Here is a 44,119-nt window from a genome sequence, read left to right as displayed (position 1 = left end):
ACATTTCAGGACGAGACACAGGTAGTCACAAAAAAGCCCAGTTAAAAACTGGGCTTCTGTAAAATATGGGGCGTAATAATCGTCAAACTAAAATCAACGACTCTGACCCCATTGATCCTCTATCATTAGGTTTCCAACTTCAGACCAACTTTCAGGATATTTACCATTTGGATCGGTGTATCTATATGGGTTGTTATTTACGTATGTGTATCTACCAAAAGAATGAACGGGACTAGAAGCCGTCCAACCAACTGGATCATTCGAATAAAAACGACCTATGATTGGATCATAGTATCGTGCCTGCATATAAAGTAATCGTAATTGCGATCCACTGCAATTTATTTAAAAATCCAATATAAACAGTTAGTTACCAGTATAGCTAATTTCATGTAGTCAAAAAAACACTTAGTAAATTAAAGACGGATGTCTCTAATATTTACTCTGTGTTTCATCATAAATAAGTAATAAAAAAAGCCCAGTAATCTACTGGGCTAATTGAAGTTCAAAATAAATAACTACAATACTTTAGGCTCAAAAACCTCTTTACAATAATAATTGTAAATGCGTTCTTCCGGTTTAGAATAAATAACTAAAGTTAATCTCTTATCTACTATTAGATATGTTGCTTTATCAATACTATACAAAGGATGATCATCTTTTATTTCAAAAAGTTGGCAATTACTTTTTAAACTACTGACGTCTAACCCTGCATTATTCAAAAAAATACGTGCATCATAAATAAATACATTACCTTGAATGGCTCCAAGCTCTTTGTCTTGAAGGTAATATTCATCCTCATTTACATTCATAATTGCAAAGTTCTTCGATAAAGTATAATTATATCCGGCAACACTAATTGAATTACCATTTATGACTTTATTTAAGTGAAAATAAAAACTGTTAGTTTTAAATATTGCAAAAAATATTAATGGGATAACTATTAATAATAAAACTCCGCCAAATATATTCTTAAATGTTATTTTACTCAAAACTTTTCCTCCCTAAAGTTTTCATTAATCTCATCTTTAACTCCATTAGCTGCCGTAATCTTAGCGTCTACTTTTTTAGTCGGAATAGAACCACTTGTTGTATTACCGGGTATTGCTTTCGCTACTACCTCTGCGGTTGTTCCCACGGATTCTGCTAACTCCTGATAAGACGCATCAGTTCCACTAGACGAACTAAAAGCAGCTTTATAATCACCTGAGTCAGCGAGGGCCTTATCATTTAGAGCTTTATCTTGTTGTTCCATTGCTTGTTCCTGAAGATTCGTATACGCAGTATTAGCTGCAATATAACCTGTTGCGAGAACTAAATCTGCTGCTATAAATGAGGCTGTATATTCCGCAAGTGGAACAAATAATATAAATAAAAATTCACCACTAGGATCAGTATACTTGTACGGATTATTATTAACGTATAAATAACGGTTAAAGGACATCACAGGGTTTTTAGCAGTATATCCAACCGGATCATTCGAATAAAAACGCCCGATAACTGGATCATAGTATCGTGCCTGCATATAAAGTAACCAACAAAAAACCGCCTAGATAGCGGTTTTTTGTTGGGTGTTATTAGTTATTAATTTGTATTAATCGTCTAACAATATTCTAGCAATCGTACGAACACCAAGGCCTGTTGCACCTGGCGCGTATTTGTCTGTTCCACTTGCAACAAAGGCACCAGCTAAATCAAAGTGTAACCAATTTTGACCTTCATTAGCGACAAATCTTGATAAGAAACCTGCTGCATTAGATGCGCCCCCCATGCCACCACCTTTTTGTGGACGACTGTTGGCAGTATCAGCATAAGCGGATGGACATGATTGCTGATGAAATTTCTCTAAAGGCAATGCCCATGCGCCTTCAAACTCTAATTCAGCGGCATGTAATCCTTGTGAAACGAATGGTTTGTCTAAGCCAAATACTGCATTGTATTCACTGCCTACAGCCATCATGGCTGCCCCTGTTAATGTCGCGGCATCGATTACACGTTCGGCTTTAAGCTCTCCGGCATGTAACAAACCGTCGGCTAATACAATACGCCCTTCGGCATCAGTATTCACTATCTCAACAGTTGTACCATTTTTGTAGGTTAAGATGTCACCCAGTTTATAAGCATTGCCACCAATTAAGTTTTCTGCACAACACAGAATTAACTTAACGCGTTTATTAAGACCACGAGAAATGGCTAACGCCAGCGCTGCAGTCACTGTTGCAGCACCACCCATATCACACTTCATGGTTAACATGCCTTCTGAGGCTTTAATTGAATAACCACCACTGTCAAACGTAATCCCTTTACCCACCAAAGCTGTTGAAATTGGCGCTTGTGGATCTTTGCTTGGGTTATAATCTAACGTTAACATCACAGGAGGGTGAATACTGGCACGACCTACAGAGTGAAGTCCTACCCATCCAGCTTCTAACAAATCATCACCCATGACAATTTCATGTGTTACGCAATCTGGTGCTAATTCAGTGATCAGGTTGATTGCACTATTAGCTAACGCCAAGGGGTACATATCTTGTGGAGATAAGTTCGTTACTTTTTTAGACCAGTCATAAGTCAGTTTTCTGTTATCTAATTCTTTAGTATCGCCTTCTGCCCATACAACAGTTTGACCACCTTTTGCGGTCACAAAACCTAGGTAAAAACTCCATTGTTGTTCAATATCCCACGTTTCTGCGAGTGCAACCGCATTTACGCCCATAGACTGAATTTTACGAGCTGATGCTTGAATAGTGCTTAATTGCGACTTGTAATCAGTGTGAGTGATATGAATGACATGACCATCAGCATTCATACTAATTGCCGTATTTGTCCCCCATTGGGCAGGTGCAGCTTGTTTAGAAACGGTTACGTTTAGGATATCTGACATGGGTTACTCTCATAGTTAAAATAATTGGAGATAGGATAATGGGTTCATAATAGAAAATTAATTCTAATTAGTCAGTTTATTCCTTGTTTTATCATTAATATAGTTATTGAATACATCTCATTAATTAAATCGTTTTACAATTTTAATCAAATTTTTTAATCGTTCTTATGAAGGAAAATACCTATGGCTGGCGCTAGCTTTTTTGCCTTATTTGATGACATCGCTCTGATCTTAGATGACGTTGCGGCAATGACAAAAGTTGCTGCAAAAAAAACTGCAGGCGTACTTGGTGATGATTTAGCCGTTAACGCTGAAAAAGTTTCGGGGGTTTCCGCAAGCAGAGAGTTACCAGTAGTATGGGCGGTAGCAAAAGGCTCTTTTATCAATAAGTTTATTCTTGTTCCCGCGGCATTATTAATTAGCTTTTTTGCTAACTGGTTAATTGTCCCTTTGCTAATTTTAGGTGGTTTATATTTATCTTTCGAAGGCGCTGAAAAAATCCTAGAAATGGCCGCCAATCGAAAATCAAAAAATAAACAACAAGAAAAGTTATTGTCTGCATTATCCCAGCCAGACTTAGATATGGTGCAATATGAAAAAGACAAAATTAAAGGTGCGATAAAAACAGACTTTGTGTTATCAGCCGAAATTATCATTATCGCCCTTGGCACCATAGCCAATGTTCCGCTTAACGAACAAATTATGGTGCTGTCTGTCATCGCCATTGCTATGACTATTGGGGTTTATGGCTTAGTTGCTGTCATTGTTAAGCTGGATGATGTTGGTTTATTCTGGCAATCGCTTAAACCCACCAATGTTTTCAACAAAATTTTAAACAAACTGGGCGCTGGTTTACTGGTATTCGCGCCAAGATTAATGCAAAGCCTGAGCTGGATTGGTTTGGTGGCTATGTTCTTAGTTGGCGGCGGCATGTTAACCCACAATATAGAATGGTTACACCACGCCTCCACTTTCTTATTAAGCATAATCCCTGCGACAAGTGGTTTATTGCTTGGCATAACAAGCGTCATATTAGATGGTCTTTATGGCATCATAGGCGGCTTAATTGTGGCAGGATTACTTCATTTGAAACCCAATAAATCTAAGGATTAATAAACTAAGTTATGCAACATAACTCTGCATTATCCCAAGGAAAATTAATTAAACGCTATAAACGTTTCTTGGCCGACGTCACCACGACCTCAGGTGAAGAGATCACCATTCATTGCCCCAATACCGGGGCGATGACAGGTTGTGCTGAGCCTGGTTTCAACGTTTATTTTAGTACCAGTGATAACCCTAAACGAAAATACCCTAACACTTTTGAGTTAGCACAAAATCAATTAGGTCACTTTATTGGCATTAACACGATTAAAGCCAATAACGTTGTCGTTGAAGCTATCAATAATGGTTTATTGCCAACGGTCACCAATTACGCAAAGCTGGCAACAGAAGTAAAGTACGGTAATGAAAATAGTCGAATTGACATATTGCTCACGGATAATGATCTTAGGGGCGATGCAAAACCTAACTGTTTTATAGAAGTAAAATCTACAACTTTGTTGTTAGATGAACAAACAGGGTTAGGGGCATTTCCAGATGCGGTGACGACTCGGGGACAAAAACACATCCGAGAATTAGCAGAAATGATCCAACAAGGCCATCGAGCCGTATTGGTGTTTTTGGTGCAACATACTGGCATTAAGTCAATGACAGTGGCTGATCATATTGATCCTAAATACGCTGATGAACTAAAACGAGCTCATACTGACGGGTTAGAAATTATCGTATTACATACACATATCGATTTAGATGGAATTGTTGCCACCAAAACGAGTGAATTTCAGTGGTCTTAATTAATATTTATTTTGGCCATTTTAGATAAATAAATTGCGGTAGGCGCTAATTTTTGCTATAGATAGCGCCGTTTTTTAAAGCAGTAACGCCACTGGTTGCTGGATAAAAATACTATAACGCGCTAACCAGTTGAATTATCAGGAGAAAACAACGCATGGCAGATAAAAAATCATTAGGATTGCTAGCCCTCGCAGGCGTTGAGCCGTATGTTGAGTCAAAAAATGAAGAGTACATGTCAGATGAACAGTACGATCATTTTAGAAAGATTTTAGAAGCTTGGCGTAATCAATTACGTGAAGAAGTTGATCGTACTATGTCTCATATGCAAGACGAAGCGGCAAACTTCCCAGATCCGGTTGATCGTGCCTCGCAAGAAGAAGAATTTGCATTAGAATTACGTACCCGTGACCGTGAACGTAAATTAATTAAGAAAATTGAAAAAACACTAACTCTAATAAAGAGTGGTGATTTTGGTTTTTGTAAGACATGTGGCATCGAGATTGGTATTCGTCGTTTGGAAGCTCGTCCAACCGCTGATCAATGTATCGATTGCAAAACATTGTCTGAAATTAAAGAGAAACAATTAGGTGGTTAAGGCATAAGCCTTAACCCTTTTTCTTTTGTGAAATCATCATTTCAACTGCAACACCAATTTCAACAATCTAATACTCAATATCGTGGGCGTTTTGCGCCATCCCCATCAGGACCATTACATTTTGGTTCTCTCGTGGCGGCTCTTGGCAGTTATTTACAAGCTAAATCGCAAAATGGCCTTTGGTTTGTTCGCATAGAAGATATAGACAAACCAAGAGAAGTCCCAGGCTCTGTTGATACCATCTTAGATGGCTTGCAACGTTTTGGCTTATTTTGGGATCAAGATCCAAATACAACAAGCGAACAACAATATCGCCAATGTTTGGTTCAATCTTCTCGGCAAGAACGCTACCAGCACATATTTGATCAGTTAAAACAACACAACCATCTATACACTTGCCACTGCACACGCAAAGGCATTAAAAAATTAGGTGGCATTTATCTTGGTCAATGCCGCGATAAAAACCATGAATTTGACCAACATGCTGTTCGATTAAAACAACACTTTGAACATGGTCAATTTGAAGATTTGTTGCAAGGTCATATCGAGGTAGATAAACATCTTGTAAATGAAGATTACATTATAAAACGTACTGGTGGATTATTTGCGTATCAACTGGTGGTTGTGATTGATGATATTGATCAAGGCATTACGGAAGTTGTACGTGGTGCAGATATTATGGAGTTAACCCCAAGGCAAATAAACTTGTTTAATTTATTTGGAGTTACGCCTCCTAGCTATTTACATCTTCCTTTGATAGTCAGTGAAGATGGTAAAAAACTAAGTAAACAAAACCATGCTCCCGCACTAAACTGCGACGATCCCATTCCTGAATTAATAAAAGCATTAACTTGTTTAGGCTTGCCCACTGAGAATGCAACTTGGTTAAGTTCAAGCTCAGTGACTGAAATCATTGAATGGGCGATAAAAAATTGGGATATAAAACATATCCCAACTCAATTAGATATCTTAATTTAATCGACAATTTATTTCATCAATCTAGGGTGGTACAGACATCACCACACTGCAATAATAATACAAACCACTAAGGTATAAATTGCGCGGTAACCACCTTCAATAAGTGCCAACTTCGTACTTTGGTTATTATACAATCCATCCGAATAACGAGTTGCCAACATAACTCCTACACCTAACAACAAACCTAACTGGACACCTTCCATTAATGTATCCACACCTAAACCTGAAGCAATAACCGCAATCACCCAAGCGGTAATTGTAGATGTTATAAAAGTCAGCCCCATCGCTTTAACAGGGTTACCTAGCGAATCTAAAGTATGGCCATGCTCATCCATCCAGCTTTGTCCAAAGACTTTAGGGTTATACCAAACACCACCAATGACAAATGCCACTACGCTGCTCACTAATATTGCCCACCCGTTTACATTCATTAAATCCAACATTTTTATCTCTCTTTTTTATTGTTATACATTGCGAATTTGCCGAGATTAACTACTTGTAATCGCTTGAATTTATCTCGCTTTTACTGAGTAAATATAGTGTAGCTTTAATAATTAAAAATTAAAGGTGTTTGATTCGCAGTTAACTTATTTATATTTATTGGTATTTGCTGTAAAATGCGCCGCATTCGCAGCTTTCGCTGCATGTTTCGAACTTCAAACAACAAAATTGGATAAATCTCTTAGTGGTTTTTAAAAAAGTAATTTCTTGGTTTAGTAAAAGTGACACTCCATCACCAGCAATTAATCCAAATACGTCAACGGCACCGACCAAACAATATGTCGCTAGAGTTCCTAAAGTGATAGAAGGCGCCACGACAATTCCACGTAGCGAACACCCGGTTTCTAGAAAAGACATCAGCCCAAGCGCTCTCAAAGTTTTGTATCGATTAAAAGACAACGGTTATGACGCTTACTTAGTCGGTGGGTGTATCCGCGATATTTTATTAGGCTTAGAACCTAAAGATTTTGATGTAGTGACCAATGCAACTCCAGAACAAGTTAAGCGTTGTTTTAATAACTGCCGTTTGATTGGCCGACGTTTCCGTTTAGCCCATATTATGTTTGGTCGTGAAATTATCGAAGTGGCGACTTTCCGTGGTCATCATGAAGTAGAAGTTGAATCAGAAGAAAATGTTAGCAAAGAAGACTTAGCTAAAAAAATCTCTCGTCAAAGTGACGAAGGTCAATTATTACGTGACAATGTTTTTGGTTCAATGAATGAAGATGCTGAGCGTCGTGACTTTACCATCAACGCGTTATATTACGACATCAAAGACTTCTCCATTTATGACTTTGCCAACGGCATGGCCGACATAGATAAAGGCTTAATTGACCTAATAGGCGATCCAGAAACTCGTTATCGTGAAGACCCAGTGAGAATGTTACGCGCTGTACGTTTTTCTAATAAATTGAGAATGCAGATAGCGGAACGTACCGAAGCCCCTATATTTGAACTGGCTCATTTATTAAAGAATATCCCACCTGCGCGTTTGTTTGATGAATCTTTAAAACTAATGTTAGCTGGTAAAGCACAAGTCAATTATCAATCATTAAGAGAATATGGTTTATTCCGTTATTTCTTCCCTGCTGTGGATCAAGAATTAACAGGTAACCCTGACGATAAAGAAGAACGTTTATTGTCAATTATGTTTGGTAACACAGATACACGTATCAACTCGGGCAAATCGGTATCGCCTGCCTATATTTTAGCAGCTATGTTTTGGTATCCATTGGAAGCGCTTGCCACGTCATTAGAATTGGAAGGTGGTTTACATCCTTATGATGCTTTCCAAGTCGCGACCAACGACATTTTACAACGTGCTGTACAAACTATTGCCATTCCGAAACGCTTTACCACAGCTGTTCGTGAGATATGGACTTTCCAACACAGATTAACAAAAACCACAGGTAAACGTCCTTCGGTGTTAGTCGAAAACCCTAGATTTAGAGCCGCTTATGACTTCTTGTTATTACGAGCTGAAGTTGAAGGTGGGGAGTTAACCCAGTTAGCGCAGTGGTGGACTGATTATCAACAGTCGGCCGAAGGCAAAAAACACGCCTACACGAACCCAAACCATGGCAAACCTGAGTTTAAATCAAAGTCTTCAAGTTCGCCTTACCCTAAGAAAAAGCGCAGACCTCGTCAATACGATAAACCGAAAGGCAAAAACTAAGGACGTTTGACATGACTGAATTAGTTTATGTTGGTTTAGGTGCGAATTTAAAATCGCCATTAGAGACCATAAAATTAGCCATTAATGAATTAACGGTATTACCTCACTCTGAGCTAGTTGGGGTATCTAAAATATACAGCAGCAAACCAATGGGGCCTGCTGATCAACCAGATTATATTAATGCGGTTGCGTTAATTCGAACTGAATTAACGCCTCATCAATTGTTTAGTCACACTTGTGCCATAGAAGACAAACACGGTAGAACCCGCGTAGGCGAACACTGGGGCCCACGCACTTTAGACTTAGATATATTGTTATATGGCCAACATCAAATTAATGATGAACAGCTCGTTGTACCTCATTACGGTTTACAGCAACGCGAGTTTGTAATTTATCCATTATTAGATATCACGCCCGATTTAGTTCTGCCTTGTGGCACTATTGTTGAGTCATTGACTAAAAACATTCCATTAAACGGCATGACTCCGTTATTATCGACTCACTAACAGTCGTAATTGAAAACTTATTCGTTTCAAACAACTGATAACATTAAACGTTAGACTTATTACAAAGGTTTTATCATGGCAAAGATCACAACTTCAACGTTATTGAAGATGAAACAAAACGGCGAAAAGATAGCGGCACTGACAGCTTACGACGCAAGTTTTGCTCAATTATTTGACGCACAAGGTGTTCATGTTTTATTGATTGGTGATTCAATGGGTATGGTATTACACGGTGCCGATAGCACCTTAAGTGTGACCAATGAACAAATTGCTTACCACACCCGTTGTGTAAGAGCTGGCGCCGATAACGCATTAGTCATTGCCGACATGCCGTTTATGACCTACTACAGCGCAGAAAAAACCTTAGAAAATGCTCATGAATTAATGGCCGCCGGTGCCAATATGATCAAAATGGAAGGCGGTGATTGGTTATACGACACCATTAAAAAGCTGACTCAAAATGGCATTCCAGTCTGTGGACATTTAGGTTTAACGCCACAATCGGTAAACGTATTCGGTGGTTTTAAAGTACAAGGTCGTGACAACGACAAAGCACAACAGATGATTGAACACGCTAAAGGGTTAGAAGCTGCGGGTGCGCAACTTTTGGTTTTAGAGTGTGTGCCAACTGATTTAGCTAAAGCCATTACCGATGCTATTTCAATCCCAACGATTGGTATAGGGGCTGGTAACGTCACTGACGGTCAAATCTTAGTTATGCACGATATGTTTGGCATCAGCTCAGGTTACATTCCTAAGTTCTCAAAAAACTATATTGCCCTAACAGGTAATATGCGTGAGGCTGTTGACCTATACGTTTCTGAAGTACAGTCAGGTGAGTTCCCTGACGAGTCTCGTTCTTTTAATTAAGGGTTATTACATTGTTAATCTTTAATCAACTTTCTGATCTGCGCTTATGGCGTAAAGAATTAGCGAAACAAGGCAAGTCATTAGCGTTTGTGCCAACCATGGGTAACTTACACGAAGGACATATTAAGCTTGTTGAAGAAGCACATAAATACGCCGATGTCGTGATCACATCGATTTTTGTTAATCCAATGCAATTTGGCCAAAATGAAGATCTTGATGCTTATCCACGCACATTTGAAGCCGATTGTGACAAGTTAAAAGCAGCTGACAATCATGCTGTGTTTTATCCAAAAGCAACCGACGTTTACCCAAACGGTTTAGATGCACAAACGTATGTTGAAGTACCGGATACTGAACATACGTTATGTGCCGAAGCGACGCAAAGACCCGGGCATTTTCGTGGTGTATCTACTGTTGTCGCAAAGCTGTTTAACTTAGTCCAACCTGATGTTGCGGTTTTTGGTGAAAAGGATTTTCAACAATTACGTTTAATTAAAACCATGGTTTCTGACTTAAATATGCCAATCGATATCATCGGTGTTGCAACAGTCAGAGAAGAAACGGGTTTAGCTAAAAGCTCACGTAATGGTTATTTAACTACTGAGCAAAAATTGATTGCACCAGCATTAAACCAAGCACTTAACTTGATCAAAAATGCATTATTGGATGGCTCATCTGATATTGCAGGGTTACAAAATTTAGCCACTGAATTTATTAATGAAGCCGGACTAAAAACGGATTATGTGCTGATTAGAGATGCCAAGACGATGGAACCTGTGACTGAAAACAACAATGATATTGTTATTTTAGGTGCTGCTTATCTGGGTAAAGCTCGATTAATTGATAACCTTTGTTTTCAACGATAGCTACCTGTTAACACTAAACTGAGCCAGATTAATTCTGGCTCCAGCTTTTATACATTAACCTTGTTGCACTACTTTTTTCAAAATAGCTGGCAGACTTCGCCAACTTTCCTTAGCTATTTCTCTTTGCTCCTGCAAAATATCTTTCAAAATATCATGAGTCGTTAATGGATTTGCTAAAACCGTTCTAAATACAGTTATGGTTTGCCCACCATACATTTTGGGGGTTAAACGCGTTCGCGATACAAACGACTTACCTGACTCACGTTGTTTCTTTTGGATAAAACGTGTTAAGTCATTTAACAAATCGTTAATAATAATCTTCTCATCGGTGGAACATGTTGCCATAAAATCTTTAACCACTTTAGGCACATAACGGTAGGTTAACAAACATAACTCTGGTGCTGTGATCAATTCAAAGTCATCATCTTCACGAATAAGTTCGGCAAAGTAGTTAGCTGTGTTAATGCTGCGATCAATCAGCATTTGATACCCTTTACGGCCCATGACTTTTAAACAAGCATATACCAACATCGACATACCAGGACGGCTGCCCTCAAGGGTATGTGAGCCTAAATCTTTAGACCCTTTACGTAATATATATTCAGCGTGGTGTTCAATAACATCAGTAGAATGCGGGTCTTTAAATAACACCATACCGGCGCCCATAGGCACATACATTTGTTTATGAGCGTCAATGGTAATTGAGTCCGCTCTTTCTATTCCAGCAAGCTTAGGGCGTTGATTTTCAGATAATAATGTTGCCCCGCCCCATGCGGCATCGACATGGAAATGGATCTTGTGTAACTCAGCTAAATCAGCCATAGCTGTAAGTGGATCGACACTGCCAGTTTCGGTGGTACCCGCAATGCCAACAATGGCCATGATACCGGCATTTTGCTGTTTTAGTTCTGTAATGGTTTGTGCAAGTAAGTCTATGCGAATTTTGTTATCGTCATCCGTAGGTACCGTGACGATATCTTGTCGCCCTATTCCTAAAATATCGGCGGATTTACTTAACGAATAATGTCCACGTTCAGAAACGAGCACCACAACACGGTCATAACCATAATGTAACATGGCGCGGTATAAACCTTCTTTGGCTACCCCTTTGAAATTTCCATTTGGGCCTAACATGGTATTACGTGCAATCCATAAAGCACTGATATTGGCAACCGTACCACCAGAACAAAATGCACCTAATGAGTTATTTGCACTGTGCATATAATGTTCGTAATAGCCGTCGTTATTTTCTCTGGTGCTGCCGTATGCAATACGATGCAACATTCCTATAACTTGGCGTTCTAAAGGCGTAAATGCTTTGGAAGTTTCTATTTTTACCAAGTTCTGGTTTAATCCCACCATCAATTTAGACAGAGGTAATAAGAAATATGGTAATGCAGAAGTCATGTGGCCAATAAAACTTGGCGAAGACGTATGGACTGACTGAGCAACTAATTTATGCAGTAATTCATCGGCAATGTCAGATACAAATTGCGGTTCTTCGGGCATGGCCGAGTCTAGAAAGTCTTTTTCGATCTCAGACAAGGGTTTTTCAACCGCTACGATATGATCACGTAAAAAACCATCTAGGTTTTGAGATACTTCTTGTTCAATCCGCGACAGAGTTGAGTCTGGCTCTTCAGGAATGGTGAATATCCGATATAAATTTTCTTCTGTTGCCGCAGCAATACGTTTATCAGGCATAGCTAAATTTAAGCCAATTTAAGTTGCCTGTACTTTACTGTAACTGACTTAAAATGTCTTCATTTTATAGTCACCAAACGCTTTTAAACTTTGTCATTTAGCAAATAATTCACGCTAAGTGTGATGGTTCGTCGCCAATTAACAGCTTAGATTTAATTATATTGATGGCAATACTCAGCATTTCATTATTCAACTGACGCCAATCAAAATAAGGTGTGACTAAACAGTGGTGTTGCTCAGACCATTTTAGTTTTTCAAAATTATGATGAGACACCAAAGAAGAAGTGTCTAACTGTGTTTGTGCATAATTAAATCCACAAGTGATTGAAACGCTCGTGTGTTTAGTTAAATCTAATTGACTGCGAGTATCTTTAAGCTCAGAAAAACAGATATATTCAAATCCATCTTCTGTTAATAACTTAGTATCTCGGTACTCTTGCCATGTCTTACATTGGGTATCAAATAATGCAAAAGAGATTTTAGCTAATATAGAAAACACCTTACGCCAATGATTTCCCGTTTTTTGAATAATATCAGCCGCTTCTGCTAGCTGAAACGGCCTATTAATATCGTGTTCAAAACCATCCAATGGCGGACGATTAGCAATATGCAATACAATCCTTGGCGCACTCGACCCAACACCAATTAACTTACTTTTATTCATCTACTTTATACAACTTAGTTCACCTTACGTTTTACCTTTAACCTATATTACACACATAAAAAAACCGAGCTAGGCTCGGTTTTATCTAAATCTAATCGATTAAATATCGTTAGGCTTAGGACGTGAGTTACGTTTACGTTCGTTTTCAGTAAGGAACTTCTTACGGATACGAATGCTTTCTGGCGTCACTTCTACTAATTCGTCATCATCAATGAATTCTAACGCTTGTTCCAATGTCATTACGATATGAGGAGTAAGTGTTTGAGCTTCATCTGTACCAGATGAACGTACGTTAGTTAATTGCTTACCTTTAAGTACGTTAACGGTTAAGTCGTTATCACGGCTATGGATACCAACAACTTGACCTTCATAGATGTCCGTTGCGTGTCCAATCATCATACGACCACGTGATTGTAAGTTAAAGATTGCATTTGTTAACGCTTTACCCGTTGCATTGGCAATCAATACACCATTCAAACGTTGACCAATTTCGCCACCTTTAAATGGACCATATTCGTAGAATGTATGATAAATCAAACCAGAACCAGACGTTAACGTCATAAATTCAGTTTGGAAGCCAATTAAACCACGGCTAGGCATGATGAAGTCCATACGAATACGGCCTTTTCCATCTGGTGCCATGTCAGTAAGTTCAGCCTTACGTACACCCATTTTTTCCATGATAGAACCCTGATGTTGTTCTTCAACATCAATCGTTACTGTTTCATAAGGTTCTTGTTTCTCACCGTCTACTTCACGCATGATAACTTCTGGGCGAGATACGGCTAACTCATAACCTTCACGACGCATGTTTTCAATTAGGATACCTAAGTGTAATTCACCACGACCTGAAACTTTAAATTTATCTGGATCATCAAGTTGCTCAACACGTAATGCAACATTATGAACCAATTCTTTTTCCAAACGCTCTTTGATGTTACGAGACGTTACATACTTACCTTCTTGACCAGCAAAAGGAGATGTATTTACTTGGAATGTCATTGTTACTGTTGGTTCATCAACAGACAATAAAGGCAAACCTTGTACTTCTGTAGGACAACAAACTGTGTCAGAGATTTTTAATTCACCAAGACCCGTAAGCGCAATGATATCACCAGCATGTGCGCCTTCAGCTTCGTAACGGTCAAGACCTAAGTAACCAAATACTTTACCTACTTTAGCGTTATGAACTGGACCAGCAGCAGTTTGGATTGTTACTTGTTGGTTTGGTTTAACCGTACCACGTGTAACACGACCAATACCGATAACACCTAAGTATGAGCTGTAATCTAATTGAGAGATCTGCATTTGGAATGGACCATCAATGTCCGCAGCCGGAGGTGGTACTTGGTCAATAATAGTTTCAAACAATGGAGTCATGTCTGTTCCAGTTACGCCTTCTTCATGAGAAGCCCAACCGTTTAATGCAGAAGCATATACTACTTGGAAGTCTAACTGTTCATCTGTTGCACCAAGATTATCAAACAAGTCAAATACTTGATCCATAACCCAGTCAGGACGAGAACCTGGTTTATCAATTTTGTTGATAACTAGAATTGGTTTAAGACCTTGAGCAAATGCTTTTTGTGTTACAAAGCGAGTTTGCGGCATTGGGCCTTCTTGAGCATCAACAATCAATAGTACAGAGTCAACCATTGACATTACACGTTCAACTTCGCCACCAAAGTCGGCATGTCCTGGAGTGTCTACGATATTTACACGGTAGTCTTTCCAATCAATCGCTGTGTTTTTAGCTAAGATTGTAATCCCACGCTCTTTCTCAATATCATTTGAGTCCATTACACGTTCTTCGGCATCACCACGAGTCTCTAGTGTTCCAGACTGTGCTAATAATTTGTCAACCAAAGTTGTTTTACCGTGGTCAACGTGAGCAATAATAGCAATATTGCGTAAGTGAGCAGCATCAGCTGGTTTGTTCATTTAATTTCTCTCAAATTCATATTTCGGGGACCATGCGATCGAAACAAGCCAGTTAAACCACATATATTGCTTTAACTTTAAACTTCAACCGCATTAAAATTTGCGCGCATTATACACGAATAAAAAAATAGTGGGTAACAAAAGAACAAAGTTAATGCCTCTTCTTTTGCAAATTTACTAACTAATAACCAAATCAAAGCTGAATAATTTACATTTACGGTTGTTTTTCATTTTAACTTCAATAGACTAACCATCGTTCAAAATTTAGCTACTTGGTGTTAACATGGAAAAAAATGCCTTTTACAAAGAGGTATTCTCGACAGTTTTAGGATACAGCCTAGATTTATTTGCTTACATAGATATTAATTATCGTTATCAATATGTAAGTAACAGTTATGCTCATTTTTATGGATTTTCTTCTGATGAGCTAATTGGTCGAACTCCAGATCAAGTTTTTGACTCAACAACTTACCAAGCCGTTATCAATCCGTACTTAAATAAGTGTGTAAAAGAAAAGAAACCCGTTAACTTTGAAACGTGGATCACGGCAACCAAATTACAAGAACCCCATTTTTTATATATGTCTTACCTTCCTCATATTTCTCGTGAAACGGGTGAAGTGGTAGGGGTAATTGTCATTGCCAAAGACGTCACTGAATTCAAACGCGCTGAAGGTATATTATCAACCTCGGCGAATACCGACCCATTAACCGACATCCCGAACCGACTATTTTTAGAACGAAAGTTAGATTCATTAACAAAAGGTACGGGCCGTTCAACGGATAAGTTTGCACTTCTGTTTTGTGATTTAGATGGATTTAAGCAAGTTAATGATACACATGGTCATGCCGTTGGCGATAAAGTGCTTTATCAAGTGGCAAAACGGTTAAGAAAACATATTCGAAGTGAAGATATCATTGCGCGTTACGGTGGTGATGAATTTATTATTTTGGTCTCACCTTTGGTAGATATCAGCGTTGTTTCTATTATCAAAGAAAAAATTGACCGATCTATCTCTCAGCCTTTTGATGTTTCAGGCATTAAGATTAATATAGGCGTCAGTATTGGCACTTCTATTTACCCAGACGAAGCGACGGATGTATTAGAATTAATTAACCAAGCTGACCGTAGAATGTATCAAAATAAGAATAATAAATCAGTCGGGTAAATTCATTAATCATTTCTATATGCCATTAATTTTTAACTGATATAATCAAATTCACTTAAACATTGAATTCGGTGGAATATAGTTCTAAGTTTATTACTGATCCGAAACTAATTTAATAATCCATCAACTATAAGTAACCAAAACCTCCTATGAACGTAAAATTTATAAATCCATTTTTATCGTCGTTAATGAATGTGCTTGAAACCATGGCTATGACTAAATTAGTTCCGGGTAAACCATCACTCAAAAGAGAACAACAAGCCCGTGGTGATGTTTCAGGTTTAATCGGTATGGCAAGCCCACAAACGAAAGGCTCATTATCCATCACTTTTGAAGAGTCTTTGGCATTGTCCATTATGGAAAAAATGTTGGGGGAAAGACCGGACTCAATCGATGCTGACGTTACCGATATGGTTGGTGAAATAACCAATATGGTTACTGGTGGTGCAAAAAACATTCTTGAAAAAAATGGCTATGACTTCGACATGGCAACCCCTATGGTTGTTTCAGGTAAAGGTCATACGATTAATCATAAATGTGAAGCTGCGGCGTTGATCATTCCATTTGACTCTGAATTTGGTAAAGCATTTATTGAAGTTTCTTTTGACGTTTTAGATGTTTAATTCTAACTAACCTCTGTACATCATTTTATTAAAACCGCGTAAGGCGGTTTTTTTATACTTACTCTTCTGTTCCCCAACCGCGCAATTTTTTCGTTGTTTATTATGGTTTTTACACTCAGTTTTAAATTGTATTAATCCAGTAAGCATACTGATTATTAATCATTTTTCTGTTTCATTCGATTACCCCTCACCAATTCAGTGCGTTTTTCGTACTCTTTTTATTGACAAGTTGAACCATTAAAGGGAATATGCCCACACAAAGGGCTAATGCCCAATAATAAATATTCGCATCTAAAAAGGTGCAACAGGGGAGCAGATGAATAACATCGAATTGGTGATATTTGATTGTGATGGCGTTGTCATTGACAGTGAGATACTAAGTGCAAGTGTATTGATAGATATGCTGGCTCATTTAGGTATCGATATTGATCCTAATTATGTTCAACGACATTATTTGGGTTGTAGCTTTGAAACCGTTAAACAGAATATCAAAGACAATTTCTCTAAGCAGTTACCGCAAGACTTTGAGTCACGCTATCGCCAAACATTAGTCAATGAATTTGAGACTAAATTACAAACGACGGATGGAATACAAGATGTATTACGTCAACTCTCTGTACCTTTTTGCATCGCCACCAGCAGTAGCCCTTCTCGTACCGAAAAAGCGTTAAAGAGTGTGCAATTGCACAGTTCTTTTTCACCAAACATTTTTACCCGAGATGAAGTGCTAAATGGCAAACCTGCACCTGATTTATTTTTACATGCAGCACACAAAATGGGCGTTACACCTGAAAACTGCTTGGTAATAGAAGATAGTAAAGCTGGCGTTCAGGCGGCTATTAGCGCGGGAATGCAAGTACTGCATTACAGTGGCGGGCAACATTTACAAAATAATATTAACCACGTACACACTCACTACCCTGATGTAGCTGTGCTTGCTCATTGGCAACTATTTTTCTCGGCATTTCCTTCGTTAAAAAATCAGGCGACCCTAAATGAATATTAAATCTAACGCAGAACTAAAGCGACTTGAAGAAGCAGCCCGTGCCGCTTGGTTATATTATGTGGCTAAAAACACACAAGATGAAATAGCTCAAAAACTTCAGGTTTCTCGTCAGTCCGCACAACGTTTAGTCGCCCTTGCTGTTAGTGAAGGCTTGATAAAAGTACGTCTAGATCACCCTATTACCCGTTGCATGGAATTAGCTGAACAATTAAAAACAACCTTTAACTTAGTTGAGTGTGAGATTGCGCCAAGTGATCCTGCCGATCCAAATGCCAGTCATGGATTAGCACAAAGTGGTGCAAAAATTTTAGAACGTTACTTAAAGTCAGAACAGCCAAAAACGTTAGCGTTTGGTACCGGTCGCGCGCTTAAATCCTGTATTGATGAATTACCTAGTATGCAATGCGAGCAGCATAAATTAGTTTCACTGGTTGGGAACATGATGAATGACGGTTCGGCGTCCAAGTTCGACATTGTAGTAAGCATGGCTAACCGAGTTAATGCTAAACACTTTCCAATGCCTCTCCCAGTCATTGCACAAACAGTATCAGATAAACAATTGCTTCAAGGGTTAGCTCCGGTAAAAAGTATTTTTGAACATGTGGCTAACGCAGATGCAACATTTGTTGGCATTGGACATATTAATGAAAAGTCGCCTTTATTTGTGGATGGTTTTATTGAACAAGATGAACATCAATTACTCCATACACAAGGGGCTAAAGGTGAAATTGTTAGCTGGTTGTTTGATCAAAACGGCATCTTGCTTGATACACCTTTAACCCAACGAATAGTCAGTGCGCCTTTAGTTATTAACCCTAACAAACCCGTTTATGGTATTGCCGCAGGCGATCACAAAATAGACGCCATTTTTGCTGCATTAAAAGGTCAACTGATTAATGCCCTAATAACCAACGAACACACTGCAGAACAAATATTACTACGATACAAAAACACACTATAAAAGTACTTGCTAATTAGGCAGGTCGATACTAAAAAAACAACAGGAAAATATGATGGCAACAAGTCAACAAAACCAATCATTTGGTGACGTAAATGAAGAGCAATTGCCAGTTGCAGATAATAAGCTACATGGCTGGAAACACTTTGCTGGTTTATATGCTGGGGAGCATGTTGCCGCAACAGAGTTTGTTATTGGAGCAACATTTGTGGCGTTAGGCGCTGCCACCAGCGATATTTTATTAGGCTTATTAATTGGTAACTTACTCGCTATGTGTTCATGGTGGTTACTGACTACGCCAATAGCAGTAGAAACTCGTTTAAGCCTATATAACTATTTAAATAAAATAGCGGGCAACTCCATGACCAAGCTTTATAACTGGGCCAATGTCGTTATTTTTAGTGTCATATCCGCCGCGATGATCACAGTATCATCCACTGCAGTACGGTTTTTATTTGATATTCCTGCACAACTTAATTGGTACCCCAATAGTTTTTGGTTTGTATTAATCGTATTAGCGGTTGGTTCTATTGTGGTGCTTGTTGCTATGTATGGTTTTTCAACCGTAGCTGACTTTTCTAAAATTTGTGCGCCTTGGTTATTCGCTATTTTTATTGCCGGTTCATTTGCTTTATTTCCAGAGCTTTCCAATCATGTATTGGGAGTTACCACTGTCAGTAGTTGGCAAGATTTCATGACCATAGGCGACGCCTCTATTTGGACAGGTACCAATGCTGAGGGGGAAGAAGGCATTGGCTTATTTGAAGTAATCGGTTTTGCGTGGGCTGCCAACTCTATTACTCACTTTGGTTTAATCGACATGGCTATTTTTAGATTTGCTAAACGTAAAAGTTACGGATTGTTTTCTGGCGTAGGCATGTTTTTTGGCCACTACTTAGCATGGATATCTGCAGGTATTATGGGAGCAGGTGCTGCTGTACTGCTTAAAACAACAATCTCTTCACTCGACCCTGGTGATGTTGCTTATCACGCTCTTGGCTGGACAGGGTTCGTTATTATTATCATTGCAGGTTGGACGACGGCAAATGCCAATCTATACCGTGCTGGTTTAGCCGCACAATCTATTTTTGTTAACCACTCTAGAGAACGCACCACCGCAATTGTTGGTATGGTCACCGTTGTTATTGCTTGTTTTCCTTTTGTATTTTCACAAATGTTACCTCTATTAACTTATGCAGGCTTACTTGTGGTTCCGGTTGGTGGGATTGTATTTGCTGAGCATGTGTTATTTCCTAAAATTGGACTCACTCGTTATTGGGTTAAGTACAAAAATATAACTCGTAGTGTTCCTGCAATTGCATCTTGGGCTCTGGCTCTGGTATTTGGCTTTGGCTTAAATTTCTTGGATGTGATGTCCTTCTATTATTTATTCATTCCAACTTGGTTTTTCACTATTGTGGTTTATACCTTGTTAGCTAAAAAATACGGAGCTGATGAAGATTACAGTCAACAGATCATTGCTGAGCAGCAGCATTTATTAGCAATAAAAGAATATCAGGCTAAACAAGCAGAAAACCAACCTGAGCATATCATCGACAGCACAACACTCAGCAAATTACTAAACGCTATTTCGTTTACCTCATTATTAATTATTATTGGGTTTGCCAGCCAAGTTATGTTTTTCAGCGACTCAATGACGGTCTACCAGATCAATAAATCACAATTCGAAATAGCCTGCTTCATTTGCACATTAAGCTATTTTTCCAGTGCTTATTTGTCGTTAAGACGACATAAAGCAATGAACATCCAAGCATAAAATTAATTTGTTTTAGTAAGGCTACATCATGACACAAACACAACAAAAACCAGCTCAAACCACTGAGTTAAATCAACATAATCTTGCCTACTTGCCTGCGGATGTTGACGTACCTACTTACGATCGAAGTAAAATCAAGTCTGGAATCGTTCACATTGGTGTCGGTGGATTTCATCGCGCACATCAAGCGGCGTATATTAATGAATTATTAAAAACGCCAGGAAATGAACAATGGGGAATTTGTGGTGTCGGCTTGCTTGAAGCAAATAGAGGACTTCGGGATATACTGCAAAAACAAGATAATTTGTATACTTTAACCGTACGCCATCCAAATGGGAAAATTGAAAATACGGTAATTGGTTCTATGATGGAGTTTTTATTTGCCCCAGAAAATAAACAAGCTGTGATTGATAAAATGGCACACATTGATACTAAAATTGTGTCATTGACTATCACCGAAGGTGGTTATAATTTTCACCCTGCCACTGGAGAATTTGATTACGATAACCCAGATATCATTCATGACTTAAACAATCCAACTCAGCCGATAACTGCCTTTGGTTATATCACAGCAGCACTTAAACTGCGTAAAGAACAAGGTCTTCCTGCTTTTACCGTACAATCCTGTGACAACATTCAACACAATGGTCATGTAACACGTAACATGTTACTGGCATTTGCACAAAAACAAGATTTAGCATTAAGCCAATGGATAGAACAACACGTAGCCTTTCCAAATGCCATGGTTGATCGTATCACTCCTATTTCTCAACAAAGTGATATTGATTATGTAACACAAGCTTACCAAATGTCAGATGGCTGGCCTATTACATGTGAGTCATTTACTCAGTGGGTCATTGAGGACAATTTCAGTAACGGCCGCCCTAACTGGGATCAATTCGGCGCGCAATTTGTCTCTGACGTAACACCGTATGAAAAAATGAAGATACGTTTACTTAATGCTGGGCATTCCGTTCTTGGTTTATTGGGTTCGATACATGGTTATCAAACAATAGATCAAACCGTATCTGACCCTTTATTTGCAAAATATTTACGTGCGTTCATGGATTTAGAAGTAACGCCATTATTAGAATCACTTCCAGGTATTGATCTTGAAGAATATAAAGACGTTTTACTTGAGCGTTTTTCTAATCCCAATATTAAAGATAATTTAGCAAGGATCTGCTCTGAAACCTCAGCCAAATTACCTAAGTTTTTAATATCGAGTATTAATGAGAACTTAGCGCAAAATAGAGATGTGTCTTTATCTGCTTTAGTTATTGCCGCTTGGTGTCTATATAGCGATAAAGGTTTAAATGAACAAAATCAGGCACTTGAAATCCATGATGTGATGGCTCAAGAACTTAATAAACAAGCACAACAAACCGCTGTTGATCCATTAGCATTCATTAATTTACACAGCGTATTTGGCTATTTAGCTCATGATCGTGAATTTGTTACTGAGTATAAAAAAGCAATCGCTGCGCTTTATGCCCCTAATAGCCAAATAAAACAAATTATGGCAGCCACATTATCTAAAAAGAGCAAAAAAATATGAGTATTCTAATCAGCCAGAAAACATCTGATCAGATCCGCGTAAGCTGTTTTGGTGAAGTGTTATGGGATTGTTTTGATAACGGTAAACGCTTAGGTGGTGCACCACTTAATATGTGTTTTCGTATCAACTCTTTAGGTATTAAAGCAACCATGCTTAGCTCGGTTGGAAATGATCCATTGGGACAAGGCTTACTAGAAGAAATTAGGAGTAGAGATCTAAGTTGCGATTATATCAGCATTAACGATAACAAAAAGACCAGTACGGTAGAAGTAACGCTTGATAAAAGTGGCAGCGCTACATACGAGATAGTATCTGATACAGCCTGGGATAATATAACACTGACCAATCAGCTAAGTGACAAAGTACAAGGTGATGATGTGTTTGTTTTTGGCAGCTTAATTGGCCGGAGTCCAGTTTCTTTATCAACTTTACATTCATTACTTAAGGTCGCTAAATTTAAAGTATTTGATGTTAACTTACGTGCGCCGCATTATTCATTAGAAAGCTTAATTGAATTAATGAAACTGGCTGACTTTATAAAACTCAACGACGAAGAGTTATATGAAATCGCAAAAGCCATGGGTTGTAAATACCATTCATTAGAACAGAACCTTGCTTTTATTTCCCAACAAACCAATACCGACTATTTATGCGTAACCAAAGGTAGCCATGGCGCACTGTTAGCAATTAAAGGGGTTAATTATTATAACTCTGGCTACTTGATCAGTGTTGTGGATACCGTGGGGGCTGGGGATTCATTCCTAGGGTCGTTGATTTATCAATTATGTAGTAACGATGATGCACAATACGCTATAGATTTTGCCTGTGCGGTTGGTGCGATGGTGGCTCAAAATCAAGGGGCAACCCCTACTCTAACCCACCAAGATATTAATCAGTTTATGAACCCCGTTGAATAAAAAAGTCACCTTTTATAAGTTATCACAGAGCAAAATGTTCTGTGATATTGTCACACACTTGTTGTAATAATCGTTGGCGGGCTTCAACGCTTGCCCACGCAATATGTGGTGTGATAATTAAATTATCCAAAGGAGTGTTTAACATTAAATGATCTGCAGTGGGCGGTTCTACCGTTAATACATCCACCGCTGCACCTAATATCTTATTTTGCTGCAAGGCTTCAATTAAATCAGCCTCATTAATAATGCCCCCCCTAGCTGTATTGATTATTACCGCATTAGATTTCATTAAATTCAATTCAGCGGCACTGATTAAGTTGGTTGTTTTTGCTGTTAACGGACAATGAATACTAATGACGTCAGAGGTTTTGAGCACTTCATCAAAACTGACTCTGCCTTCTCTCACTGTGTTGGCATCTTTATGATCAGAAATAATAACGTTCATATCAAATGCAGCAGCAATTTTCTCTACTGATTTAGCTAAAGTGCCATAACCTATTAAACCTAAAGTTTTATTTGTTAATTCAGATATCGGGAAGTCCAATAAACAAAATGACTTACTCTTGCTCCAATAGCCCTGTTGCACACGTTGACTGTACTTACTTGTGTTATTCACTAGCTCTAACATTAAACTAATAACTAATTGTGCCACTGAGTTTCCTGCATAATTTTTTGCATTCTTAACAACAACACCATGGGCATCCGCGGCGATTAAATCAATATTATCCATGCCAGTGGCCGCGACACATATCAACTTTAAATCTGGTAATTGTGATAAAACGGATGCATCCAATTTAACTTTATTGGTAATGATAACCTGTGCATTATTACTGCGCTCGAGCACTTCATTAGGAGATGTGTAAGGATATGAAATCCAATCTAGGGGTAAGGCGTTTAACAGCTCAAGATCAATATCCTGCCCCATGGTTGCTGCATCTAAAAAAACACCCGTTAATTGAGACGCTTTCATTTTAAAATCTATTTATCATAAAGGTTAGTATTCGATTTGAGGTAAATTGTATTTTTTCTTAATTAATGTACGTTCACTAGCCACATTATCCAATGACTTTTGATAGGCTTGAATCACTTTATCCGGTGTTTTTTTGTTAAACGCTAAATAATTGCCAATTTGATTTACTCGCCAAACTTGCTCATATTTACTTGCATCTGCGTTTAATCGATCGGTTAAATGTTGAAATCCATGCATAGAGACCATCATCATATCCACACGCCCAGATTGCAGCATAATAAATGCACGCTCTAAATTTTGTACTTTCGCCATATTAAAATCAGGGAAGCCCATTTGTAACAACGAAATTTCAGATATATCACCTTGGATTGTCGCAATTTTATGATTTAACACATCACCAAAATTATCAAACTTAAGGTTTGAACTTTTTTTCGCCATCAATACATGCACCGATTTAAAAAATGGTCCTACCCATTTAAATAGATCTTCTCTTGCTTCAATTTTAGACATAGTAAATAAGGCTGAATTGGGTTGTTTTAACACATTTCGATAACCCCTTGTCCAAGGAACAATAGTCACTTCCTGATCGGGTAAGTTTAAATCGGCCCATATTAGTTTTAATGAATCAACGGTAATACCGACTAATTCATTATTTTCCATATAGTTTGCAGGAGGGAAGTTTTCTGTATAAAAAGTGATAACTGGCAGTTTAGTAGGCTTTAAATTAAATTTATTGGCCGCGAATCCTACACTCGAAAAAACAAATATCGTTAGCGCTAAACATAAACATATAATTTTATTCATTGGGACTCTGATAACCTAAATTTCGCTTAATAACGAAACTCAGAAGTAATTAAACACGTTCTGATTATCAGGAAATTTATATTTAATTCAAGCCTAGGCTTTGTTTATCTTTTATTTTTCGCAACGTGGAGATGAAAATCATTCCCAATTGAGAGATAAATAGCTAATTACTTAAATAACAGCTTAAATCGTTTGAATCTTGATTTGAGGCGGTCTGGTTTTGGTTGTTGTTGACTGATAGGCGCTTTTTTATGATAACGGCCGATGACTGAGGTTAATACTAACGAAGCAACCACTGAATACAGAACTTGATGTGCAGAATACACTTGGAATGCCAACGTAAGCACCGTCATATCAATCACAAAAATAACTTTACCGGTATGAATACCATAATGTTTCTCTAAATAGAGAGCCAGAATATTCACCCCTCCTAATGACGCACCATGTCGAAATACCAACAAAAGTCCTATCCCCATTAACCCACCGCCGATGAAGGCCGCTAACCAAAGAGGAATGGTGTCAATGACAATTAATGATGACAACGTATCGGATAAGGTTGAAACAAGCGCTATCGCAAATATACTTTTGAACGTGAATGACTTGCCCATTTGTTTATAGGCAATCATAAAGAAAGGTAAATTAATTAAGAAAAACCAAGTACCTAAGCTTATTTCATAGACATGGTTAGATATGGCAGCTAGTCCACCAGTACCACCGACCAATAACTGGCTGGACTGCAAAAAGAAAAAGCCCAACGCAACCAAGAAGCAACCTTCTATTATCGCGTACCATTCAAATGCTATCTTTTTCATTTTCACCTCAAATTTTGTGGTGCGTAGTATATATTTTTACCAGTTATATTTCGAGTATTAACTCTAATTAGCTATTTTCATAATTCTAGCAAAAGGTAACTTTACTTTACTACCTTGCACCGAATCGGGGATAAGCGACAAATTCCCTCTACTTACGTTGATAGATTTTAGGCATAAAAAAACACCGTCCTTAGACGGTGTTTTTATTCATCAATTCATAACCGCAAGCGGTGTATGAATTAAGCTTCAGCGATTACTACAATTTTAATTGTTGCAGTAACTTCTGGGTGTAATTGGATAGCAATATCAAATTCACCAACTTCACGGATAACGCCTTCAGGCATTTTAACTTCCGCTTTAGCAACTTCAACACCAGCATCAGTGATTGCTAATGCAATATCACGAGTACCGATTGAACCGAATAATTTGCCTTCTTCACCAGCTTTAGAAGCGATAGTCACTTCACCAAGACCAGTTACTTTGTCAGCACGAGCTTCAGCAGATGCTAATTCAGCAGCAACTTTCTTCTCTAATTCAGCGCGACGCGCTTCAAACTGTTCAGTGTTAGCTTTAGTTGCTGGAACTGCTTTTCCTTGAGGGAAAAGGAAGTTACGAGCAAAACCAGACTTAACGTTTACGTTGTCGCCTAGTGAACCTAAGTTAGCAACTTTATCTAAAAGGATAACGTTCATATTTATTATTCCTCTTATTGATGTAAGTCAGTGTAAGGTAACAATGCTACATAGCGTGCGCGTTTGATTGCACGAGCTAGTTGGCGTTGATACTTTGCGCTTGTACCAGTAATACGACTTGGTACGATTTTGCCACTTTCTGTAACATAGTTACGTAATGTTGCTAGATCTTTATAATCTATCTCTTTTACGCCATCAGCTTTGAAACGGCATACTTTACGACGTCTGAAATAACGTGCCATTTGAATTCTCCTAATTGAGTATTTCTATTTGTTGAGCATGCAAGGCAATAATGGGAGTCCCTTTATTACTTTCGTGACGGTTTAAAAAACCACTCACTTGAACTGCATCACCAACAATAAAATTTTTAATTAACTGTTGTTGCTCTTTGCCACAGGTTACAACATGAATTCGAATATAAGCATTTCTACTAAACTCTGACTCTTGCTGTATGGATTTATGTTCAATTGAGAATTGACCATGCACCACCCCTGCTGGGCTTTCTGAAAACTTAGGTGCTTTGCAAATCAGGCCACTTAATACAACTTGATTAAACACTTAAGACTTACTCCAGCGCAAATTAAGCAGCTTGTTCTTTCTTCTCTTCTTTAGCTAAAGGAGAAGCTTCTGTAACTGCGCTATCTTTACGGATAGTTAAGCTACGTAAAACCGCATCGTTATAGCGGAAAGATTCTTCTAGCTCAGCAACTACTTCACTTGGCGCTTCAATGTTCAAAAGAACATAATGTGCTTTGTGTAGTTTCTCAATTGGATAAGCTAATTGACGACGGCCCCAGTCTTCAAGACGGTGGATTTGTCCATTTGCTTCTGTGATAGTACCAGTATAACGTTCAATCATACCTGTAACTTGTTCACTCTGATCAGGGTGAACCATTAGAACGATTTCGTAATGACGCATCGTTTGATTCCTTATGGATTTTTAGCCTCAAAATCAAGCTCAGCCACACTTGAACAAAGGCAAGGAATTATAATTAATGGCTGATTTGGGCGCGAATTATACGGGGATTAGCTAATAAAACAAGAACAATGTGATTAATTATCAAACTATTTGCTCTCGTCCTCTTCTTCTTTCTTTTTCGCAGCGGCTAGAGCGGCAGCTTCGGCTAAATCTCTTTTGTCTTGTTCTATTTCATCAATCAAAGTTTCGTACGCTAACCTAAGTTGAGGATCATTAGGATCCGAGAGCATATATTTAAAAGAAACTTCGCCTTTATGGTTCACAAATATTGTTGTGGGAGTACTTTGAACGCCAAGTAATTTAGCGACTTCATCGCCTTTTTCCAACACTTTAAATGACAAACCTCGACTTTCCATTTCTTGTGTAGGTTTTGCTCGAGGGTTTTCCCAAAAACTAATAGCGTACGTTTCAATACCTTTATCAACATATTCTATTGCTATGGTCTCTAAACCAGGTTGCAGACGTTTACAATATGGACACCAGGTTGCCCAAAAGTGCAAAACATAAGCCTTGCCTATCAAAGCATCAGACGACAGTTCAATGTTTTTATTTTTAATACTCCAAGTGGGAACCGCTTCCGATACCACTATAGGGTTTCCATCTTCATCCAACTCAGCATCATCAATAGCAAATACTGTGAAACTGCATAAAAACAGTATTAGGAACAACTTAACTTTTAACATCATGTTTTACTAATACCCTTCAATTAATCTTAATCATTATAAATTAATTCTTAACTTCTCTGTCGAACTGCTTCAAACAAAATCACACCCGTTGCCACAGATACATTTAAACTTGAAACTGTGCCAGCCATTGGAATTTTCACCAATTGGTCACAATGTTCTCTGGTTAAACGTCGCATGCCTGAACCTTCTGCGCCCATTACAATCGCTAATGGACCGTCAAATTTCATCTGGAATACATCTTGTTCCGCTTCACCTGCGGTGCCAATGATCCAAACTTGTTCATCCTGCAACATTTTTAATGTTCTGGCTAAATTAGTCACCACAATTAACGGCATCACCTCTGCCGCTCCACAAGCAACCTTACGAGTCACTGAGGTTAATTTGGCAGATTTATCTTTAGGTACAATTACCGCATCAACACCTGCAGCATCAGCAGTTCGTATCACTGCCCCTAAATTATGTGGGTCAGTAACTCCATCTAATACTAATAAAAATGGCGCTTTACCGGCTGCAACTTTAGCATCGATAATGTCTTTCAAGTCAGATTCGTCTTTTTGTTTTCCGGCTTTTACTTTTGCCATTATACCTTGGTGTTGTTCACCTTCACTTTTATCATCTAATGCTTTTCTAGACATATACTGAATGGAGACACCTAAGCTTTGAGCATCCGCTACGATAGGTACAACACGGTCGTCATCGCGACCTTTTAATACATAGACTTCAATAACTCGTTCTGGTTCATGCTGTAAGATAGCTGCAACTGAATGGATACCGTATGCTAATTCAACGCTCATTTTTTGACTTACCTACTTTTTATTACTGCTATTAGATTTTGCTTTGCCCGACTTGGGTCCTGAACCAGATTTTTTCGCTGCGATTCTTTTACCTGCACGTGATTTAGGTTTTTTCTTACCACTTTTTAGCGTTTTTTTACGACCTTCACCTTTAGGCGCTTTTTCACCTTTGCTTTTATTGCTATTCCGTTTACCCGAACTATCCGATTTAGTAGACGCTCCTGCTTTTTCTGCGCCTTTCTCTAAAGGCACATCGCCTTTGCGTAAACGTTCTCTAATAGACGTTGCGGTATTTTGTGTTCTTGCTTCGTTTGCTTTACTGCGACCTCTTGAACTTTTACCCGTTGAGTTTCTGCCACCTTGAGTCGGTAATTCAGCCAATTCAAAATCGATTTGTTTTTCATCAAGGTCGACCGCTTTCACTCTCACTTCTAGTTTATCGCCTAAACGAAATACTCTGCGGTTACGCTCACCGACTAACACATGACGATCACCATCATATTGATAGTAATCATTACCTAGTGCTGTGATATGAACTAAACCTTCAATGTGCAAATCAATTAAACGCACAAAAATACCAAATGAAGTTACAGATGAAATAACACCGTCGTGTTCAGACCCAATATGGTCTTGCATAAACTCACATTTCAACCAAGACTCAACATCTCTGGTGGCTTCATCTGCGCGACGTTCTGTCATTGAACATTGCTCACCAAGCTCATCTAACTCTTGTGCATTATAGGCATAATGACCTGATGTTTGTTGCCCTTGTTTATTGATAATCGCCTTAATTGCGCGATGCACAATTAAGTCAGGGTAACGACGAATTGGTGAAGTAAAATGGGCATACCCTTCAAGTGCTAAACCAAAATGACCAATATTATCGGCTTGATATACGGCTTGGCGCATAGAGCGGATCATCATAGTTTGAATTAATTCACCATCGGGTCTTGATAAATACTTATTAACTTGGCTACTTAATTCTTTTGGCGTTGGTTCATCACTAAAGGTCAGTTCACCACCTAATTCAGCGATGAAGGACCTGAAAGTCGCCAACTTGCTTGGATCTGGTTTGTCATGCACGCGGAATAATGCTTCGGCATTATTCTGTTCAATAAATTGTGCCGCTGACACGTTCGCTAAAATCATACATTCTTCGATGATCTTATGCGCGTCATTACGCACAACAGTTTCGACTGATTCTATTTTACGCTGAGCGTTGAAGATAAATTTAGGTTCAATGGTTTCGAACTCAAATGCACCACGCTGTGCGCGTACTTTTTTCAGTACGGTATACAGTTCATATAAATCAACGATATGCGGATAAACATGCTGATAGCGCTCTCTTTGCTCTTCATCACCGTCTAACATTGCCGCTACTTTTGTATAGGTTAAACGAGCGTGGGAGTGCATTACGGCTTGATAAAATTTGTGCTCAGACAATTCACCATTAGCATTTATGGTCATTTCACACACTAAACACAAACGGTCTACTTGTGGGTTTAATGAACACAAACCATTAGATAACTCTTCTGGCAACATAGGCACAACTTGATCAGGAAAATAGACTGAATTTCCTCGTTCAATTGCTTCTTTGTCCATTGCTGAATTATGTTTTACATAATGAGATACATCGGCAATGGCTACATATAATCGCCAACCACCGGTTTCTAATTTTTCGCTGTAAACTGCATCGTCAAAATCTCGTGAGCTTTCACCATCTATGGTGACCAATGGTAATTTACGAAGATCAACACGGCCTTCTTTGTCTTGCTCTAATACTTCTGCGGATAAATTTTTCGCAAAATCACTAACTTGTTTTGGCCACTCGTGCGGGATCTCGTAGTTTCTCAGTGCAATTTCAATTTCAACTCCAGGCGCCATATGCTCGCCAAGTACTTCAACTACTTTACCAATGCCACTAGAGCGTTTATCAGGTCGAGTCACTAATTCCACCACCGCCATTTGACCATGACGAGCGCCTAACTCTTGACCTTGGGGAATGATAATCTCTTGTTTAATGCGGCTGTCATCCGGGATCACAACCTGAACCCCCATTTCAACAAAGTATCGACCTATTATTGGAGCGGTTCTTGGCTCTAATACATTAACCACTCTTGCTTCGGTTTTACCTTTGTATTCGCCAATCTCTTGAGCACGCACTACGTCACCGTGGAATAATTTACGCATTTGACTGTGGCTAATATACCAATCATTTTTGCCTGGTTTGGTGCCTTCAAGTTGCAAGAAACCGAACCCATCACGATGGCCAATAACCTTGCCTTTAACAAAGTCACTTTCTAGGGGAATTTCATATTTGTTATGTCGATTATATAAAAGCTGCCCTTCACGCTCCATGGCACGAAGTCTGCGTTTTAACGCTACTTTTAAATCATCATTGGGGATGTGACACAATTTTACCAGTTCGCCAAAACCTAACGGCCCACCATTTTTGTTGATTTGTTCAAGGATAAACTCTCGACTTGCAATTGGTGTGTCGTATTTTTCTTGTTCCCGTGAGAAGTTCGGGTCGTGTTTTGGCATTAAAGCTCGCTTAATAATAATATGAATTTAAAAGGTGTTATGTGTGTATTATAACTCGGTGGTTTTATTGAACAATGTTTAGTTTTGTTTCTTAGCCCAAGACTAGTGTAAAAACGATTAATTACAAGCGGATGACAGTGAAACAAGAGCCTGCACACGCTTTAACACAGGCTCTTTATAATAAACGAACTAGGCAGGATAAGCTGACTTGAGACCTTGATAAACAGACTCTTTAAAATCAGGTTTAGAGGCATCAGTGGAGCGTAAAACATCCATTAATACTTCGTTATCTTCTTTGCCATTCCAGATTTTTATATATTCACCGGTTTTGTAACCATGATCTTGGCGGAAAAAGTTTAATACGTTTTTACCTACATAATGTCTAAACAGCTCATCAAAACTTAATTCTGTTTGTTCCATTAAGCCTGCAAAGGTAGTCACATCGAAATTTTTTGTTGCTAATGTATTGCTCACCATCACTTCGATGGTTTCGGCAAATGTTGCTTGCGTTAGTGGATGACTCAAACCTTTTTCAATATCGGCGGCTATTTCTGCCACATCTTGGCCTGACACCAAACGTGCACTTAAACCAAAGTGAAAAATGTCGATTAACTCTAAATGGACTTGTTCGATATCGGGTTCTTGATGTTTCCACCATTTCCAACCGTAGTGATCTAACATTTCAGCCAGTTCTACCCATATAGCTCTATGCCATGAAAAGCCTTGTTCACGCCATTGTGGGTGAACTTTAGTGTTCATGTCATCTTGCATTTGTAACATGGTTAATAATTGTTGTTGCATTATATTCACGCTCAAAAAATTGAATTTAGTCATTATGGCTCATCATAACAGAGTATTTTTTAATTTTCCGTTCAAATTAACACTACCTAAAACATTCTAAATGATTACAATTGATAACAATTAATGCGTTTGTTTTTTTGACTAAGTACGCTCCAATGTTAACTAACTTCTCGTTTGTATTATTTACTCTTTTAGGAATTGCAGTATGAAATCTTTTATTAAATCCAGTTTGGTAATTACCTTATTAACTCTACTTTCAGCTTGTTCAGATGATAACGATGCGGACGAAGTACTAAATTACCCTGTGTTAGATAATGATTCAAACGTGCCATTTGACTTATCTCGTGGAGAATATGCTTGTTATGAAATGGTGACCAGTTTAGGTAACGTAGAGTTAGCGTTAGATGAAAGATATGCACCAGCCACCAGCTTAAATTTCAAAAACTATGTTGAAACCAGTTTCTATGATGGTTTGATATTTCATCGAGTCATCCCTAACTTTATGATCCAAGGTGGTGGGCTGGAACCTGGACTCATTAAAAAATCGACTCAATTGCCAATTGAAATAGAATCAAAAAATGGACTAAAAAATTACCGAGGCCGCATTGCAATGGCTAGGACGGCAGCACCAAACTCTGCAACATCACAATTTTTTATTAATACAGTGAACAACTCATTTTTAGATTATGGTAATGCTTCAGATGGGTATGGATACACAGTATTTGGTGCCGTCATTGCAGGTATGGATGTGGTTGATGCGATAGAATCTGTGCCTACAGAAACAGTAAGTCCCTATGCTGATGTCCCTGTTACGGACGTTACCATTGATACAATAACCCCCATGGATTGCCCAGCGTCTTAACATTGTGATGATTCAAATTGATTGATCCTCATAAAAAAACGAGTCCACAATGTGCACTCGTTTTTTTATATATCAATCACTAGCTGATGAAATTAATCGCTACTCTGTTCAGGTTCTAAATCATGCTGTTCAGCTACCATCACCTGTAATGTCTTATCAAACCAATCGGTGAGAATACGTTTCTCATAAAAATATGAGTCATGACTAAGTCTGAAGCTCCCCCCTCTGTCCATGAAAAACATATCTTTTAACTTTACGGTGTCGCTTGTTATTAATTGATTACCTTTGTTGAGTTGATATTCAAACTCAATCATTGGCCAATAAGTATGTTTAACTATTCGGATCTCTCTGTGCATAGCAAAACTGTAACGAACATCACCAGCCAAATTAAGGTTTGTCACTTTGATTTTTAGCTCAACATCATCAGGTAAATCTTGTGCTAATTTGCTAAAGTGCTTTTCAAATTGATTAAACAAACTTTTCCTAAATTGTAACTTGCCAGAGTTTGAGTGACGGATATCTAAATAACTATCAGGGTCTTGCCACTCTACCGATGCAGTACCTGCATGAGTCGCACTAATAAATATAAGACAGGTAACTAATATTAATTGGCTCATAAATTTAATCATTTTATTCATACTTATTTTGTGTCGAGAATTCAAAGTATAACGCCAGTTCCAGAAATCTCACGTTAGTTTTAAATAAATGCTGAATTAATGTGGTCATTTCTATAACCTATTGGAATATCTTGAGTTGTCATATTTTAAAAGGCAAAACGTTAGTGCCAATTTTTAATACTAAATCTAATATCCATCCTAATGTATGGTTATTAATGTTCGCGCAAGCTTTGATAGGCTCTATTGGTCCTGTTATTGTATTTGTTGGTGGGTTTATCGGGTTGAAACTTGCTCCAACAAAAGTGTTAGCCACTTTACCTATCGCTTTAATGGTCGTTGGTATCGCTATATTTATGTTACCTGTGATTAAAGCTTTATCTATTGTTGGGCGTAAAAAAGGGTTTATCATTGCCATCGTATCAGGTTCCATAAACTGTTTATTTGCGGCGTACACCATTGAAGCTGGTAACTTTTGGTTATTTTGTCTTAGCATCTTGTTATTCGGCATCATGATCGCTGCGGTACAACAATTTCGTTTTGCCGCAATGGAATCAGTCCCGGATGAATTAGCCAGTAAAGCGGTTTCCATTTTATTAGTCGCGGGACTCATAGCCGCGTTTATTGGGCCAGAAGTTGCCTTTGTTGGTAAAGATTGGTTTGAAACCGAATTTGTTGGATCCTTTATTGGTGTCTCCGTTTTATTGATGTTGTCTGTTATTTTTATTGCTTTTTACAAACCGCTATCAAAGCCTAAAGATGAAATACAAGCACCTAAACGTGAACTAAAAGAGATTATTAAACAACCTGTATTTTTAGCATCGATTATCAGTGCTACCGTCGGTTTTAGTGTCATGAGCTTTATTATGACCGCGACACCGATAAGCATGCATGTCCATAGTGGATTTGATATGCAAGACACAAAGTGGGTAATTCAAAGTCACATCATCGCCATGTATTTACCTTCTTTTTTTACCGGCCGACTTATCCAACGTTTTGGCCAAGCTAATATTTTATATAGCGGTATGGTTGCTTTATTCTCTTGTATTATTATCGGCTTCGCTGGGCATCAATATGTACACTATTGGGGCGCTTTGGTATTACTGGGCATTGGTTGGAATTTTATGTTTATTACCGCCACGTCGTTATTACCAAGAAGTTATACACCATCAGAGAAATTTAAAATCCAAGGGTTAAATGACCTTGTAATGTTCACCTGCCAAGCGGTAGCATCCTTATCCGCGGGATGGGTTATAAACACACTTGGTTGGAATGCTATGCTGGTTATTTGCATTCCATTATTACTCGTTGCAGCTGTTGTTGTAACGAATTGGCGCGCTTCAGAATTGAAGATTAATTCCGCACTTTTAAACACAAAATCACAACCGAATACTTTAGAGGAATAATTATGGATTGGCTTGGTTCACTCATGTCGGCGTTTTCAAACTTTGTTTGGGGCATGCCGATGATTTTTTTATTAGTGGGTGGAGGTATATTTTTTACCATTTATTCAAGACTGGTTCCTTTTCGATATATAGGACATGGTTTATCCCTGTTAACCGGAAAACACGATAACGATTCAGAAAAAGGTCAATTGACACATGCACAAGCTTTGTCCGCCGCACTAGCCGGTACTGTTGGCATGGGCAATATATCAGGCGTTGCATTGGCGATTACCGCTGGCGGCCCTGGCGCTGTATTTTGGATGTGGTTAACCGCGTTATTAGGTGTTTCGACTAAGTTTTTTACTTGTTCACTTGGGGTTATGTTTAGAAAAACGGATGAAAATGGTGAAGTGCATGGCGGTCCTATGTTTGTGATCACCGAAGGATTAGGTCAGAAATGGAAACCACTTGCCTTATTATTTGCCTTTGCAGGTTTATGGGGAACAATACCGTCTTTTCAAGCTAATCAATTAACCGCTGCGTTACGTGAAGAATTAATTCCTAAATCTTGGTTTTCATCGCCAGACATGTTCAACATTATTGTGGCCGTTGTGATCACACTGTTAGTGGCTGGCGTCATTCTAGGTGGATTAAAACGTGTTGCATATGTGACCACCCGATTAGTACCAAGCATGGCAATTATGTACGTATTAATGACTTTAGCTGTGCTGTTTAATCACTTACCTGAACTTCCACAGTTGATTCAGTCTATTTTTGTTGAGGCTTTCCAACCTCAAGCCGTAACAGGTGGCATTCTGGGTGTACTTATCATAGGTGTTTCAAGAGGCGTATTTTCTAATGAAGCTGGGATTGGTACTGAAGTGCTTGCCCATGGAGCCGTGAAAACAGACGAACCGATTCGTGAAGGGTTAGTTGGCATGTTAGGACCAATTGTTGACACGCTTATTATGTGTACTTGTACAGCACTCGTTATTCTGGCTTCTGGCATGTGGCAAGATGTTGAAGGGGTTAAAGGCGTTGAATTAACCATGCAAGTATTTGGTCAAGAGCTTGGGGTTATTGGTCAAGTATTACTGGCGATTCAAATTTTATTTTTAGCCGCCAGCACTATGTTTACTTATTGGTACTACGGTGAGAAATGTTTTGTTTATCTGTTTGGAGAACAAAATGGTAAATATTACAAACCATTTTATTTAACTACTATCGTGATCGGTTGTTTAGTGACATTAGATGTCATCTTTAATTTTATGATGGGCATGTATGGCTTAATGGCAATACCAACTATGTTGTCGGCTATTTTATTAGCGCCTAAGGTTAAAGCCGCCGCAAAAGTCTATTTTGCTAAGCTCAACTAACCAAATATTTTATTTAAAATAATCATCGTTATCAGGCGAACGTTTTATGGCTATGAAAAAGAATACTAAATCAACACTCTACATTCTTGCGCTCTTAACCGCTGCATTGATTGCTATGTATGAGTGGAGTTCATATTTATCCAAAGACGTTTCTTATGATGATTTGCCTGAGTTTAATCAGTGCGAAAAAGTATTTGTGGGGAAAATCCCTTATGCCTGTAATCAGGGTGAATTAATTTACGTTGATGAAGATGTGGCTGATGAGTTTTGTACGGACAAAGTGTTTGTCCGTGCTAATGGCAGCGTTTACTGTGAGTACAATGGTAATCGACCAGATAGAACGAGGCCAATAAAACAATTTAATACCCGTAATGAAAAAGAATGATATTGGTGATTAATATCATTCTTATTACGACTTCTGTTTTAAAACTTAGCTAAAAACTTAAATGCTTTTTGTTTCCAACCGGAATATGGCGCGTATCGAACAGGCGCATCGGCAAAGAAGCTTTTATGCAATACCGGTTTTAAATGGCTGAACGTATCAAATCCCCACTTGCCATGATAAGACCCCATTCCTGAGTTCCCTACCCCACCAAACGGAAATTCTGAATTCACCATAAAGACAACCGTATCGTTAATACTTAATGTACCTGCGCTGGTTTCATTGGTTACTTTTTTAATCGTTAGTTCATCATTACTAAATAAATATAATGCTAATGGTTTTTCTCTGTCGTTAATAAAGTTAACGGCTTTGTCCATGGAAGCCACTTCGATGATAGGCAACAAAGGGCCAAATATTTCTTCTTGCATCACAGGACTGGTTAGCTCAGGACCAAAGATGAGCGTTGGCGCAATATACTTTTGCTCGGCATCCGTCTGTCCGCCAACAATTAATTTGTCTTCAATCCCATTTAAGTAACCGGTTATACGCTGAAAGTGGCGGTCGTTGATAATCCTTCCATAATCTGGTGACTGTTTGGGATCATGACCATATTGTTTAATTAATGACAATTGTAATGCTTTAATTAAAGGTTCACGTTGCTTCGGTGTTACTAATATATAGTCTGGTGCTATACAGGTTTGTCCTGCATTAATAAATTTGCCCCAAACGATTCTATCTGCGGTTACTTTGATATTTGTATTATCATCTACAATGCATGGGCTTTTCCCACCAAGCTCTAAAGTCACAGGGGTTAAATATTCACTAGCCGCACGCATGACTATTTTCCCAACAGCTTCACTGCCAGTGTACATTATGTGATCAAAACGTTGTTTCAATAATTCAGTGGTAGCCGCAACATCACCTTCATAAACTACAATCGCATTTGGGTCTAAATATTTAGGGACTAAGTCAGCCAATAAATTTGAGGTCGCCTGCGAAAGCTCAGAAGGTTTAAGTACAATACAATTACCTGCTGCAAGTGCGGCCACCATAGGGCTTAACACAAGTTGCAGAGGATAATTCCAAGCCCCCATAATTAACACAGTACCTAAAGGCTCAGGTGTTATTTTGCTTTTACCAGGTTGTAACAATAAAGGGGTTTTTACATTTCTTGGTTTGGCCCATTGTTTTGTTTTCTTAAGAAACAAAGCGATGTCTTTTAATACAAAGCCATATTCGGAAACATGGGATTCAAATTGGCATTTTCCTAAATCATCAAACAGCGCTTTGTAAATGGCCTTTTCATTTTCTTCCAACATTTGCTTTAACGCTAACAACTGGCCTTGGCGCCATTCTAAAGATTTAGTTTTACCACTAGCAAATGTGTGTCTTAATTGAGAAATGAATTCCATTTTAATTAACCTTAACTACGAATTTTCTGCATCGAAGATAACTTGATTTATTAATGTTGGCAACTTGGGCAATAAAATGAATTTCTTTGACCAATTTTAATTGACTTTAATATACTGTCACACGATAAACACGCTTTTCCTGCTCGGCCATAAACCAATAATTCTTGAGCAAAATATCCAGGGTTACCATCTGACTGGGTAAAGTCTTTTAAAGTCGTGCCTCCTTGTTTGATTGCCTCTGCTAACGTCTGTTTGATATGCGCAGTTAAAGCGACATATTTTTGTTTAGATATTTTCCCAGCTGGTTTTCTTGGGTCGATTCCCGCTTTAAACAAACTTTCATTAGCGTATATATTGCCAACGCCCACCACCACATGGTTATCCATAATAAAGTTTTTAACTACTGTAGATTTACCTCTGGATTTTTCGAATAACCAAGTAGAGTCAAATTCGTCCGTTAAAGGCTCTGGGCCTAATTTTGTTAACAAGGCGTGGGTAGTATTAGGTTGTTGCCATAAAAATGCCCCAAAGCGACGAGGATCGTTATATCTAAGTACTTTTCCGTTACTAAACTCGATATCAATATGATCGTGTTTTACAAGCGCTACGTCTTTATCAACAACACATAATTTACCAGACATGCCCAAATGCAAAATAGCACTGCCGGCTTGGGTATCGATAAACAAATATTTTGCTCTGCGTGACACCCCCATTACCGTTTGACCAACTAATAATTGAACCTCTTCAGGAACCGGCCAGCGCAACTGACCATTTCTAACGACAACTTGAGTGATTATTTGATTTTCAATATGTGGAGTAATACCTAAACGGCTTACTTCTACTTCTGGTAATTCAGGCATTATGGTTAACTTAATTATTTAGATTGAGTAAAACGGCAGGGATAAACAAGGCTAACTGTGATTGATCGATTATCAACCACTGCGCAATGTTATGATCAAAAATGTAAACTACACCTGCATTGTTATCGATAATAAATTCAAACACTTGGGTTTGCTGTTGGCCGATCATATCCAGGGATATTGGAAATCGACTGTTTGAGCTATTAATTGCAGGTTCATTTTCCAATATTTCTATCGGCTGTTCAGCCCAGTGTTGAATAATAGTTTCAGGACTCATTTTAGTCTGAATGTCTACTTGTGTTAACGTGCGCCACCCTGACCCAATACGTTCAAACCGTAAACCGTTAAAGTCTATATTCTGCAATAAACTTGATGATTCAATTAACGTACGTTTGATCTTGTCATTGTCGTTGGAGACAAATCGTTGATGTGTACTGTTAAACAATACAATCATAAATAGCGATGCAAAAATTAATACGTTATTCCAACCTCGTTGGGTTAACCCTGTTTTCATACTAGTCCTATCAAACTACTGGTATAACTGTGGCTTTACAATTTATAGTGATTAATTGTGCTAATCAATGTTATTGAATTTTGGACATAAAAAAACCTGACTAATAAGCCAGGTTTTTTAAACTTTTGCAAAAGTTTCAATAGAATTCAAAAAGCTTACTTAATTTTAGCTTCTTTGAAGATCACGTGTTTACGGATCTTTGGATCAAATTTTTTGATTTCCATCTTTTCAGGCATTAGCTTCTTATTTTTATCAGTAGTATAAAAATAACCAGTTCCAGCCGTTGAAACTAAACGAATTTTATCACGCATGATTTAGTTCCTTAGATTTTTTGACCAGCTGCACGCATATCTGCTAGCACTGTATCAATACCTTTTTTATCAATTATACGCATACCTTTAGTAGATAAACGTAATTTCACAAATCGCTTCTCACTTTCAACCCAAAAACGGTGTGTTTGTAGGTTAGGTAAGAAACGACGTCTAGTAGCGTTACGCGCGTGTGAACGATTGTTACCAACCGTTGGGCGCTTACCTGTTACTTGGCAAACTTTAGCCATGTCATTTACTCCAAAACAAAAATTCTGACGTCAATCTAATTAGCCCTATTGGCCAATTAATTTGTCCGGGCATTCGAAAGGGCGCAATTTATACAGAATTTGAGGGTCAAGATCAAGTTTTTGTTGTAAATAAGACGTTTTTTTACCAGTTATTTTCATTTGAGTTTGTTTTTTGTACAAACTAAGGATTTAGGGTGAATTCATTACTGCGAATAAACAAAACATCACCCCTTTGATATTTCCCTTTTATCACGTCCAAAACATGAATTGTTAAGTCCGCACAACTCATCACATTATTATTGGCAATATCGAATTTATCTCTGAATTTTGTATCTATGGCTCCAGGGCATAAACAATAAGAATCAAAGCCATCATTAGCCAAACTTAAGGCTAATGTTTTCACTCCAGCTTTAGACGCACAATACGAAGACCAATCCGCATAAGCGTTGTACGCTGCCGTTGACGATATATGTATTAACTTTGTTTTGCGATTTGATTGTAATGCAGCTTTGCTCACATAAAAACTTCCAATCAAATTGACATTAATGTCATTAACCCACGCACTGCTATCCGACTCTAAAATGCGCTTAGGGTGGATACATCCCGCATTATTGATGACCACATCAAATGGCGTTGTTTGACGTTCAAAATATGCAATGACAGATGGCTCAGATGTCACATCTAACTCGCCTCTAGTCGGCGTGTGAATATCATAAGTATCTTGGTGGTTTTGTTTAAAGCTTTGTGCCCAATCACCACCACCACCTGTGATTAATATTTTTAACATCTACACAACCTCAGGATTGATATGATCATCGGCCGTTTTCTTCAATTCAGAGTATTGTTTGGTAATTTGTTGTTTTAATTTAGAACTACTAACACCTGCACCGTAAGGAAAATAGAAAACTTGTACACCTAAGTCTCTTAAATAATCATACTTTCCACGCCAGTCATCACCTACGACAAAGATATCAATATTCAAATCTTTCACTCTTTGGGTATGCTCCAAAGAACGCTGCGGTATAACAATATGTGGATACTTTAAAGCCGAAATTATGGCCTGACGCTCTTCAAATGGCACACTAGGCGGATTTTTATAAGTACTCACCAAATCGTCAGTGCTTACACCCACAATGAGCGTACCGCCAAGCCCAGCCCCATATTCAATCATTTTTAAGTGATTGCTGTGAAATAAATCAAATGTTCCAGAAACATATACTATAGGTTTCATTTCCATAACCTCATTAATTAATTGTTTGTTAAATAATTTACGATACGATTAGCTGATTGACCATCGACTCGACCAGCGAGTTGGCTAATGACTTTAGCCCTTTGCTGTACTTTAGCGTCAGTCTCTTTTAATGAATCCACTAAGGTATCAACTAATTCAGTTGGTGACTGGATCCGCCAACCAACTTGTTCAAAATATTGTATATCTGAGTCCACGCGTTGCTTAAATCGATAACTAAATATCCCACGATAACTCCAACGTAATTTATAAAAATCACACCAAATTACAGGTTTATTTAACGCGGCAAACTCGAAAATGGCCGAAGAAGCATCGGATAACATAACATCCGCCACTCCCATAAAAGGGACGAGATTATAATCTTCTACACCACATAAATAGAGGTTATCAGCTTGTTGCCAACGTTTAAATATTTTACTGTGTTTTTTGTATTTTTTTTTAATTAAGCTAAAAAAATGAGGTTTTATAATTAGATTATATTCAGACAACATCTGCGGTAAATTTTTAGGCATGCACTCTAATGAGCTAGGGTAAAACGTCGGCGCATACAAAATTGTTTTTTTGTTTGGGTCTAAACCTAAATCACTTAAATTGACGCCGTTATTATCAGACTGAATGGCAGGATCTAATTTGGCATAACCGGTATCGATAAACTTATCATTTGGGTGCATACCTTTAAGTCTATTTAGACGATACTCTCCCTCGACAAACCTTACTGTCATTGGCTTTTTAGGCATTTCATAGTATACCGCTTTCGGCCCAATACCATGCAACATCATTGCGGTTTTACTGACACTGTGGATGACATCAATTTGCTCAACCGCATTGCCAAATATAATCCAACTCGCTTTTTGTTCTAAGTAAAACGATAACGCCTGCGACCAATCATCGGCGAGAAAACAGTCTAAATTTTCTTTATTAATTACGGATTGACAAATTTCATTTAATGATGGATCAGACGTTTTATAAAAAACAAAATAAACTTGGTGCCCTGCTTTAATCAGTTCATCCCTAACTGGTAAATATTGTGGCAAGTAGTATAAATGTAAAACATCAAAAATTATTTTCATAACCAACCAGTTAAAGGAACATATTAAAGGATAAGTACTAAATTAATTTTTGATTATAAGGATATGTAGTAAAAATTACATCAAATTGTAAAACTAATGTAATAATGCGCTAGATGGTTAATTTTACTATGGTAATGACAAATGCGAATTTTGCTTTTCATCTCACAAAACTATTCATTTGAGATCTTGCGCCCCATTCAAGAATACGCGTTAAAAAATAACGACCAAGTCATGTGGATGTTATATGGCAATAACGTTGACCAATCATACTTTTTAGCAAACGAATCCTTTACCGACAGTATTCAAGAAGTGCAAAACTTTAAGCCAGATGCCGTATTTGTTCCGGGTAATGTGGTGCCTAGTTTTATTCAAGGCTTAAAAGTGCAAGTGTTTCATGGATTTGAATGGAAGAAAAAAGGACACTTTAAAATTAGAGGTTGTTTTGACTTATATTGTACACAAGGCCCATTTTTTACTGAAAAATTTGCAAAGCTAAGTGAAAAACATCAATTTTTTGATGTGGTTGAAACCGGTTGGACAAAATTAGATAAATTATTTAACGCGGAACCTATGCCGGTTAATAACCTAGGTTTGCCTATCGTATTATACGCCCCAACCTTTTCCCCTTCGTTATCAAGCGCGGTTGAATTAAAAGATAAGATTGTGGCATTAAGCAAACAAAATAAATTTCACTGGATAGTCAAGTTCCACCCTAAGATGGACAAAAAGATCATTGAGCAATATATGCAGTTACAGCATGAGCACTTAGTGGTGTTGGAAACTTCAAACTTAAGCGGATTATTACAAACATCGAATGTCATTGTCTCTGACACATCTTCTGTCATTACCGAATTTATGCTGTTAAATAAACCAGCCATTACCTATAACAATGCCTCTCCAGAGTCAGCGTTAATAAACATAACGGAGCCAGAGCAGCTTAACGATGCATTAAATACAGCACTTAACCCCACGGCAGAACGGATGGCGTTGATAACTGCTTATCGAGAACAATACCACCCCAGTCATGATGCAAAGGCAACTCAGCGAGTATACGAGGCAGTAAAATCAAGAGTGATAAACGGAAAATTAGCACCTAAAGCACTTCCTTTTAACCTGATCAGACAAATCAAAATGCGCAAGAAATTCAATTATTGGAAGTTATAAAACTAAAAACAAAGCTAGAACGTCTCTAATCGACGCTTAACTTCATTTAAATGAGCAAAAGAGGATGCGTTAACATCTTGCCAAGCATCCGGAATTAAATACTCAGAGTTCAAATAAGTTAAGAATTGACGAACAAAGGTTTCATCTACAATAACATCATCAATATTGGCTAATAACTTGGTGAATTCTTGTTGATTGTCAGCGTGCCACACCAAGCCTTCTACATTAAAAAATGTATTGCCTAATGTGATCACTTTTTTGTTTAACAAAAGCGCTTCTATCCCTACGGTGGAATTAATCGTAACGACAGCTGTCGATCGTTCTACCAAGTCTTGGGTATTCATGTTATTCGCGAAGATAATTCGAGGATTTTTATCATGTAAATGTTTAAAGCTTCTTGGCCATGAAGGGTGCTCTTTAATAACGAAACATAAATCAGGTTTAGAATCTAATTCGATCAATGCTTGTTCCAATACTTGGTGAAATGCTTCCATTGAATCGATCCAAGGGGAGTGACAAACTATTTGAGTATCGTTGGGCACTTG

Annotated in this window: 49 protein-coding genes (1 of these 49 running past the window's edge); 20 read left to right on the top strand and 29 right to left on the bottom strand. The window is 38.2% G+C overall.

All coding sequences use genetic code 11. From position 1 onward, the window contains the following. Positions 1–93: 93 nt before the first annotated feature. From KO505_RS03325 to pepB, 4 genes are all read right to left on the bottom strand, one after another. Entirely contained in the window at positions 94–342 is a 249-nt protein-coding gene (locus KO505_RS03325; RefSeq protein ID WP_371819945.1) for an RHS repeat-associated core domain-containing protein, read from the bottom strand. 173 nt (positions 343–515) lie between these two features. Continuing rightward, a complete protein-coding gene (locus KO505_RS03320) occupies positions 516–989 on the bottom strand; it encodes a hypothetical protein (protein WP_216054021.1) in 474 nt (157 codons plus the stop codon). Next, a complete protein-coding gene (locus KO505_RS17320; RefSeq protein ID WP_252731620.1) occupies positions 986–1,522 on the bottom strand; it encodes an RHS repeat-associated core domain-containing protein in 537 nt (178 codons plus the stop codon). The genes KO505_RS03320 and KO505_RS17320 overlap by 4 nt, the downstream gene beginning before the upstream one ends. Positions 1,523–1,591: 69 nt before the next feature. Beyond that, positions 1,592–2,881 carry an aminopeptidase PepB gene (gene pepB / locus KO505_RS03310; protein WP_216054020.1) on the bottom strand — a complete coding sequence of 430 codons (1,290 nt, stop codon included), beginning with the start codon at positions 2,879–2,881 and terminating at the stop codon, positions 1,592–1,594. A gap of 183 nt (positions 2,882–3,064) precedes the next feature. Here pepB and KO505_RS03305 point away from each other — a divergent pair, with 183 nt between their 5' ends. The 4 genes from KO505_RS03305 (at position 3,065) to gluQRS (ending at position 6,311) form a co-directional block, all read left to right on the top strand. Further along, positions 3,065–3,994, top strand: a complete 930-nt coding sequence (locus tag KO505_RS03305) for a DUF808 domain-containing protein (RefSeq protein ID WP_216054019.1) — start codon at positions 3,065–3,067, stop codon at positions 3,992–3,994. Positions 3,995–4,005: 11 nt separating this feature from the next. Beyond that, positions 4,006–4,737, top strand: coding sequence for a DNA/RNA nuclease SfsA (sfsA, locus tag KO505_RS03300; RefSeq protein WP_216054018.1), 732 nt, complete (start codon positions 4,006–4,008; stop codon positions 4,735–4,737). A 155-nt stretch (positions 4,738–4,892) separates the two neighbouring features. Continuing rightward, a complete protein-coding gene (dksA, locus tag KO505_RS03295; protein WP_216054017.1) occupies positions 4,893–5,333 on the top strand; it encodes an RNA polymerase-binding protein DksA in 441 nt (146 codons plus the stop codon). Between the two features lie 27 nt (positions 5,334–5,360). Beyond that, a complete protein-coding gene (gene gluQRS / locus KO505_RS03290) occupies positions 5,361–6,311 on the top strand; it encodes a tRNA glutamyl-Q(34) synthetase GluQRS (protein WP_371819943.1) in 951 nt (316 codons plus the stop codon). Positions 6,312–6,349: 38 nt separating this feature from the next. Here the strand turns inward: gluQRS and KO505_RS03285 are convergent, their stop codons facing one another. Next, entirely contained in the window at positions 6,350–6,754 is a 405-nt protein-coding gene (locus KO505_RS03285) for a DUF1761 domain-containing protein (RefSeq protein WP_216054016.1), read from the bottom strand. Positions 6,755–6,996: 242 nt separating this feature from the next. Between KO505_RS03285 and pcnB the strand changes: the two genes are divergently transcribed. The 4 genes from pcnB to panC all read left to right on the top strand — a co-directional run bounded on the left by pcnB (position 6,997) and on the right by panC (position 10,729). Beyond that, positions 6,997–8,487, top strand: coding sequence for a polynucleotide adenylyltransferase PcnB (gene pcnB, locus KO505_RS03280; protein WP_371819942.1), 1,491 nt, complete (start codon positions 6,997–6,999; stop codon positions 8,485–8,487). 11 nt (positions 8,488–8,498) lie between these two features. Beyond that, the gene (gene folK / locus KO505_RS03275) at positions 8,499–8,993 is read left to right on the top strand and encodes a 2-amino-4-hydroxy-6-hydroxymethyldihydropteridine diphosphokinase (protein WP_216054015.1); all 495 of its coding nucleotides are present in this window, start codon (positions 8,499–8,501) and stop codon (positions 8,991–8,993) included. Between the two features lie 75 nt (positions 8,994–9,068). Further along, the gene (gene panB, locus KO505_RS03270; RefSeq protein ID WP_216054014.1) at positions 9,069–9,863 is read left to right on the top strand and encodes a 3-methyl-2-oxobutanoate hydroxymethyltransferase; all 795 of its coding nucleotides are present in this window, start codon (positions 9,069–9,071) and stop codon (positions 9,861–9,863) included. 11 nt (positions 9,864–9,874) lie between these two features. Beyond that, positions 9,875–10,729 (top strand): pantoate--beta-alanine ligase, encoded by an 855-nt coding sequence (gene panC, locus KO505_RS03265; RefSeq protein ID WP_216054013.1) that lies wholly within the window; start codon positions 9,875–9,877, stop codon positions 10,727–10,729. A 54-nt stretch (positions 10,730–10,783) separates the two neighbouring features. Here panC and panP read toward each other — a convergent pair whose 3' ends face one another. The 3 genes from panP to typA form a co-directional block, all read right to left on the bottom strand. Continuing rightward, entirely contained in the window at positions 10,784–12,433 is a 1,650-nt protein-coding gene (gene panP, locus KO505_RS03260; RefSeq protein ID WP_216054012.1) for a pyridoxal-dependent aspartate 1-decarboxylase PanP, read from the bottom strand. Positions 12,434–12,542: 109 nt separating this feature from the next. Next, positions 12,543–13,097: a hypothetical protein gene (locus KO505_RS03255; protein WP_216054011.1), complete on the bottom strand. Its 555-nt coding sequence runs from the start codon at positions 13,095–13,097 to the stop codon at positions 12,543–12,545. Positions 13,098–13,196: 99 nt separating this feature from the next. Next, on the bottom strand, positions 13,197–15,038 hold the full coding sequence (gene typA / locus KO505_RS03250) for a translational GTPase TypA (RefSeq protein ID WP_216054010.1): 1,842 nt from the start codon (positions 15,036–15,038) through the stop codon (positions 13,197–13,199). 283 nt (positions 15,039–15,321) lie between these two features. Here typA and KO505_RS03245 point away from each other — a divergent pair, with 283 nt between their 5' ends. The 7 genes from KO505_RS03245 (at position 15,322) to KO505_RS03215 (ending at position 23,045) form a co-directional block, all read left to right on the top strand. Then, positions 15,322–16,206 (top strand): GGDEF domain-containing protein, encoded by an 885-nt coding sequence (locus KO505_RS03245; RefSeq protein ID WP_216054009.1) that lies wholly within the window; start codon positions 15,322–15,324, stop codon positions 16,204–16,206. 149 nt (positions 16,207–16,355) lie between these two features. Continuing rightward, a complete protein-coding gene (locus KO505_RS03240) occupies positions 16,356–16,829 on the top strand; it encodes a chemotaxis protein CheX (RefSeq protein ID WP_216054008.1) in 474 nt (157 codons plus the stop codon). A gap of 316 nt (positions 16,830–17,145) precedes the next feature. Then, complete coding sequence (locus KO505_RS03235; protein ID WP_216054007.1) at positions 17,146–17,835, top strand: HAD family phosphatase; 690 nt, start codon at positions 17,146–17,148, stop codon at positions 17,833–17,835. Then, on the top strand, positions 17,825–18,796 hold the full coding sequence (locus tag KO505_RS03230; RefSeq protein ID WP_216054006.1) for a sugar-binding transcriptional regulator: 972 nt from the start codon (positions 17,825–17,827) through the stop codon (positions 18,794–18,796). The genes KO505_RS03235 and KO505_RS03230 overlap by 11 nt, the downstream gene beginning before the upstream one ends. 52 nt (positions 18,797–18,848) lie before the next feature. Beyond that, positions 18,849–20,570 (top strand): cytosine permease, encoded by a 1,722-nt coding sequence (locus tag KO505_RS03225; protein ID WP_216054005.1) that lies wholly within the window; start codon positions 18,849–18,851, stop codon positions 20,568–20,570. A 28-nt stretch (positions 20,571–20,598) separates the two neighbouring features. Next, positions 20,599–22,128, top strand: a complete 1,530-nt coding sequence (locus KO505_RS03220) for a mannitol dehydrogenase family protein (protein ID WP_216054004.1) — start codon at positions 20,599–20,601, stop codon at positions 22,126–22,128. Further along, on the top strand, positions 22,125–23,045 hold the full coding sequence (locus KO505_RS03215; protein ID WP_216054003.1) for a carbohydrate kinase: 921 nt from the start codon (positions 22,125–22,127) through the stop codon (positions 23,043–23,045). The genes KO505_RS03220 and KO505_RS03215 overlap by 4 nt, the downstream gene beginning before the upstream one ends. Before the next feature lie 22 nt (positions 23,046–23,067). Here the strand turns inward: KO505_RS03215 and KO505_RS03210 are convergent, their stop codons facing one another. The 11 genes from KO505_RS03210 to KO505_RS03160 all read right to left on the bottom strand — a co-directional run bounded on the left by KO505_RS03210 (position 23,068) and on the right by KO505_RS03160 (position 32,142). Next, complete coding sequence (locus KO505_RS03210; protein WP_216054002.1) at positions 23,068–24,015, bottom strand: D-2-hydroxyacid dehydrogenase; 948 nt, start codon at positions 24,013–24,015, stop codon at positions 23,068–23,070. A 24-nt stretch (positions 24,016–24,039) separates the two neighbouring features. Then, complete coding sequence (locus tag KO505_RS03205; protein ID WP_216054001.1) at positions 24,040–24,819, bottom strand: ABC transporter substrate-binding protein; 780 nt, start codon at positions 24,817–24,819, stop codon at positions 24,040–24,042. Between the two features lie 167 nt (positions 24,820–24,986). Further along, entirely contained in the window at positions 24,987–25,631 is a 645-nt protein-coding gene (locus KO505_RS03200; protein ID WP_216054000.1) for a YitT family protein, read from the bottom strand. 239 nt (positions 25,632–25,870) lie between these two features. Next, positions 25,871–26,323: a 50S ribosomal protein L9 gene (rplI, locus tag KO505_RS03195; RefSeq protein WP_216053999.1), complete on the bottom strand. Its 453-nt coding sequence runs from the start codon at positions 26,321–26,323 to the stop codon at positions 25,871–25,873. A 14-nt stretch (positions 26,324–26,337) separates the two neighbouring features. Then, positions 26,338–26,565, bottom strand: a complete 228-nt coding sequence (rpsR, locus tag KO505_RS03190) for a 30S ribosomal protein S18 (RefSeq protein ID WP_105050846.1) — start codon at positions 26,563–26,565, stop codon at positions 26,338–26,340. A gap of 10 nt (positions 26,566–26,575) precedes the next feature. Then, a complete protein-coding gene (gene priB, locus KO505_RS03185) occupies positions 26,576–26,881 on the bottom strand; it encodes a primosomal replication protein N (RefSeq protein ID WP_216053998.1) in 306 nt (101 codons plus the stop codon). A 22-nt stretch (positions 26,882–26,903) separates the two neighbouring features. Continuing rightward, positions 26,904–27,242 carry a 30S ribosomal protein S6 gene (gene rpsF / locus KO505_RS03180; protein ID WP_105050847.1) on the bottom strand — a complete coding sequence of 113 codons (339 nt, stop codon included), beginning with the start codon at positions 27,240–27,242 and terminating at the stop codon, positions 26,904–26,906. Between the two features lie 146 nt (positions 27,243–27,388). Continuing rightward, positions 27,389–27,988, bottom strand: coding sequence for a TlpA disulfide reductase family protein (locus KO505_RS03175; RefSeq protein ID WP_216053997.1), 600 nt, complete (start codon positions 27,986–27,988; stop codon positions 27,389–27,391). Positions 27,989–28,035: 47 nt separating this feature from the next. After that, positions 28,036–28,782 carry a 23S rRNA (guanosine(2251)-2'-O)-methyltransferase RlmB gene (gene rlmB, locus KO505_RS03170; RefSeq protein WP_216053996.1) on the bottom strand — a complete coding sequence of 249 codons (747 nt, stop codon included), beginning with the start codon at positions 28,780–28,782 and terminating at the stop codon, positions 28,036–28,038. Positions 28,783–28,794: 12 nt separating this feature from the next. Continuing rightward, on the bottom strand, positions 28,795–31,326 hold the full coding sequence (gene rnr, locus KO505_RS03165; protein WP_216053995.1) for a ribonuclease R: 2,532 nt from the start codon (positions 31,324–31,326) through the stop codon (positions 28,795–28,797). Positions 31,327–31,515: 189 nt separating this feature from the next. Next, positions 31,516–32,142, bottom strand: coding sequence for a dUTP diphosphatase (locus KO505_RS03160; protein ID WP_216054026.1), 627 nt, complete (start codon positions 32,140–32,142; stop codon positions 31,516–31,518). Between the two features lie 190 nt (positions 32,143–32,332). On the opposite strand from KO505_RS03160, the gene KO505_RS03155 reads away from it, so the two are divergent. After that, positions 32,333–32,989: a peptidylprolyl isomerase gene (locus tag KO505_RS03155; RefSeq protein WP_252731619.1), complete on the top strand. Its 657-nt coding sequence runs from the start codon at positions 32,333–32,335 to the stop codon at positions 32,987–32,989. A gap of 92 nt (positions 32,990–33,081) precedes the next feature. On the opposite strand, the gene KO505_RS03150 is transcribed toward KO505_RS03155, so the two are convergent. Continuing rightward, positions 33,082–33,606: a DUF3016 domain-containing protein gene (locus KO505_RS03150; protein WP_216053994.1), complete on the bottom strand. Its 525-nt coding sequence runs from the start codon at positions 33,604–33,606 to the stop codon at positions 33,082–33,084. A gap of 131 nt (positions 33,607–33,737) precedes the next feature. On the opposite strand from KO505_RS03150, the gene KO505_RS03145 reads away from it, so the two are divergent. The 3 genes from KO505_RS03145 to KO505_RS03135 are packed head-to-tail and all read left to right on the top strand — an operon-like array spanning position 33,738 to position 36,749. Further along, the gene (locus tag KO505_RS03145; protein WP_216053993.1) at positions 33,738–35,009 is read left to right on the top strand and encodes an MFS transporter; all 1,272 of its coding nucleotides are present in this window, start codon (positions 33,738–33,740) and stop codon (positions 35,007–35,009) included. A 2-nt stretch (positions 35,010–35,011) separates the two neighbouring features. Beyond that, entirely contained in the window at positions 35,012–36,364 is a 1,353-nt protein-coding gene (locus KO505_RS03140; RefSeq protein ID WP_216053992.1) for a sodium:alanine symporter family protein, read from the top strand. A gap of 46 nt (positions 36,365–36,410) precedes the next feature. Further along, positions 36,411–36,749: a hypothetical protein gene (locus KO505_RS03135; protein WP_216053991.1), complete on the top strand. Its 339-nt coding sequence runs from the start codon at positions 36,411–36,413 to the stop codon at positions 36,747–36,749. A gap of 38 nt (positions 36,750–36,787) precedes the next feature. Here the strand turns inward: KO505_RS03135 and KO505_RS03130 are convergent, their stop codons facing one another. The 8 genes from KO505_RS03130 to KO505_RS03095 form a co-directional block, all read right to left on the bottom strand. Then, the gene (locus KO505_RS03130) at positions 36,788–38,158 is read right to left on the bottom strand and encodes an aldehyde dehydrogenase family protein (RefSeq protein ID WP_216053990.1); all 1,371 of its coding nucleotides are present in this window, start codon (positions 38,156–38,158) and stop codon (positions 36,788–36,790) included. 50 nt (positions 38,159–38,208) lie between these two features. Next, positions 38,209–39,018 carry a bifunctional DNA-formamidopyrimidine glycosylase/DNA-(apurinic or apyrimidinic site) lyase gene (mutM, locus tag KO505_RS03125; protein ID WP_216053989.1) on the bottom strand — a complete coding sequence of 270 codons (810 nt, stop codon included), beginning with the start codon at positions 39,016–39,018 and terminating at the stop codon, positions 38,209–38,211. A 10-nt stretch (positions 39,019–39,028) separates the two neighbouring features. Continuing rightward, positions 39,029–39,532 (bottom strand): hypothetical protein, encoded by a 504-nt coding sequence (locus KO505_RS03120; RefSeq protein WP_216053988.1) that lies wholly within the window; start codon positions 39,530–39,532, stop codon positions 39,029–39,031. 155 nt (positions 39,533–39,687) lie between these two features. Further along, entirely contained in the window at positions 39,688–39,843 is a 156-nt protein-coding gene (gene rpmG, locus KO505_RS03115) for a 50S ribosomal protein L33 (protein WP_105050859.1), read from the bottom strand. 11 nt (positions 39,844–39,854) lie between these two features. Then, positions 39,855–40,091 (bottom strand): 50S ribosomal protein L28, encoded by a 237-nt coding sequence (rpmB, locus tag KO505_RS03110; RefSeq protein ID WP_215963297.1) that lies wholly within the window; start codon positions 40,089–40,091, stop codon positions 39,855–39,857. Positions 40,092–40,272: 181 nt separating this feature from the next. Next, entirely contained in the window at positions 40,273–40,878 is a 606-nt protein-coding gene (locus KO505_RS03105; protein ID WP_216053987.1) for an SDR family oxidoreductase, read from the bottom strand. Next, the gene (locus KO505_RS03100) at positions 40,879–41,322 is read right to left on the bottom strand and encodes an adenylyltransferase/cytidyltransferase family protein (RefSeq protein WP_216053986.1); all 444 of its coding nucleotides are present in this window, start codon (positions 41,320–41,322) and stop codon (positions 40,879–40,881) included. Positions 41,323–41,339: 17 nt separating this feature from the next. After that, positions 41,340–42,410, bottom strand: a complete 1,071-nt coding sequence (locus tag KO505_RS03095) for a CDP-glycerol glycerophosphotransferase family protein (protein WP_216053985.1) — start codon at positions 42,408–42,410, stop codon at positions 41,340–41,342. A gap of 141 nt (positions 42,411–42,551) precedes the next feature. On the opposite strand from KO505_RS03095, the gene KO505_RS03090 reads away from it, so the two are divergent. Beyond that, positions 42,552–43,574 carry a CDP-glycerol glycerophosphotransferase family protein gene (locus KO505_RS03090; RefSeq protein ID WP_216053984.1) on the top strand — a complete coding sequence of 341 codons (1,023 nt, stop codon included), beginning with the start codon at positions 42,552–42,554 and terminating at the stop codon, positions 43,572–43,574. Positions 43,575–43,588: 14 nt separating this feature from the next. Here KO505_RS03090 and KO505_RS03085 read toward each other — a convergent pair whose 3' ends face one another. Further along, positions 43,589–44,119: the 3' portion of a capsular biosynthesis protein gene (locus KO505_RS03085; protein ID WP_216053983.1), read on the bottom strand. The gene runs 630 nt beyond the window's last position; the window shows 531 of its 1,161 coding nt (coding positions 631–1,161); its start codon lies beyond the right edge, outside the window; the stop codon is at positions 43,589–43,591.

Origin of the sequence: Psychrosphaera sp. F3M07, from assembly GCF_018860345.1 — a bacterium.
GTDB classification, from domain to species: domain Bacteria; phylum Pseudomonadota; class Gammaproteobacteria; order Enterobacterales; family Alteromonadaceae; genus Psychrosphaera; species Psychrosphaera aquimarina.
The sequence above is the reverse complement of the archived record's forward strand: the minus strand, read 5'-3'. Positions and strand labels throughout refer to the sequence as shown.

Bases quoted from the DNA above. Each gene is read 5' to 3' on its own strand.
- KO505_RS17320 (WP_252731620.1), bottom strand. From the start codon at position 1,522: ATGCAGGCACGATACTATGATCCAGTTATCGGGCGTTTTTATTCGAAT.
- pepB (WP_216054020.1), bottom strand. From the start codon at position 2,881: ATGTCAGATATCCTAAACGTAACCGTTTCTAAACAAGCTGCACCTGCC.
- KO505_RS03305 (WP_216054019.1), top strand. From the start codon at position 3,065: ATGGCTGGCGCTAGCTTTTTTGCCTTATTTGATGACATCGCTCTGATC.
- sfsA (WP_216054018.1), top strand. From the start codon at position 4,006: ATGCAACATAACTCTGCATTATCCCAAGGAAAATTAATTAAACGCTAT.
- dksA (WP_216054017.1), top strand. From the start codon at position 4,893: ATGGCAGATAAAAAATCATTAGGATTGCTAGCCCTCGCAGGCGTTGAG.
- KO505_RS03285 (WP_216054016.1), bottom strand. From the start codon at position 6,754: ATGTTGGATTTAATGAATGTAAACGGGTGGGCAATATTAGTGAGCAGC.
- folK (WP_216054015.1), top strand. From the start codon at position 8,499: ATGACTGAATTAGTTTATGTTGGTTTAGGTGCGAATTTAAAATCGCCA.
- panB (WP_216054014.1), top strand. From the start codon at position 9,069: ATGGCAAAGATCACAACTTCAACGTTATTGAAGATGAAACAAAACGGC.
- panP (WP_216054012.1), bottom strand. From the start codon at position 12,433: ATGCCTGATAAACGTATTGCTGCGGCAACAGAAGAAAATTTATATCGG.
- KO505_RS03255 (WP_216054011.1), bottom strand. From the start codon at position 13,097: ATGAATAAAAGTAAGTTAATTGGTGTTGGGTCGAGTGCGCCAAGGATT.
- typA (WP_216054010.1), bottom strand. From the start codon at position 15,038: ATGAACAAACCAGCTGATGCTGCTCACTTACGCAATATTGCTATTATT.
- KO505_RS03245 (WP_216054009.1), top strand. From the start codon at position 15,322: ATGGAAAAAAATGCCTTTTACAAAGAGGTATTCTCGACAGTTTTAGGA.
- KO505_RS03240 (WP_216054008.1), top strand. From the start codon at position 16,356: ATGAACGTAAAATTTATAAATCCATTTTTATCGTCGTTAATGAATGTG.
- KO505_RS03235 (WP_216054007.1), top strand. From the start codon at position 17,146: ATGAATAACATCGAATTGGTGATATTTGATTGTGATGGCGTTGTCATT.
- KO505_RS03230 (WP_216054006.1), top strand. From the start codon at position 17,825: ATGAATATTAAATCTAACGCAGAACTAAAGCGACTTGAAGAAGCAGCC.
- KO505_RS03225 (WP_216054005.1), top strand. From the start codon at position 18,849: ATGGCAACAAGTCAACAAAACCAATCATTTGGTGACGTAAATGAAGAG.
- KO505_RS03220 (WP_216054004.1), top strand. From the start codon at position 20,599: ATGACACAAACACAACAAAAACCAGCTCAAACCACTGAGTTAAATCAA.
- KO505_RS03215 (WP_216054003.1), top strand. From the start codon at position 22,125: ATGAGTATTCTAATCAGCCAGAAAACATCTGATCAGATCCGCGTAAGC.
- KO505_RS03210 (WP_216054002.1), bottom strand. From the start codon at position 24,015: ATGAAAGCGTCTCAATTAACGGGTGTTTTTTTAGATGCAGCAACCATG.
- KO505_RS03205 (WP_216054001.1), bottom strand. From the start codon at position 24,819: ATGAATAAAATTATATGTTTATGTTTAGCGCTAACGATATTTGTTTTT.
- KO505_RS03200 (WP_216054000.1), bottom strand. From the start codon at position 25,631: ATGAAAAAGATAGCATTTGAATGGTACGCGATAATAGAAGGTTGCTTC.
- rplI (WP_216053999.1), bottom strand. From the start codon at position 26,323: ATGAACGTTATCCTTTTAGATAAAGTTGCTAACTTAGGTTCACTAGGC.
- rpsR (WP_105050846.1), bottom strand. From the start codon at position 26,565: ATGGCACGTTATTTCAGACGTCGTAAAGTATGCCGTTTCAAAGCTGAT.
- rpsF (WP_105050847.1), bottom strand. From the start codon at position 27,242: ATGCGTCATTACGAAATCGTTCTAATGGTTCACCCTGATCAGAGTGAA.
- KO505_RS03175 (WP_216053997.1), bottom strand. From the start codon at position 27,988: ATGATGTTAAAAGTTAAGTTGTTCCTAATACTGTTTTTATGCAGTTTC.
- rlmB (WP_216053996.1), bottom strand. From the start codon at position 28,782: ATGAGCGTTGAATTAGCATACGGTATCCATTCAGTTGCAGCTATCTTA.
- rnr (WP_216053995.1), bottom strand. From the start codon at position 31,326: ATGCCAAAACACGACCCGAACTTCTCACGGGAACAAGAAAAATACGAC.
- KO505_RS03155 (WP_252731619.1), top strand. From the start codon at position 32,333: ATGAAATCTTTTATTAAATCCAGTTTGGTAATTACCTTATTAACTCTA.
- KO505_RS03150 (WP_216053994.1), bottom strand. From the start codon at position 33,606: ATGAGCCAATTAATATTAGTTACCTGTCTTATATTTATTAGTGCGACT.
- KO505_RS03140 (WP_216053992.1), top strand. From the start codon at position 35,012: ATGGATTGGCTTGGTTCACTCATGTCGGCGTTTTCAAACTTTGTTTGG.
- KO505_RS03135 (WP_216053991.1), top strand. From the start codon at position 36,411: ATGGCTATGAAAAAGAATACTAAATCAACACTCTACATTCTTGCGCTC.
- KO505_RS03130 (WP_216053990.1), bottom strand. From the start codon at position 38,158: ATGGAATTCATTTCTCAATTAAGACACACATTTGCTAGTGGTAAAACT.
- mutM (WP_216053989.1), bottom strand. From the start codon at position 39,018: ATGCCTGAATTACCAGAAGTAGAAGTAAGCCGTTTAGGTATTACTCCA.
- KO505_RS03120 (WP_216053988.1), bottom strand. From the start codon at position 39,532: ATGAAAACAGGGTTAACCCAACGAGGTTGGAATAACGTATTAATTTTT.
- rpmG (WP_105050859.1), bottom strand. From the start codon at position 39,843: ATGCGTGATAAAATTCGTTTAGTTTCAACGGCTGGAACTGGTTATTTT.
- rpmB (WP_215963297.1), bottom strand. From the start codon at position 40,091: ATGGCTAAAGTTTGCCAAGTAACAGGTAAGCGCCCAACGGTTGGTAAC.
- KO505_RS03105 (WP_216053987.1), bottom strand. From the start codon at position 40,878: ATGTTAAAAATATTAATCACAGGTGGTGGTGGTGATTGGGCACAAAGC.
- KO505_RS03100 (WP_216053986.1), bottom strand. From the start codon at position 41,322: ATGAAACCTATAGTATATGTTTCTGGAACATTTGATTTATTTCACAGC.
- KO505_RS03095 (WP_216053985.1), bottom strand. From the start codon at position 42,410: ATGAAAATAATTTTTGATGTTTTACATTTATACTACTTGCCACAATAT.
- KO505_RS03090 (WP_216053984.1), top strand. From the start codon at position 42,552: ATGCGAATTTTGCTTTTCATCTCACAAAACTATTCATTTGAGATCTTG.